Origin of the sequence: Streptomyces sp. RK9 (assembly GCF_045070545.1) — a bacterium.
In the GTDB taxonomy this organism is placed as follows: domain Bacteria; phylum Actinomycetota; class Actinomycetes; order Streptomycetales; family Streptomycetaceae; genus Streptomyces; species Streptomyces alboflavus.
Genome location: NZ_CP173704.1, coordinates 3,071,120 through 3,128,790, shown reverse-complemented (window position 1 = coordinate 3,128,790; position 57,671 = coordinate 3,071,120). Strand labels below are relative to the sequence as shown.

The 57,671-nt window shown below is 72.8% G+C and carries 39 protein-coding genes and 2 pseudogenes (2 of these 41 running past the window's edge); 11 read left to right on the top strand and 30 right to left on the bottom strand.

Annotated elements, in window-relative coordinates; all coding sequences use genetic code 11:
• On the top strand, positions 1-873 hold the 3' portion of the coding sequence (locus AB6L24_RS34110) for an ABC transporter ATP-binding protein (protein WP_405661843.1). 180 nt of this gene lie to the left of the window's left edge; 873 of the gene's 1,053 nt are visible here — the last part of the coding sequence; its start codon lies off the left edge, out of view; the stop codon is at positions 871-873.
• Between the two features lie 145 nt (positions 874-1,018).
• A complete protein-coding gene (locus AB6L24_RS34105; RefSeq protein WP_405661841.1) occupies positions 1,019-2,038 on the top strand; it encodes an ABC transporter ATP-binding protein in 1,020 nt (339 codons plus the stop codon).
• Between the two features lie 83 nt (positions 2,039-2,121).
• Here AB6L24_RS34105 and AB6L24_RS34100 read toward each other — a convergent pair whose 3' ends face one another.
• The 9 genes and pseudogenes from AB6L24_RS34100 to rimP form a co-directional block, all read right to left on the bottom strand.
• The gene (locus AB6L24_RS34100; protein WP_405661839.1) at positions 2,122-3,078 is read right to left on the bottom strand and encodes a bifunctional riboflavin kinase/FAD synthetase; all 957 of its coding nucleotides are present in this window, start codon (positions 3,076-3,078) and stop codon (positions 2,122-2,124) included.
• 131 nt (positions 3,079-3,209) lie between these two features.
• On the bottom strand, positions 3,210-7,199 hold the full coding sequence (locus tag AB6L24_RS34095; RefSeq protein ID WP_405661837.1) for a serine protease: 3,990 nt from the start codon (positions 7,197-7,199) through the stop codon (positions 3,210-3,212).
• Between the two features lie 287 nt (positions 7,200-7,486).
• The gene (gene truB / locus AB6L24_RS34090; protein ID WP_405661835.1) at positions 7,487-8,392 is read right to left on the bottom strand and encodes a tRNA pseudouridine(55) synthase TruB; all 906 of its coding nucleotides are present in this window, start codon (positions 8,390-8,392) and stop codon (positions 7,487-7,489) included.
• Positions 8,392-8,862, bottom strand: coding sequence for a 30S ribosome-binding factor RbfA (rbfA, locus tag AB6L24_RS34085; RefSeq protein ID WP_405661833.1), 471 nt, complete (start codon positions 8,860-8,862; stop codon positions 8,392-8,394). Before rbfA ends, truB begins: the two co-directional genes overlap by 1 nt.
• Positions 8,863-8,910: 48 nt before the next feature.
• Entirely contained in the window at positions 8,911-9,207 is a 297-nt protein-coding gene (locus AB6L24_RS34080) for a DUF503 domain-containing protein (RefSeq protein WP_289945147.1), read from the bottom strand.
• Positions 9,208-9,513: 306 nt separating this feature from the next.
• Positions 9,514-12,638 (bottom strand): annotated as a pseudogene (gene infB / locus AB6L24_RS34075) (translation initiation factor IF-2).
• A 145-nt stretch (positions 12,639-12,783) separates the two neighbouring features.
• Positions 12,784-13,083 (bottom strand): YlxR family protein, encoded by a 300-nt coding sequence (locus AB6L24_RS34070; RefSeq protein WP_078619180.1) that lies wholly within the window; start codon positions 13,081-13,083, stop codon positions 12,784-12,786.
• 98 nt (positions 13,084-13,181) lie between these two features.
• Positions 13,182-14,189: a transcription termination factor NusA gene (gene nusA / locus AB6L24_RS34065; RefSeq protein ID WP_030362045.1), complete on the bottom strand. Its 1,008-nt coding sequence runs from the start codon at positions 14,187-14,189 to the stop codon at positions 13,182-13,184.
• 2 nt (positions 14,190-14,191) lie between these two features.
• Positions 14,192-14,707: a ribosome maturation factor RimP gene (rimP, locus tag AB6L24_RS34060; protein WP_380846929.1), complete on the bottom strand. Its 516-nt coding sequence runs from the start codon at positions 14,705-14,707 to the stop codon at positions 14,192-14,194.
• A 288-nt stretch (positions 14,708-14,995) separates the two neighbouring features.
• On the opposite strand from rimP, the gene AB6L24_RS34055 reads away from it, so the two are divergent.
• The 3 genes from AB6L24_RS34055 (at position 14,996) to AB6L24_RS34045 (ending at position 17,228) form a co-directional block, all read left to right on the top strand.
• On the top strand, positions 14,996-15,529 hold the full coding sequence (locus AB6L24_RS34055; RefSeq protein ID WP_405661829.1) for a hypothetical protein: 534 nt from the start codon (positions 14,996-14,998) through the stop codon (positions 15,527-15,529).
• Between the two features lie 110 nt (positions 15,530-15,639).
• Positions 15,640-16,089 carry a ferritin-like domain-containing protein gene (locus tag AB6L24_RS34050; protein WP_405663523.1) on the top strand — a complete coding sequence of 150 codons (450 nt, stop codon included), beginning with the start codon at positions 15,640-15,642 and terminating at the stop codon, positions 16,087-16,089.
• A 236-nt stretch (positions 16,090-16,325) separates the two neighbouring features.
• Positions 16,326-17,228 (top strand): aminoglycoside phosphotransferase family protein, encoded by a 903-nt coding sequence (locus AB6L24_RS34045; RefSeq protein ID WP_405661826.1) that lies wholly within the window; start codon positions 16,326-16,328, stop codon positions 17,226-17,228.
• A gap of 307 nt (positions 17,229-17,535) precedes the next feature.
• Here AB6L24_RS34045 and AB6L24_RS34040 read toward each other — a convergent pair whose 3' ends face one another.
• From AB6L24_RS34040 to AB6L24_RS33980, 13 genes are all read right to left on the bottom strand, one after another.
• On the bottom strand, positions 17,536-19,230 hold the full coding sequence (locus AB6L24_RS34040) for a proline--tRNA ligase (protein ID WP_405661824.1): 1,695 nt from the start codon (positions 19,228-19,230) through the stop codon (positions 17,536-17,538).
• A 70-nt stretch (positions 19,231-19,300) separates the two neighbouring features.
• Complete coding sequence (locus AB6L24_RS34035) at positions 19,301-19,846, bottom strand: GNAT family N-acetyltransferase (protein WP_380846941.1); 546 nt, start codon at positions 19,844-19,846, stop codon at positions 19,301-19,303.
• A gap of 201 nt (positions 19,847-20,047) precedes the next feature.
• Positions 20,048-20,896 (bottom strand): GNAT family N-acetyltransferase, encoded by an 849-nt coding sequence (locus AB6L24_RS34030; protein ID WP_405661821.1) that lies wholly within the window; start codon positions 20,894-20,896, stop codon positions 20,048-20,050.
• A gap of 116 nt (positions 20,897-21,012) precedes the next feature.
• Positions 21,013-22,812, bottom strand: coding sequence for an alpha-L-fucosidase (locus tag AB6L24_RS34025; RefSeq protein ID WP_405661819.1), 1,800 nt, complete (start codon positions 22,810-22,812; stop codon positions 21,013-21,015).
• The gene (locus AB6L24_RS34020) at positions 22,809-24,317 is read right to left on the bottom strand and encodes a glycoside hydrolase family 28 protein (protein ID WP_405661817.1); all 1,509 of its coding nucleotides are present in this window, start codon (positions 24,315-24,317) and stop codon (positions 22,809-22,811) included. The genes AB6L24_RS34025 and AB6L24_RS34020 overlap by 4 nt, the downstream gene beginning before the upstream one ends.
• A 142-nt stretch (positions 24,318-24,459) precedes the next feature.
• Positions 24,460-25,458, bottom strand: a complete 999-nt coding sequence (locus tag AB6L24_RS34015; protein WP_405661815.1) for a LacI family DNA-binding transcriptional regulator — start codon at positions 25,456-25,458, stop codon at positions 24,460-24,462.
• Positions 25,459-26,455: 997 nt separating this feature from the next.
• Positions 26,456-27,610: a flavodoxin-dependent (E)-4-hydroxy-3-methylbut-2-enyl-diphosphate synthase gene (gene ispG, locus AB6L24_RS34010; RefSeq protein WP_030362036.1), complete on the bottom strand. Its 1,155-nt coding sequence runs from the start codon at positions 27,608-27,610 to the stop codon at positions 26,456-26,458.
• A 237-nt stretch (positions 27,611-27,847) separates the two neighbouring features.
• Positions 27,848-29,149 carry a M50 family metallopeptidase gene (locus tag AB6L24_RS34005; protein ID WP_405661812.1) on the bottom strand — a complete coding sequence of 434 codons (1,302 nt, stop codon included), beginning with the start codon at positions 29,147-29,149 and terminating at the stop codon, positions 27,848-27,850.
• A complete protein-coding gene (gene dxr / locus AB6L24_RS34000) occupies positions 29,146-30,444 on the bottom strand; it encodes a 1-deoxy-D-xylulose-5-phosphate reductoisomerase (RefSeq protein WP_405661811.1) in 1,299 nt (432 codons plus the stop codon). The genes AB6L24_RS34005 and dxr overlap by 4 nt, the downstream gene beginning before the upstream one ends.
• 313 nt (positions 30,445-30,757) lie before the next feature.
• The gene (locus AB6L24_RS33995; protein ID WP_405661808.1) at positions 30,758-32,707 is read right to left on the bottom strand and encodes an acyl-CoA dehydrogenase family protein; all 1,950 of its coding nucleotides are present in this window, start codon (positions 32,705-32,707) and stop codon (positions 30,758-30,760) included.
• 205 nt (positions 32,708-32,912) lie between these two features.
• Positions 32,913-34,358: an aldehyde dehydrogenase family protein gene (locus AB6L24_RS33990; RefSeq protein WP_405661805.1), complete on the bottom strand. Its 1,446-nt coding sequence runs from the start codon at positions 34,356-34,358 to the stop codon at positions 32,913-32,915.
• A gap of 561 nt (positions 34,359-34,919) precedes the next feature.
• Positions 34,920-36,524: a PucR family transcriptional regulator gene (locus AB6L24_RS33985; RefSeq protein WP_405661802.1), complete on the bottom strand. Its 1,605-nt coding sequence runs from the start codon at positions 36,522-36,524 to the stop codon at positions 34,920-34,922.
• A gap of 1,075 nt (positions 36,525-37,599) precedes the next feature.
• On the bottom strand, positions 37,600-40,005 hold the full coding sequence (locus AB6L24_RS33980; protein ID WP_405661799.1) for an ATP-binding protein: 2,406 nt from the start codon (positions 40,003-40,005) through the stop codon (positions 37,600-37,602).
• A gap of 366 nt (positions 40,006-40,371) precedes the next feature.
• Between AB6L24_RS33980 and gabT the strand changes: the two genes are divergently transcribed.
• The 4 genes from gabT (at position 40,372) to AB6L24_RS33960 (ending at position 46,640) form a co-directional block, all read left to right on the top strand.
• Positions 40,372-41,706 (top strand): 4-aminobutyrate--2-oxoglutarate transaminase, encoded by a 1,335-nt coding sequence (gabT, locus tag AB6L24_RS33975; protein WP_030362029.1) that lies wholly within the window; start codon positions 40,372-40,374, stop codon positions 41,704-41,706.
• Positions 41,707-42,066: 360 nt separating this feature from the next.
• Positions 42,067-42,753 carry a phosphatase PAP2 family protein gene (locus tag AB6L24_RS33970; protein WP_405661796.1) on the top strand — a complete coding sequence of 229 codons (687 nt, stop codon included), beginning with the start codon at positions 42,067-42,069 and terminating at the stop codon, positions 42,751-42,753.
• Between the two features lie 40 nt (positions 42,754-42,793).
• Complete coding sequence (locus AB6L24_RS33965) at positions 42,794-45,319, top strand: McrB family protein (protein ID WP_405661794.1); 2,526 nt, start codon at positions 42,794-42,796, stop codon at positions 45,317-45,319.
• Position 45,320: 1 nt separating this feature from the next.
• Entirely contained in the window at positions 45,321-46,640 is a 1,320-nt protein-coding gene (locus AB6L24_RS33960) for an McrC family protein (RefSeq protein WP_405661792.1), read from the top strand.
• On the opposite strand, the pseudogene AB6L24_RS33955 reads toward AB6L24_RS33960, so the two are convergent.
• The 8 genes and pseudogenes from AB6L24_RS33955 to AB6L24_RS33920 all read right to left on the bottom strand — a co-directional run.
• Positions 46,622-47,638 (bottom strand): annotated as a pseudogene (locus AB6L24_RS33955) (chitinase); the annotation flags it as partial. The gene AB6L24_RS33960 and the pseudogene AB6L24_RS33955 overlap by 19 nt on opposite strands.
• Positions 47,639-48,033: 395 nt before the next feature.
• Positions 48,034-48,546 (bottom strand): hypothetical protein, encoded by a 513-nt coding sequence (locus AB6L24_RS33950; protein WP_405661790.1) that lies wholly within the window; start codon positions 48,544-48,546, stop codon positions 48,034-48,036.
• A 142-nt stretch (positions 48,547-48,688) separates the two neighbouring features.
• Positions 48,689-50,107: an NAD(P)/FAD-dependent oxidoreductase gene (locus AB6L24_RS33945; RefSeq protein ID WP_405661788.1), complete on the bottom strand. Its 1,419-nt coding sequence runs from the start codon at positions 50,105-50,107 to the stop codon at positions 48,689-48,691.
• A gap of 94 nt (positions 50,108-50,201) precedes the next feature.
• Positions 50,202-51,023 carry an ABC transporter permease gene (locus AB6L24_RS33940; protein WP_405661786.1) on the bottom strand — a complete coding sequence of 274 codons (822 nt, stop codon included), beginning with the start codon at positions 51,021-51,023 and terminating at the stop codon, positions 50,202-50,204.
• Positions 51,023-51,949 (bottom strand): ABC transporter permease, encoded by a 927-nt coding sequence (locus tag AB6L24_RS33935; RefSeq protein ID WP_405661784.1) that lies wholly within the window; start codon positions 51,947-51,949, stop codon positions 51,023-51,025. The genes AB6L24_RS33940 and AB6L24_RS33935 overlap by 1 nt, the downstream gene beginning before the upstream one ends.
• Complete coding sequence (locus tag AB6L24_RS33930; RefSeq protein ID WP_405661782.1) at positions 51,946-53,109, bottom strand: ABC transporter ATP-binding protein; 1,164 nt, start codon at positions 53,107-53,109, stop codon at positions 51,946-51,948. The genes AB6L24_RS33935 and AB6L24_RS33930 overlap by 4 nt, the downstream gene beginning before the upstream one ends.
• A 54-nt stretch (positions 53,110-53,163) precedes the next feature.
• Positions 53,164-54,405, bottom strand: a complete 1,242-nt coding sequence (locus tag AB6L24_RS33925) for a spermidine/putrescine ABC transporter substrate-binding protein (RefSeq protein ID WP_405661780.1) — start codon at positions 54,403-54,405, stop codon at positions 53,164-53,166.
• Positions 54,406-54,477: 72 nt separating this feature from the next.
• Complete coding sequence (locus tag AB6L24_RS33920) at positions 54,478-55,983, bottom strand: gamma-aminobutyraldehyde dehydrogenase (protein ID WP_380846996.1); 1,506 nt, start codon at positions 55,981-55,983, stop codon at positions 54,478-54,480.
• 207 nt (positions 55,984-56,190) lie between these two features.
• Between AB6L24_RS33920 and AB6L24_RS33915 the strand changes: the two genes are divergently transcribed.
• Together AB6L24_RS33915 and AB6L24_RS33910 are read left to right on the top strand one after the other, a co-directional pair.
• On the top strand, positions 56,191-56,724 hold the full coding sequence (locus AB6L24_RS33915) for an NADAR family protein (protein ID WP_405661778.1): 534 nt from the start codon (positions 56,191-56,193) through the stop codon (positions 56,722-56,724).
• A gap of 163 nt (positions 56,725-56,887) precedes the next feature.
• On the top strand, positions 56,888-57,671 hold the 5' portion of the coding sequence (locus tag AB6L24_RS33910; RefSeq protein WP_405661777.1) for an adenosine deaminase. The gene runs 341 nt beyond the window's last position; 784 of the gene's 1,125 nt are visible here — the first part of the coding sequence; its start codon is at positions 56,888-56,890; its stop codon lies beyond the right edge, outside the window.

Below are 57,671 nucleotides of genomic sequence, written 5' to 3'. Positions count from 1 at the left end.
ACGCTGGCGCTCGCGCTGCTGCGACTGCTGCCCGCGGGCACGAAGGTGACCGGCGAGATCCTGCTCGACGGCGAGGACGTGCTCACCATGAAGTGGGGCCGGGTGCGCGCGGTCCGCTGGGCGGGCGCGTCCATCGTCTTCCAGGGCGCGATGCACTCCCTGAACGCGGTGCACCGCATCGGCGACCAGATCGCCGAGCCCATCCTGCTGCACAAGAAGGCGACCCCGGCCGGAGCGAAGAAGAAGTCCCGCGAACTGCTCGAACACGTGGGCCTACCGGGCGCACGCGCGGACGCCTATCCGCACGAGCTGTCCGGCGGCCAGCGTCAGCGCGTGATGATCGCGATGGCCCTCGCCTGCGACCCGCGCCTGATCGTCGCCGACGAGCCGACGACCGCGCTCGACGTGATGATCCAGGCGCAGATCCTGCGCCTCATCGAGCAGCTCGTGGCCGAGCAGGACCTGGGCCTGATCATGATCAGCCACGACCTGGCGGTCCTGTCCGACACCTGCGACCGGCTCGCGGTGATGTACGCGGGGCGGGTGGTCGAGGAGGGTCCGGCGCGGGAGGTGTACGAGCGGGCGCGGCATCCGTACGGCAAGGCCCTGTCGGCGGCGTTCCCGCGCATCGGGGACCTGTCCTCGCGGTTCGCGCCCCAGGGCCTGCCCGGCGACCCGCCGGACCCCTCGGCGCTGCCCTCGGGATGCACGTTCCACCCGCGCTGCCCGGAGGCGATCGCGTCCTGCTCGACGGACGACCAGGCGCTGCGCGCGGCCGGCCCGGCGCGGCGGGCGGCGTGCGTGCACGTGGGCGCGCCGGAGGCCGGGGACGCGGCGCGGCCGTCGGACCCGGTGGTGGAGGGGGCGCCGTGACGGCCGCACCTGCCGCGGCGGGCGGGACGGCGGGGCGCCGGGAAGCGCGCCCCGCGTACGCCGACCCGTCACCGCCCCACGCCGCGCACCACCCGGCGTACGCCATGAACCGCCCACCCGGGCGCCCGGCCGCGAGGAGAAGCGCATGACCACCGGAGCCACCCTCGACCCGACCGGGCCCCAGGCCGGTTCCGCGCCGCTCCTGACCGCGTCCGACCTGCGCGTCTCCTTTCCCGGGCGCCGGGGCGCCGACCCGGCGCGCGCGGTGGACGGCGTGGACCTCGACATCCGGCGCGGCGAGATCGTCGCGCTCGTCGGCGAGTCGGGCTGCGGCAAGACGACGCTCGCCCGCTCCCTGCTCGGGCTCGTTCCGCCCACGTCAGGACGGGTCACCTTCGACGGCAAACCGCTGGACTACCGCGGCCGCGCCCTGAAGGCGTACCGCAAGCGCGTCCAGCTCGTCCTGCAGGATCCCAGCGGCTCGCTCAACCCCCGGCACACGGTGTACGAGGCCGTGGCGGAGGGGCTGCGCATCCACGGGTACGGGGGCGACGAGCGGGCCGCCGTCGGCGCGGCGCTGTCCCGGGCCGGGCTGCGGCCGCCGGAGCGCTTCTTCCTGCGGTACCCGCACGAGCTGTCCGGCGGGCAGCGCCAGCGCGTCGTCATCGCGGGCGCGCTGGTCCTGGAGCCGGAGCTGATCGTCGCGGACGAGCCGGTGGCCTCCCTGGACGCGTCGGTGCGCGGCGAGATCCTGGCGTTGTTGCTCCGGCTGCGCCAGGACCTCGGTCTCTCCGCCCTTGTCGTGACCCACGACCTGGGTCTGGCCTGGAACATCGCCGACCGCGTCGCCGTCATGTACCTGGGCCGGATCGTGGAGACCGGCGAGGTCGAGCAGGTCCTGACGGCACCTCAGCACCCGTACACCCAGGCCCTGTTGTCCGTCCTGCCGGAGGCGGAGGGGGAACCCGTGGTGCTCACGGGGGAGCCGCCGGACCCGTCCCGGGTGCCGGGCGGGTGCCGGTTCCACGCGCGGTGTCAGATCCTCGCGGGGGGCGAGGCGGAGCGGGCCGGAGTGGCGGAGGACTGCCGCACGAAGGACTTGCCCGTGCTCTCCGGGGCCGGGGGGACGCAGGTTGCCTGTCACTGGGCGGACGTTCGGGGCTGACCTGGCGGTCGGCGTGGCGGTGACCGCGGGTCCGGTCGCCGCCGATCGCCCTTCGGGCTCGTCCTCAATCGCCGGACGGGCTCTTAATTCCGCGCGTCCGCCGCCGCGACCAGGTCGCGGGACTTCTTCACGTCGTCCGCCATCGCGACCAGCAGTTCGTCGATCGAGTCGAACTTCGCCATGCCCCGCACGAAGGCGAGGAAGTCCACGGCGACGTGCAGGCCGTACAGGTCGAGGCCGACGCGGTCGATGGCGTAGGCCTCGACGGTGCGCGCGGTGCCGTCGAACGTCGGGTTCGTGCCGACCGAGATGGCCGCGGGCATCGCCTCGCCGTCGGCGTGCAGCCAGCCGGCGTAGACGCCGTCGGCGGGGATCGCGGTGTGCGGCAGGGTCTCCACGTTGGCCGTGGGGAAACCCAGCTCGCGGCCGCGCTGGGCGCCGCGGACGACGACGCCCTCCACGCGGTGCGGGCGGCCCAGGATCTCGTGGGCGCCCGCGACGTCGCCCTCGGCGATGAGGCGGCGGGTGAGCGTGGACGAGAAGGGCTGGCCGCCGCCCGCCGTGCCGCTCACGTACAGGTCGATGACCTCGACTTCGTAGTCGTACGTCCGGCCGAGCTCGGCGAGGACCTCGACGTTGCCTGCGGCGCGGTGGCCGAAGCGGAAGTTGGGGCCCTCGACGACGGCCTTGGCGTGCAGCTTGTCGACGAGGACCTTCGCCACGAACTCGGCGGGCGACAGCTTCGAGAACTCGGTGGTGAAGGGCAGGATGAGGACGGCGTCCACACCCAGGTCGGCCATCAGCTCGGCGCGCCGGTGGTGCGGGGCGAGCAGCGGCGGGTGGCTGCCGGGGCGCACGACCTCGCTCGGGTGCGGGTCGAAGGTGACGACCACGGCGGGCACGCCCAGTTCACGGGCGCGGGCCACCGCGCGGCCGATGATCAGCTGGTGCCCGCGGTGCACGCCGTCGTAGGAACCAATGGTGACGACGCTGCGCCCCCAGTCCTGGGGAATGTCCTCCAAGCCACGCCAGCGCTGCACTGTCTTCGCTCCTCGCCGAACCCGTGTATGTATCCGTACGCCCGTACGTCTGTACGTTCCCTTGCCGATTGCGCAGGTCTAAGACTGCCATGCCGACAGTTTGTCGCCCGCATCGGCCGGGGTGGCGGAACTCACGCCGACACGGGCACCTCGCCGGTCAGCTGCTCGATGGTGCGCCGGGCGCTCGGCCCGACCAGCGCGGCCCAGTCCTGCGGGGCGCCGGTGAGCCAGCCAAGGAGGCGCGCGGCGAAGCCGGGGACACGCCGGGCCACGTCGACCAGGGCGCGGTCGAAGGCGGTGGCGCCCTCCGGGGTGCGGACGGCGAGCAGGGCGGTGCGGCGGACGAGGTCGCGGTCGCGCTCGGCGCCGCCGCCCCGGCCGCCGACGGCGCGCAGCACGGCCTCGAAGACGACGGGCTCCCGCTCGGCGGCGAGCAGCAGGTCGAGCAGTTCGGCGCGCAGGGGTCGCGAGACGGGTGTGCCGGGGGCGGCGAGGACGGGGGCCAGGGCCACGCGCACGTCCACGCCGCGACCCTTCAGCAGGGCGACGACCAGCGGGAACAGCTCGGCTCGCGCACGCGGCCCCTGTTCGAGGCGCAGGTCCACGTGGGCGGCCGCGTCCGCCGCGGCGCGCGGGCACTGCTCGACGCGCTCGCGCACGAGGTCCGCCACGCGCCGGGCGAGGGCGGGCGTAGGGACGTCGGGCAGGCCCCGCAGGACCTCGGCGGTGCCGGTGTCGCGGGCGCGCAGCCGGTCCCGGAGGGCGGCGAGCACCGGCTCCGGGTGGGTGCCCATGGCGGTGGCGAGGGCGCTCGCGGGCAGGCCCGGGTCGCCGGCGGCGAAGCGGCGCAGGGCGTACGGGAGGTGGTGGGCGCGGGTGTGCGGGTCGCGGACGAGGAGGCCGAGGGCGGCGCCGTGCAGGGCCTCGTCGCCGGGGCGGTCCAGGAGCGTCTGGGCCGCGTACCGCAGCAGGCGGCGGTCGGCCTCGCCGGTGGTGTGCCGGGCGGCGCGCGGGGCGTGGGTGGCGGCGGCGACGCGGCGGGCGGGGCGGGCGTCGTGGGCCCAGCGGTCGACGGCGCGGCAGAGCGCGGACGGCTCGTCCTCGGCGAGGGCGCCGAGGAGTTCCTCCGCGCGCGGGTGGGCGCAGTCCACGAGGGCCTCGGTGAGGTCGTCGACGGCGCGGTGGCGGTGCGTGTGGAGGAGGGCCTGGGCGGCGGAGGCGACGGTCGCCTCGGGGGCGGCGCGCAGCGGGCGCTCGTCGGCGAACCAGCGGGTCAGGTGCTGCTGTACGGCGGCGGGGTCGGCGGCGAGGCGCTCCGCGACGGCGTCCAGGCAGCGGCGGCCGGTTCCTGGCGGGCCGTCGTGCACCACGACGGCCCGCAGCAGCGCGAACCTGGCCGCCTCCGAGAGGGGCAGGGCCAGCCAGAAGTCGGGGCCGAACTGCCGTTGGGCGGCGAGGCGTTGGAGCACGGTGGTGTACGGGGTCGCGTCGGCGACGCGGAGCAGTGTCTCCCGCACGAGGTGTCGCGCCCACCACCGCGCGTTCCCCACGTCGTCCCCTGCCTCGGGCACGCCGGATTCCGCCCCGGGCGCCCCCTCCGTGCCCGCCCCGCTCCCCACTGCCCCGGCACCGGGGCCACCGCCCCACGCCGCCGCTCCGCGGCAGCTGTCCCACCCGCCCACCCGTGACTGTGGGACGGCAGCGCACCCAGGCCGACCACACCCACCGCACACCGTCCCCTCCCCGCCGACCTCAGGACCACCAGCCCCCTCGACCTCACACACGCCGGCCCCACCCACCCCGGCAACGCCCTCACAGACCTTTGTCCCACCCTCCCCCGAAGCGCCGAACCCGCCATCAGTCCCACCCTCCCCCGAAGCGCCGAACCCGCCATCAGTCGTGGCCTCCCCCAAAGCGCCGAACCCGCCGTCAAGCGCGGTCTCCCCCGGAACCTCAACACCCCGACCACCCCCCAGAGCCCCCGCCATCCCCTCCACCCCCTCCATCCCCTCCATCCCCCCGAACACCTCAAGCGCCCCCACCAACGCCCCCAGCCTCGCGGCCAGTTCCTCGGGGCCCCGTTGGTGTTCGAGGCCGAGGAGGGCCTGGAGGACCGGGCCCGCGCGGTGGCGGGGGACCGGCAGGGAGCGGGGTGGGGGCGGGGTGTGGGGGTGGGCGTGGCGCAGGGTCAGGGAGGTCAGGGCCGCGTCGACGTCGAGGTGGAGGCCCTGGAGCCAGTCGCCCAGCTCCTCGTGGGCGAAGCGGTAGCCGGGGCCCGCGGGGACGAGGAGACCTTCGGTGAGGACCGCCGAGGCCCAGCCCGTGCAGGTGTCGGCACCCTTGCCGGGCAGCACGCCCCAGGGGAAGACCCGCTCGAAGGCGGGACGGTCGAGCTGCCCCTGGCCGGGGCCGAGGCAGCGCCGGGCGGCCTCGTGGACCTGCCCGGACACCTTCGCCGCGAGGCGCCGTACGGCCGTGCCGCGCAGCCCGCTGTCGGCGGCGAGGCGCACGGCGACCCGCAGGCAGAGGAGATCGAGGTGGGCGGCGAACACCTCCTCGCGGCAGGGCCGCCCGGCGGGCGCGGCGTCCGGCAGCGCCGCCGTGACCTCGGACAGGAGCCGCAGCGTCAGGGGGTGCCCGGCGTCGGCGTCGGCGAGCGCGCCGTCCGCGATGCCGTACCGCTCGCGGGCCGACCGCGCCTGCGGCTCCGGCAGCTCGCCGAGGCGTACGCAGCCGGGCAGCGCGGCCCGGGCGCGATCGGCCGCCGCGGCGCCGTCCGGGAGGTGCAGCAGCTCGGGCGGGAAGTGGGCCCCGGCCTGCTCCCAGTACTCGGCGCGGCAGGCCACGACGAGCCGCGCCCCGGTGTCCCGCAGCCATCCGGCCGTCCCCGCGCTCCACCCGGCGAGCCGGTGGGCGAGCACGGGCGGCATCTCCTCGGGCCCGTCGAGCAGGAGCAGCAGCGGCCGTCCGGCGTCCCGGGCGAGGCGGGCGACCCGCCCCGGGGAGATGTCGCCGAGCCCCTCGTCGCCGCCGACCGTCGCGTCGGACGCGGCGAGGATGCGCCCGGCCCGCTCCAGGGCGCGGGCCGCCGCGTCGGCCACGGAGGTGTCCTCGTCGCGGAGGTCGGCGCCGCGCAGCCACAGGGTGGGGGCGGGTTCGGCGCCCCGGGCGCGGCGGCGGGCGAGGGCGGCGAGCTCGGTGGTGCGGCCGGTGCCGGGGTCGCCGACGAGGCCGAGCACGCGCGCGGGTCCGGCGGTGAAGCGGGTGAACTCCCGGCAGGGGCCGGGGCGTTCGACCGGTTCGGGGTCGAGTGCGCGCGGCCCGTCGGAACCGAGCGAGGTGGCCGTGAGGTGCAGCGCGCCCGCGAGGTTCAGGTCGCGGCCGAAGCCGGGCACGGTCGCCGCGTTGCGGGCGAGCAGGTCGGCGAGCGGCCCGCCGGGGTCGGCTGCGGCGGCGGCACGCAGCGGTACGGCGAACCCGGCGGCGCGGTGCGGGGCCTGCAGCGCGGTGGCGAGGACGGCGAGGACGGCGCCGGACGCGGCGTCGACGACGGGCCCGCCCGCGGCGCCGCCGCCGAGCCGCAGCGCGTCCGCCCCGTCGGTGCCGATGGCCAGCTCCATGGCGGCGTCGAGGAGGTGGAAGCGGTCCGTGGCGGTGTAGGTGACGGCGGCCGAGTCGAGGACCCGGGCCTGGCGCCAGCCACCGGTGGCGATGCGGACGTACGAGCCGACCTCCACGCCGTCGCGCGCGGTGACGGGCAGCGGGCGCAGGTCGAGGCCGTCGGTGCGGACGAGGGCGAGGTCGGTCTCGGGGAGCGCGGTGACGGCCTCGGCGGTCACGACGCAGGTGCGGTCGCCGGGCGCGTGCAGCACTATCCGGGCGAGGCCGTCGACCGCCTCGTGGCTGGTGACGACGGTGCCGTGGTCGTCGGCGGCGAAGCCGTGGCCGCGCGGCCGCCCGGCCAGGTCGCAGATCCGCACCAGGGACCGCTCGGGCTCGCGCCACGCGTCCCGGCCCACCGCCCATTCACTCCGGTCGCTCCGGTCGCTCCGGTCGCTCCGGTCGCTCCGGCCCCGGTCCCGCTCCGCGCCGCCCCGGGCTCGCGGGCCCCGTCCCGCCATGCTCGAACCTCCCAGCCGCACCCCGTACCTTCGACCGTAGGTCGGCGATGATCAGCCGGACAGAACGCGAGCCGAACGCGCCCCCTTCCGCTCCCTCGGTTCACTCCGAGCGCCTGCCCGTAGGGGTGAATCGGCGGGTGGGGATGGATACACCTTCTGGAGGGGGGACTGTGGAGCGGCGGACCACCGTCCGCCGCTCCACAACAGGTCCCACGCCGCACGGACCGTCGGACGGGCACAACTCCCGCGCCGCAACTCCCGCGCCGCGCCAGCGAACTGACTGCGAGTCAGGAGAAGACGGCGAGGCTCTTCGCCTTGCCCTTCGACTCCTCCGCGAGCACCAGGAAGCGGTCCTCGGGCCCGAAGACGGCGACGGGCCCGGCGCCCGTGTACTCGTCCGGCATGTCGATCCGCACGCCGTTGGCGAGCAGCCGCGCCCGCTTCTCGTCGACGTCCCAGCGGGGGAACGCCGCGGTGGCCGCGTCGGCGACCGGCATCACCGTCAGCTCCTCCTGGAGCTGGTCGAGGGTCTTCGCCGAGTCCAGCTTGTACGGCCCGACGCGGGTGCGGCGCAGCGCCGTGAGGTGGCCGCCGACGCCCAGGTCGGCGCCGAGGTCACGGGCGAGGGCGCGGATGTACGTACCGGAGGAGCAGACGACGGACACGACCAGGTCCAGGACGGGGGTGCCGTCCTCGGCGACCGCGTCCCGGATGTCGTACACCTGGAAGGAGGAGACCGTGACGGGCCGGGCCGGGATCTCGAAGTCCTCGCCCTGCCGGGCGCGCGCGTAGGACCGCTTGCCGTCGATCTTGATGGCGCTGACCTTCGACGGGACCTGCATGATGGCGCCTGACAGCTTGGCGATGCCCGCGTCGACGGCGTCGCGCTTGACGCCGGAGGCGTCCGCGGACGAGGTGATCTCGCCCTCCGCGTCGTCCGTGACGGTGGCCTGGCCGAGGCGGATCGTGCCGAGATACTCCTTCTCGGTGAGCGCCAGGTGGCCGAGCAGCTTCGTGGCCCGCTCGACGCCGAGCACGAGGACGCCCGTCGCCATCGGGTCGAGCGTGCCCGCGTGCCCGACGCGGCGGGTCTTGGCGATGCCCCGCATCTTGGCGACCACGTCGTGCGAAGTGAAGCCGGACGGCTTGTCGACGATGACAAGTCCGTCCGGCGTGGTGCTGCGCTTGGTCATTACGAGGCGTCGCCGTCCTTGTCGGCGGCTTCGGCGGCGTCTTCCTCGGTCTCCGGCTTGCGGTACGGGTCGGCGCCGCCCGCGAACTCGGCGCCCGCGGAGGCCTCACGGACCTTCTCGTCCGAGGCGCGCGCCCGGTCGAGGAGGTCCTCGATGGCCCGGGCGTTGTCCGGGAGGGCGTCCGCCACGAAGGTGAGCGTCGGCGTGAACTTCACGCCCGCCGCCCGGCCGACCTCGGAGCGGAGCACGCCCTTGGCGCTCTCCAGGCCCGCGGCCGCGGCCGCGCGCTCCTCGTCGTCCCCGTAGACCGTGTAGAAGACGGTCGCCTCCCGCAGGTCACCCGTGACCCGGGTGTCCGTGATGGTGACATGCGAGCCGAGCCGCGGGTCCTTGATCCCGCGCTGCAGCTTCTGGGCCACCACCTCTCGGATGAGGTCCGCCAGCCTCTTCGCCCGCGCGTTGTCGGCCACTGCTCCGTCTCCTTCTGTGCTGTGCTCGTCGCTGGTCGTTCAGGTCGTTCAAGCGTCGTCGTCACCGTGGAAGCGCCGCCGTACGGACAGCAGCTCCACTTCGGGCCGGGCGGCGACGAGCCGTTCGCACCGGTCCAGTACGTCCGTGATGTGCCCCGCGTCCCCGGAGACCAGCGCGAGGCCGATCTCGCTCCTGCGGTGCAGTTCCTGGTGGCCGACCTCCGCCACGCTCACCGCGTACTTCCGCTGGAGTTCCGCCACGATCGGGCGGACGAGGGAGCGCTTCTCCTTCAGCGAATGTACGTCGCCGAGGAGCAGGTCGAAGGACAGAGTCCCCACATACATGTGTGTCCCGGATAACCCGCCGGTGCGGGATCGCGCCCTGCGCACGGTTGGCAGGGTCACCAGAACCGTACAACGCGGGGCCGGGTCGGCTCGACGGATATTCGCCCCCGCCGCCCCTACCCGTCCCGTACCTGGGGCTCCGCCCCAGACCCCGCTCCTCAATCGCCGGAGGGGCTGGATCTTCCAGCCCGTCCGGCGATTGAGGACGAGGCGCGAAGCGCCGATAGCGGGGGAAAGGGGGCGCAGCCCCCATAAGAAGCGGGGGCTGCCCAGGGGAACACCCCGGGCAACCCCCGTCCGCAAACGCTAAGCCCGCGGCTTCTCCCGCATCTCGTACGTCGCGATGACGTCGTCCACCTTGATGTCGTTGAAGTTGCCGAGGTTGATACCGCCCTCGAACCCTTCGCGGATCTCGGTGACGTCGTCCTTGAAGCGACGCAGGCCCTCGATGTTGAGGCTCTCGGCGATGACCTTGCCATCGCGCAGGAGCCGGGCCTTGGTGTTGCGCTTGACCTCGCCGGAGCGGATGAGAACACCCGCGATGTTGCCCAGCTTGGACGAGCGGAAGACCTCGCGGATCTCCGCCGTGCCGAGCTCGACCTCTTCGTACTCCGGCTTGAGCATGCCCTTGAGGGCCGCCTCGATCTCCTCGATGGCCTGGTAGATCACCGAGTAGTAGCGGACGTCGACGCCCTCGCGCTCCGCCATCTGCGCGGCACGGCCTGCCGCGCGGACGTTGAAGCCGATGACGATGGCGTCGGAGCCCATGGCCAGGTCGATGTCCGACTCGGTGACCGCACCCACGCCGCGGTGCAGCACGCGGATGTCGACCTCCTCGCCGACGTCCAGCTGGAGCAGGGAGGACTCCAGGGCCTCGACGGAACCAGAAGCGTCACCCTTGATGATGAGGTTGAGCTGCTGGATCTCGCCGGCCTTGAGCACCTTGTCCAGGTCCTCGAGCGAGACACGGCGGACGCGCTTGGCGAACGCGGCGTTGCGCTCGCGGGCGGCGCGCTTCTCGGCGATCTGACGGGCCGTACGGTCCTCGTCGACGACCAGGAAGTTGTCGCCCGCGCCCGGGACGTTGGTGAGGCCGAGGACGAGGACCGGGGTCGAGGGACCCGCCTCTTCCACGGTCTCGCCCTTGTCGTCGAGCATCGCGCGGACTCGGCCGTACGCGTCGCCGGCGACCATCGTGTCACCGACGCGCAGCGTGCCGCGCTGGACCAGGACGGTCGCGACGGCGCCGCGGCCCTTGTCCAGGTGCGCCTCGATCGCGATGCCCTGCGCGTCCTGCTCCGGGTTGGCCCGCAGGTCGAGCGAGGCGTCGGCGGTGAGGACGACGGCCTCGAGCAGGGAGTCGATGTTGAGGCCCTGCTTGGCGGAGATGTCGACGAACATCGTGTCGCCGCCGTACTCCTCGGCCACCAGGCCGAACTCGGTCAGCTGACCGCGCACCTTGGTCGGGTCCGCGCCCTCGACGTCGATCTTGTTGACCGCGACCACGATCGGCACGTCGGCCGCCTTGGCGTGGTTCAGCGCCTCGATCGTCTGGGGCATCACACCGTCGTTGGCCGCCACCACGAGGATCGCGATGTCGGTCGACTTCGCACCACGGGCACGCATGGCGGTGAACGCCTCGTGACCGGGGGTGTCGATGAAGGTGATCGCGCGGTCCTCGCCGTTGACCTCGGTGGCGACCTGGTACGCACCGATGTGCTGCGTGATGCCGCCGGCCTCGCCCGCGATGACGTTCGTCTTGCGGATGGCGTCGAGCAGTCGGGTCTTTCCGTGGTCGACGTGACCCATGACGGTCACGACCGGCGGACGGGACATGAGCGCCTCTTCGCCGCCCTCGTCCTCGCCGAACTCGATGGAGAACGACTCGAGCAGCTCGCGGTCCTCCTCCTCGGGGCTGACGATCTGAACGGTGTAGTTCATCTCGTCGCCGAGGAGCTGCAGCGTCTCGTCGGAGACGGACTGCGTGGCCGTGACCATCTCGCCGAGGTTCATCATCACCGCGACGAGCGACGCCGGGTTGGCGTTGATCTTCTCGGCGAAGTCGGTGAGGGAGGCACCACGCGACAGGCGAACGGTCTCGCCGTTGCCGCGCGGCAGCATCACGCCGCCGACCGACGGGGCCTGCATGGCCTCGTACTCCTGGCGCCTCTGCCGCTTCGACTTGCGACCGCGACGCGCGGGACCGCCGGGACGGCCGAAGGCGCCCTGCGTGCCACCGCGGCCACCCGGACCACCGGGACGGCCACCGAAGCCGGGACGACCGCCGAAGCCGCCGCCACCACCGGGACGACCGGCACCGCCGCCGCCACCGGGACCACCCGGACGACCGGCGAAGCCACCGCCGCCGCCACCGGGACCACCGGGACGACCGGCGAAGCCGGGACGGCCACCGCCGCCACCGCCACCGGGACGACCGCCGCCACCGGGGCCACGGCCACCGCCGGGGCCACCACCGGGACGCGGGCCCGCGGCGGGACGCTGCGGCATCATGCCCGGGTTCGGACGGTTACCGCCGGGGGCACCGCCCGGACGCGGCGCCTGCGGGCGCGGCATTCCGGCCGGGGACGGACGAGCGCCGCCCTGACCCTGCGGACGGGGACCACCCTGGCCGCCGCCCTGGCCCTGGCCCTGCGGGCGCGGGCCGCCGGGGGCACCCTGGCCGCCGGGGCGCGGGGCGCCGCCCGGACGGGCGCCTGCGGGCGCGCCATGCCGGTGGAGCCACCAGAGGTGAAGGGGTTGTTGCCCGGGCGCGGTCCTGCCGGACGGCCGCCCGGACGCGGGGCGCCACCCTGGCCGCCGGGGCGCGGGGCACCCTGACGGTCGCCGCGGTCGCCGCCGCGCTGGCCCTGACCCTGACCCTGGCCGGGGGCCGGACGGCCTCCGGGCTTCGGGGCGCCGGGGCGGGCGCCGGGACGCGGGCCCGCGGGCGCCGAGGATCCCGTGGACCCCGAGGACGCTGCCGGAGCCTGCGCCGCCGGAGCGGCCGGGGGCGCGGTGAACTCGGGCGCGGCCGGAGCCGGAGCCGCCGGAGCGGGCTTCGGCGTCACGGGCTTGGGCGCGACCGGACCCGGGCGGGGGCCCGGAGCGGGCGCCGCGGCGGGCTTGTCGGCAGCGGCCGGCTTGGGCGCCGGCGGCTTGGGCGCGGCCGGCTTGGCGGCCTGCGCGGGAGAGGGGGCCGACGGGGTCGCCGGCTTGGGGGCGGCCGCCTTGCGGGGCGCCCCGGGCTTGGCGGCGGACTTGCCGTTGCCGCCGCCCTGCTGCAATGCGTCAGTCAGTTTGCGTACTACGGGCGCCTCGATCGTCGAGGACGCCGAACGTACGAATTCACCGAGTTCTTGGAGCTTGGCCATGACGACCTTGCTCTCCACGCCGAACTCCTTGGCGAGCTCGTATACCCGGACCTTAGCCACTTCGCTCCTTTTAGGTCCGGGTTACGCCGGACCGTCGCTACTTCATGGGCGTACTCATCGCGTGCTCATCGAGTGCTCATCGCAATCTCGACCTACTTCCAACTCGCGGGGTACCAGGGCCGCATGGGGTTCCGTGCGGCACTTCCTACGGTGTTGCCTGCTGGGCAACGGTCTCGGCAGCCTCGACATTCCGGCGCAGTTCCGCGGTGTCGAGCGGTCCCTGGACCCGAAGGGCCCGTGGGAACGCCCGGCGGCGGAGCGCCAGGTCGAGACAGACCAGGGCGGGGTGTACATACGCACCCCGGCCGGGCAGCGTACCGCTTGGGTCGGGGGCGCAGATGCCCTCGATCGCCACGATGCGCAGCAGCTCACTCTTGGCCGCTCGCTCCCGGCACCCCACACAGGTGCGCTCAGGGCATGCTCGGGCATGCGTCCGGCCAGACACGCTTAAGTCTACCTCCCCGCACCGACCTCACCCCTTTGGGGTAAAAATCGAACGGATGTTGTCTTGATCAGTTCGGGAAACCCGGGGGCCCGGGGTGATCAGCCCTCGGAGTCCCGCGCCGCGTGCTCGGGCAGCTCGGTGTCCGGCCGGATGTCGATGCGCCAGCCGGTGAGGCGGGCGGCGAGGCGGGCGTTCTGCCCCTCCTTGCCGATCGCCAGCGAGAGCTGGTAGTCCGGCACCGTCACGCGGGCGGAGCGTCCTGCCAGGTCGACGATCTCGACCTTGCTGACGCGGGCCGGGGACAGCGCGTGGGCCACCATGTCGCCCGGGTCGTCCGACCAGTCCACGATGTCGATCTTCTCGCCGTTGAGCTCGGCCATCACGTTGCGCACCCGGCTGCCCATCGGGCCGATGCAGGCGCCCTTGGCGTTCAGGCCCGAGCGGGTCGAACGGACCGCGATCTTGGTGCGGTGCCCGGCCTCGCGCGCGATGGCGGCGATCTCCACGGACCCGTCGGCGATCTCCGGGACCTCCAGCGCGAACAGCTTCTTGACCAGGTTCGGGTGGGTGCGCGAGAGCGTCACGGACGGGCCGCGCACGCCCTTGGCGACCCGCACCACATAGCTGCGCAGGCGCATGCCGTGCGGGTACTCCTCGCCCGGCACCTGCTCCTGCACGGGCAGGATGGCCTCCAGCTTGCCGATGTCGACCAGCACGTTCTTCGGGTCGCGGCCCTGCTGGACGACACCGGTGACGATGTCGCCCTCGCGGCCCGCGTACTCGCCGAGGGTGGCGTCGTCCTCCGCGTCGCGCAGCCGCTGCAGGATGACCTGCTTGGCGGTGGTGGCGGCGATGCGGCCGAAGTCGGACGGGGTGTCGTCGAACTCGCGGGGCTCCTGGCCCTCCTCGAGGTCTTCGGGGTCCTCCTTCGCCCAGACCGTCACGTGACCGCTCTCGCGGTCGAGCTTCACGCGCGCGTGGCGGCGGCTTCCCTCGGTGCGGTGGTAGGCGATGAGGAGGGCCGACTCGATCGCCTCGACCAGCAGGTCGAAGGAGATCTCCTTCTCCCGCACCAGACCTCGCAGGGCACTCATGTCGATGTCCACGGCTACGCCTCCTCCTCTTCCTTCACGTTCTTCTCGTCGTCGTTCTTGCGGCTGAACTCCACCTCGACGCGCGCCTTGGCGATCTCCGCGAAGGCGAGCCTGCGGGCGGTGGGCTTGCGGCCCTTCACTCCGGGCACTTCGAGGTCCACACCCTCGTCGTCGACCTTCAGGATCCGCGCGGTCAGCTCGCCGCCCTCGGTGAGCTGGAACTTCGCGAGGCGTCCGATGGCGCGTACGTAGTGGCGCCGTTCCTTCAGGGGGCGCTCGGCGCCCGGGGAGCCGACCTCGAGCGTGTACTCGCCGTCGCCCATCGCGTCCGACTCGTCGAGCTTCGCGGAGAACTCGCGGCTCAGCTCGGCGATGCGGTCCAGATCCACGCCGTCGTCGGAGTCGACGACGACCCGCAGCACCCGCTTGCGTCCGACCGAGGCCACTTCGATCTCTTCGAGATCCAGGTCCTTCGAGCTGACGAGCGGTTCCAGCAGTTCTCGCAGCCTCTCGCTCTGGGTGGTGCTCATCCGGGTGACTCCTCGGCCGCGTGTGCTGTTGTGGGATCGTCGCGTGTCAGGTCAAAGGGTATCCGGTCGCGGAGGGTGTTGCCGTCCACCGCCGGGGCTCCGCACGCCCCGGTACGAGCCGATCGCGCGTACGAGGACAGGGCGCAGGTACGGTGATCACCGGGCCCGCGCCCGGACCTCCCGTCACCCGAGGGCTCCGCCCTCCCCCGCACTCCCGCACACGCCCCGCACCACCCCTCGCCCCCGCCCTCCCTGCCCTAGCGGCCAACCTTTCCGAGGACGTCTGCCGTGCCGTCGTATCTCACCCCTTCGTGGACCCGTCCGGGCCCGCGCCGAAGGAGCCTGCTGACCGGGGCCGCCGCCGCGGCCGGCACCACGCTGCTCGCCGGGTGCTCCGGCTCCGGCGACTCCTCCGGCGACGGCCGCTCGTCCGCCGACGACCGGCTGCGCGCGCGTGCGGCGCGGGACAGTGCCGAACTGCTGCGGCGGTACGACGCCGTGCTCGCGGCGCACGCTCGCCTGGCGGGGCTGCTGCGGCCGCTGCGGGCGGAGGTGGCGCGGCACGAGAAGGCGTTCGACGCCGACCCCGAGCCCACGCCCGCCAAGTCCGCCAAGTCCGCCAAGGCCCCCTCCCCCACCCCGGTGTCCGTCCCGGACGGCGAGCGGGACGCCCTGCGGTTCCTGGCCGGGGCGGAGCGGGAACTGTCCCGGCGGCGCGGCAAGCAGCTCCTGGACGCCCCCGCCGAACTGGCCCGACTGCTCGCGTCGGTCGCGGCGGCGGGCGCCGCGCACGCGTATCTGCTGACGGAGGACGACAAGTGAGCCGAGAGATCCGCGTGAACGCGGACGGTGACACAGACACGAGAGCGGACGGGAGAACAGAAGGAAGAACGGACGGTGGAACGGACGGGAAAGCGGACAGAGAACCCGAACTGAAGGCCCTGCAGGCGGCCCTGCGGGCCGAGCACGCGGCCGTGTACGGCTACGGCGTCGTGGGCGGCCGGATCGGCGACGAGCGGCGGGCGGACGCGCGCACGGCGTACGACGCGCACCGCGCGCGCCGGGACGAGCTCCGGCGGACGGTACGCGGCCTCGGCGGCGAGCCCGAGCCCTCCGCCGCGGCGTACGCCATGCCGTTCCCGGTGCCCGACTCGGCGGCGGCCGTCCGCCTGGCGGCCGAGCTGGAGGAGCGGGTCGCCGCGGTCTACTCCGATCTGGTCCGCGCGACCGAGGGCGCCCGCCGCGCCGCCGCGGCCGAGTCCCTGCGGGAGGCGGCGGTGCGGGCGGCGCGCTGGCGCGGCGGGAGCGTAGCCTTCCCTGGGCTCGCGGAGCGCTCCCGAGCGTCGGCAGACGGCGCCGCGGGAGCGTCACCGGGGGCGTGAGGGCGCTTGGGACGGGGGTGAGTTCGCCGCCGGAGTGAGTGCGGCTCGGGCGTGCGGGCGCTGTCGGGGTGAGTGAGGCTGGGGCGCGGGTGCGCTGTTGGCGTGAGCGGGCCTTCGGTGTGAGCACGCCGTCGGCGTGGGCTCGGCCTTGGCGCGGGTGCGCCGCCACGTACGTCCGCCCTCGGGCAGTCGGAACACGAACGCCTTCGGGCGACCGGGAAGGGAACATCTCGCGCATGGCTTTCGAACCGCCGCCGCGCCTCGTCCGTGCGCTCGGCGAGGCGACGCGCGACGCCGCCACCGACGACTGGCTGCACCGCCTGCCCGAACTGACCGAGGAGGCCGTCGCACGGCACGGGCTGACCGTGGAGCGGGTGCAGGTGCCCGGTGGCCGCAGCAGCCTCGTCGTACTCGTCCGGACGCGCGAGGGCACGCCCGCCGTGCTCAAGCTGGTGCCGCCCCGGTCGCGGCCCGACAGTGAGCGGGCGGCGCTCGCCCACTGGGGCGGGACGGGGGCCGCGCGGCTCCTCGACGCCGCCGACGGGGCGCTGCTCGTCGAACGGTTGCAGCGGGACGTGTCCGTGCGGTCCCTGCCCGAGGCCAAGTCCATGCTGGAGGCGGCCGGGACCTTGCGGCGGCTGTGGGTGGCGCCGCCCGCCGGACACCGGTTCGAGACCGTCGCCGAACGGACGGGGCGGCAGGCCGAGGCGATGGCCGCGTGCCCCGATCCGGACGCCCGGTCGCTCGTGGACGCCGCTCTCGCCGCGCGCGAAGAGCTGCTCGGCTCCGTGCCCTCGGAGGGGGGCGGGCTGCTGCTGCACGGGACGTTCCGGCAGAGCAAGGTGCTGGCGGCCGAGCGGGTGCCGTGGCTGGCCGTGGGGCCCGACCCGGTCGTCGGGGAGGCCGCGTTCGATCTGGCCCGCCTTGTGCGGGACCGGGTGGAGGATCTGATCGCGTCGCCGTCGGGGGCGGCGGTGACGCGGCGGCGGGTGAAGCGGCTTGCCGAGTCGTTGGACGTCGACGCCGAGCGGTTGCGGGGGTGGACGTTGTTCCGGGCTGTCGAGTCCGGTGTGCGGGCACTGCGCGTGGGGCGGGGGCAGGACGCGGAGCTGCTGCTGGAGTTCGCGGGGTGGGTGTAGCCCTGCCGGGGGCTCCCCAACCCCACCCCTTCCCGAACCCGGGGCTCCGCCCCGGACCCCCTGATCGGCGCTCCGCGCCTCGTCCTCAAACGCCGGACGGGCTGAAATCTTCGCCGAGGTGGGCTGAAGGCACAACGGGACGGGCTGAAGGTGCCGGGCTGGTGGTCAGCCGGTCAAGTTCGGGCGGGTGGGTGGGAGAGAGCCCGTCCGGCGTTTGAGGACGAGCGCGCAGCGCGACCGAGGGTGCGGCGGCCCACCCGCGGAGGGGGTGTGGGGAGCCCCCGGCATCGGGAGCCCCCCGTCCCCCTTACGCCGTGAGGCGAGCGATCGCGTCGGACACCGACAGCTCCTCCCGCTCCCCCGACCGACGGTCCTTCAGCTCGACCACGCCATCGGCGGACCGGCGGCCCGCGACCAGGATCGTGGGGACGCCGATCAGCTCGGCGTCGGTGAACTTGACGCCGGGCGAGACGCCGGCGCGGTCGTCGACGAGGACACGGACGCCCGCGGCGCCCAGCTGCTCGGCGACGTCGAGGGCCAGCTCGGTCTGGACGGCCTTGCCGGCGGCGACGATGTGGACGTCGGCCGGGGCGATCTCCTTGGACCAGCAGAGCCCCTGCTCGTCGGCGGTCTGCTCGACGAGGGCGGCGACGGCGCGGGAGACGCCGATGCCGTAGGAGCCCATCGTGACGCGGACGGGCTTGCCGTTCTGGCCGAGGACGTCCAGCTGGAAGGTGTCGGCGTACTTGCGGCCGAGCTGGAAGATGTGGCCGATCTCGATGGCCCGGTCCAGCTTCAGTCCGGCGCCGCAGGCGGGGCAGGGGTCCCCCGCCTCGACCACGACGACGTCGAAGTAGTCGTCGACCTCGAAGTCACGGCCGCAGACGACGTTGCGGGCGTGGGTGTCGGCCTTGTTGGCGCCGGTGATCCAGGAGGTGCCGGGCGCGACGCGCGGGTCGGCGATGTAGCGGACCTTCTCCAGGCCCTGGGGGCCGACGTAGCCGCGGACGAGGTCGTCACGGCCCTCGAAGTCCTCGGCGGTGACCAGCTCGACCTCGGCGGGCGCGAGGTGCTCGCCGAGCTTGCCGAGGTCGACCTCGCGGTCGCCGGGCACGCCGACGGCGACGATCTCGCCGTCGACCTTGACGAGGAGGTTCTTGAGGGTGGCGGAGGCCGGGACGCCCAGGTGCTCGGCGAGGGTCTCGATGGTGGGGGTGTCGGGGGTGTCCAGCTCCTCGACGGCCCCGTGGCCGTCGGCCGGCACCGGCTTGAGGGCGAAGGTCACGGCCTCCGTGTTGGCGGCGTAGTCGCACTCGGGGCAGTCCACGAAGGTGTCCTCACCGGCGGGCGCGGGCGCCAGGAACTCCTCGGACGCCGAGCCGCCCATGGCGCCGGACACGGCGGACACGATGCGGTAGTCCAGGCCGAGGCGCTCGAAGATGCGCTGGTAGGCGGCGCGGTGCAGCGCGTACGCCTCGGCGAGGCCCTCGTCGGACGCGTCGAAGGAGTACGAGTCCTTCATCTGGAACTCACGGCCGCGCAGGACGCCCGCGCGCGGACGGGCCTCGTCGCGGTACTTGGTCTGGATCTGGTAGAGGATCACGGGCAGGTCCTTGTAGGACGAGCACTGGTCCTTGACGACCTGGGTGAAGATCTCCTCGTGGGTGGGGCCGAGGAGGTAGTCGGAACCCTTGCGGTCCTTGAGGCGGAAGAGGAGATCGCCGTACTCCTCGTAGCGCCCGCTGGCCTCGTAGGGCTCCTTGGGCAGCAGGGCCGGGAGCAGGACCTCCTGGCCGCCGATGGCGTCCATCTCCTCGCGGACGACGCGGGCGACGTTCTCGTAGACCTTCTTGCCGAGCGGCAGCCAGGTCCAGATGCCCGCGGCGGTCCGGCGGACGTAACCGGCGCGCACGAGCAGCTTGTGGTTGAGCGTCTCCGCGTCCGCCGGGTCGTCGCGCAGTGTCTTGACCATCAAACGGGACATGCGCTGGACCTGGACCATGGTGATCTCCTGCGTGGAAAGAGTGATGGCCGCAGGTTAGCCGGGGCACGCGGGCACGTGGAAATCCGATTCAGCCCCCGGACCGCCGCAGGGGCAGCGGTGCGCCCATGACCGCGTACGGCTTGGGGGCGCTCGGGAAGAGCACGTTGCGGGCCAGGTCGGTGTAGCCGAGGGAGCGGTACAGGGCGCGCGCGGGGCTCTCGGTGTCGATGGCGGAGAGGATGGAGCGGGGTTCGGCGGCGGCGTCGGTGATGGTGGTGATGAGGGCGCGGCCGAGCCCGCGGTTCTGGTAGCCGGGGCGTACGTGCAGCTCGGTGATGACGAAGGAGTCGTCGAGCCAGCCGTCCAGGTCCCAGCCGCGCAGATAGGGCTCGACGACGGTGGACCACCAGTGCGCGCGGTCGTTGGGCATGCCGTAGACGAAGCCGACGAGCCGTCCGTCGCGGGTGGTGGCGCCGAGCGCCCGCGCGCCGGGGTGGGTCAGGTGCCGCAGGACGATCTGGCGGCGCACGGCGATCTCGTCGTCGCTGAGCCCGAAGGCGAGGGCCTGTACGCGCAGCGCGTCGTCCACACGCGCGGCCAGGTCGACGGGCCCGATCACGACGTCGTCAGTCATGCGGAAACCCTACTTCGCCGGATGTCGACACCGGGCGGCACCGAAGTCCGGCCACGGCCGGAAACGGCCCCGTAAGGGGCGCGGGGAACTGCGCGCTCAGCGCACGACATGCCGCAGACGCGTCTGCCGAGTGACCATGCAGACGCGTCTGCGGCTTTTCTTGGGCCGGTCGCGCAGTTCCCCGCGCCCCTTACGGGGCTCTCAGAACAACACGCTCATGAAAGCCCCGACCTCCTGAAAGCCGACCCGGCGATACGTGGCCCGTGCGGCCGTGTTGAAGTCGTTGACGTAGAGGCTGACGACCGGGGAGACGTCCGCGAGGGCGTACTTGAGGACGGCGGCCATGCCGGGCGCGGCGATCCCCTGCCCCCGGTACTCGGGCGCGACCCAGACCCCCTGCACCTGGCAGGCACGGTCCGTGGCGGCGCCGATCTCGGCCTTGAAGACGACGCGGCCGTCGGCGTCGATGCGGGCGAAGGATCGGCCGGAGCCGACGAGTTCGGCGACCCTGGCCTGGTAGAGCAGGCCTCCGTCCCCGGCCAGCGGCGAGATGCCGACCTCCTCGGTGAACATCGCCACGCACGCCGGCATGATCGTCTCCATCTCGTCCTTGCGGACGCGGCGGACGTACGGATCGGGCGTGATGTCGTCGGGCAGCCGGTCGGTGACCATCAGGGGCTGCTGGGAGCGGACCTCGCGGGCGGGCCCCCAGGACGGTTCGAGCAGGCGCCACAGGCGGGCGGTGGGCTCGGCGGGGCCGACGATGGAGGAGCAGCGGCGTCCGGCCCTGCGGGCGCGGTCGGCGAAGCCGCGGACGGCGCGGGGGGTGGCGCAGATCGGGACGAGGTTGGCGCCCGCGTAGCACAGGGACTCCAGCATGCCGTCCTCGTACCAGCCCCACATCTCGCCGCCGAGGCGCCACGGGTCGAGGCCCGCGACGCGCACCCTGGCCGTGACGAAGGCGTTCGCGACCGGCTCGCGGTCGAGCACCGCGAGCGCGGCGTCCAGGTCACTCGGATCGAGGACCCTGGTGGTGGTCTGGGTCAACACGTGCGGGGGCCTCACCATACGGTCTGCTGATCTCCGCACTGTACCTGGCGAGGTTCCGCGACGCCGCCCGGTCGCCGCCCGGTCACGGTGCGGCGGCCGGGCGGCGACCTGCGGGATCAGCGGCGCCGCACGTACCCGTGGCCGACCTGGATCTCGTCGATCTTGAGTTGCCGGTGGAAGTTGGGGGCGGTGGCGGCGGCCCAGGTGGTGCTCACGTCGAGCTTGAGCAGCCGGGTGCGGACGTCGTCGCCGAGGTCGATGAAGCGGATGCCGCGGGCGCTCTCCAGGACGCCCGTCCTGATCTTCTGCCACCGTCTGCCGTCGTCGCTGACGGACACGGTGTAGTCCTTGATGCGGGCGGAGTCCTCCGGCCTGCCGAAGGTCGAGCGGTTGTGGGTGGGTGACCACTCGCGCTGGTTGATGCCGAGGAACGCGGCCTTCTTGCGCTTGCCGAGGTCGAGCGTGACGGAGACGGGCAGGGTGCCCTTGTTGTCCGAGTACGTGGAGAAGTCGCCGTCGGTCAGGGCGGGGTCGTCGGCCTTGACGGAGCCGGTCGGGTAGGAGCCCTCGCGGCCGCGTTCGGTCTCGACCTTGAGGACGGTGTCGTACGCGTCCCAGTCCTCGATCGACCGGACGGTGAGGCTGCCGTCGCTCTGGGCGAAGGGCAGCCGCTCGCCGGTGCGCAGGTCGGTGACGCGCTGGACGCGGTGGCCGTTGTCGCGCAGGCGGATCCGGTCGCCGGTGGTGGGGCGGGTGGTGACGTGGACGTACTGCGTGGTGGGCTTGGCGCGGCTGACGGTGACGTAGCCGTACGCGCCGTCGTTCCACGCGCCGGGCTGCATGCCGCCGTGGCGGTAGCCGCCGCCGTCGACGCCGTGCAGGGACTCCCGGACGGGCGGCAGGTAGTCCTTCATGAAGTCGGTGAACTTCTGCTGCTGGGGCGGGAATCTGCCGTCGACCATGGCCTGGAGGTCCATCAGGGACTTGATGGACGTGCCCGAGTTGGCCACGTAGCGGCCGACGTTGAGGCCGGTGTCGACCGGGCGGTCCTGGCCGTCGTACCACCAGGCGCCGGTGCTCGGCACCTTGTAGCAGGACTCGGTCAGGCGCGGCATGGGCGTCCAGATCGCCGAGGGCTGGTCGTAGGTCGGGGTCATGCCGGTCTTCTGCTCGTGGGACACCATGTCCATGGCCGGGGTGTCCTCGTTGTTGTTGCTCAGCGTCATGTCGGGGCGCTTCTCGCGGATCTGCTCGTAGAGCTTGTGCTGTTCCCAGTACTCGTTGTCGTTGTCGATCCAGAAGCCGGACAGCTCGGGGTAGTTGTCCATGACCTCGAAGAAGTTGTCGTACGAGAACTCGCCGAATCCGGGTCGGCCGGTGAGGTCGATGTCGCGGCCCTTGTGGGCGGAGTAGGCGGCCGAGTCGAGGGTCTCGATGCCCTGCTCGTCGTGCCACTTGGGGTCGTCGGTCATGTAGAGGATCGTCTTGACGCCCTTGGCCTCGCCCGCCTCGATCAGCTCGCCGAGGAAGTCCCGCCGGGTGGAGCAGGTGCCGGGGATCTTCGACGGCCAGGGGCGGGCGTAGCCGAGGCGGGAGTGGAAGGTGGCGAGGACGATGTAGCTCGCGTCGAGCTTCTTGGCCTCGTCGACCCAGTAGTCGGGCGTCCAGCCGCCGTCGGTGACGGCTTTCTCCCACTCCCGGCAGTCGTAGTGCTTGGGGCTGGTGAACATGCCCCAGTGCAGGAAGAGCCCGGCGGTGGCGTTCCTGAGCATGGACTGGCGGGGCGGGTCGGGGGCGGGCTCGGGGGCGTTGGCCGTGGCGGTGCCGGTGCCGGCGAGGAGGAGCCCGCCGAGGAGGGCGAGGACGGCGGCCCACAGGGGCAGGGATCTGGTGCGGCGCTTCGGGGCGGGCGTCATGGGTGGTGGACCTCGGTTCCGTTGACGAAGACCTTGCGGAGCGTGAGTTGGGGGGCGCCTTCGATGACGTTGGGCCGCTCGATGCCCGTGAAGTCGCAGTGGGCGATGTGCACGGGGCCGAAGGGGTGGGCGTCGAGCCCTTCGAGGTTGAGGGCGTGCCGGGCGCCGTCGTGGCGCATGTTCTCGACGCGTACGTTGCGGATGACGGCCTGGTGGGGGCCGCTCTGGCCGGCGTACCTGGTGGTGAGGTAGACGCAGTCGCGGTCGATCCGGCGGCCCGTGAAGTTCCGTACGTAGACGCCGTCGATGGCGCCGCCGCGTTTGGTGTTGGTCTTGAGGAAGACGGGGTGGCGGGGGTTGAAGCGGCCGGGGAAGTCGACGGGGTTGACGCGGCAGTTCTCGGCGAAGACGTCGTACGCGCCGCCGGACATCTCGCTGCCGACGGCGATGCCGCCCCAGCGCCCGGAGAACACGCAGTCGCGCACGACGATGCCGCGGCTCGGCACGCCGACGCGGAGGCCGTCCTCGTCGCGCCCCGACTTCACGGCGACGGAGTCGTCCTCCGTGTGGAAGCGGCAGCCGGTGATGAGCACGTCGGCGCAAGCCTCGGGGTCGACGCCGTCGCTGTTGTTGATGCGGCCGATGACGTCGACGTCCTTGATGAGGACGTTGGTGCACAGGACGGGGTGCAGGGTCCACATGGCGGGTTCGAGGACGGTGACGTCCTGGATGAGGACGTTGCGGCAGCGGTAGAACTGCACCATGTTCGGCCGCAGACAGTGCCCCGGCCCGAAGAGCCGCCGCGCGACGGGCACCCCCTCCTCCCCCATGCGCCGCAGCTCGGCCTGGTCGGCGGGTTGCCCGCCGCCGGGGTCGCGCCAGCTCTTCCAGGGCCCGTCCATGCCCTGGCCGTCGAGCGTTCCGTGCCCGGTGATCGCGATGTCGCGTTGGCCGTGGGCGTAGACGAACGCCGAGTAGTTCCAGCACTCGGTGCCCTCCCAGCGCGTGTACACCATCGGGAGGTAGTCGGCGGGGTCCTTGGAGAACAGGACGGTGCCGTCGACACGCAGGTTCACGCGGCTGCGCAGATGGATCGCGCCGGTGAGGAAGCGGCCGCCTTCGGGTACGAGGACGTGGCCGCCCCCGGCGTCATGGCAGGCGGCGACGGCCCGCCGGAACGCGGCGGTGTTCATCGTGACGCCATCGCCCACGGCGCCGAAGTCCCTTACATCGAACCGCCGTTGGGGGAATCGGGGCGGCTTGACGCGGGCGAGGATCGCGGGGACACGGGACCAGGGGTCGGCGGTGGTGCTCGCGGCGGGCGCGGAGTGCGCGGGCAGCAGCAGCGGGGTGGCCGCAGCGAGGGCGCCTGCGGCGAGGGCCGTACGGCGGGTGGGGCGGGCAGGGCGGGCACTGCGGCCCTGGTCATCGGATGAATCACCGTCGGGGACGTGTCGCTCAGGAACGGCGGCGCCGGGCGACTTGGCGACGCCGAACGGCCTCATGCCAGGGGTCTGATGTGCTGGAACCTTGCGAGTCGTACGGAACACGGGGGCTCCCTCGGACATCGGCGAGGACGAGGCCGCTGCGAGGTAGCGCTTCCTCGATCCAGGTGCCCGAACAAGGTCCTGCCATACATCGGAGCTGTCAAGACGGTGCGCTGGTGGAACCGCGAACATGCAGCTCAACGGGGAGGGCGTCGAAGGCGCCGTCGACCTCGCCATCCATCAACCGCACGAGGGCGAGGGCGGCCGCACGCCCGAGGCCGCTGCGGGGTACCGCTACCGTCGTGAGCGGCGGCGAGGAGAACCGGGCCAGGTCGATCTCGTCGAAGCCGGTGAGCGAGATGTCGTCGGGGACGCGTACGCCGAGTTCGGCGAGGCGGGACAGCAGGCCGAGGGCGACGAAGTCGTTGTACGCGACCAGGGCGGTGCCCCCGGCGGCGAGGGCGCGCTCGGCGACGGCGTGGCCGTCGTCCGTGGTGGAGCCGCAGGCCAGCACGGTGACGTGCAGGCCGAACGCCTCGGCGCCGGACAGGGCGCGCAGCCGCTCGCGGTTGGCCCAGGAGCCCTCGGGCCCCGCGAGGTAGACGACGCGGCGGTGGCCGAGCTGGGCGAGGTGTCCGCAGACGGCGAGCACGCCCTGGTGGAAGTCGACGCCGACGGTGTGCAGGGCGAGGCCGGGGTCGCGGCGGTTGGCGACGAGGAGCGGGGTGCCGCGGTGCGCCAGGGCGGCGAGGTCCGCGCGGGGCATGCGGGGTGCGCACAGGAGGAGGCCGTCGGCGTATCTGAGCAGGTCCTCCGCAAGGTCGCGCTCGGCGGCCGGGTCCTCGTCGGAGTCCATCACGAGAACCCGGGCACCACTCCCGCGGACCGTCGCGGTGAAGGCTTTCACCAGGTCGCTGAAGTGCGGGTTCGCCAGGTCCGGTACGAGTACGCCGAGGGTGCCCGAGCGGCCGCGGGCCAGGCCCTGGGCGGCGGCGCTCGGGCGGTAGCCGAGGTCGGCGATGGCCTGGCGGACGCGGTGGGCGAGGGTGGGGTCGACGGTGGTGACGTCGTTGAGCACGCGGGACACGGTGGTCACGGACGCGTCGGCCTCCCGGGCCACGTCCCCGATGGTGACGCGCCCACGCCCCTTCGCCGCCACCGGCCACCTCCCCCGCACCCCGGGGAACCGCTTCCCCGCACTAGGGGAGGTCCTTCCCCGCGGCGGCTCGCCTACTCGGGCCCCACACGGCAACTCTCCCCGCCGCTGCGCGGCGGCTCCCTCCCACCCGCCCACCCGCACAGGTGGGACCGGGGGAAACCCCGGAACCCCGGGCGGGCGCCGGCCGGGGAGGTGTTGGGGGCCGGGAAAGGCCACGGGTGGGTGGTCCACACCCGGCCGGAGGCCAGGGGGCCGTGGCCCGGGAGGGCGCCAGGAACGTGAGCGCCGCCCCGGGGGGACGCCACGGGTAGGCGGTTGGGCCCCGCCCCGGGGGCCGCCACGGGTAGGGGCGCTTAGGCCCCGCCCCGGGGGACCGCAGGGGTGGGTAGACCGCACCCCGGGGAAACGCAGGAACGGGCAGGCAGGCCCCGCCCCGAGAAACCGCAGGGGTGGGTCGGTAGACCGCACCCAGGGAAACGCAGGCGCAGGCGCGCAGGCGCCGCCCCGGCAAACCGCAAGGCCGGGTAGGCAAACCACACCCCAGAGAAACGCAGAGGCAAGCGGGCAGGCACCACCCCACCAAACCGCAAGGCCGGGCGGGCAAACCACACCCCAGAGAAACGCAGAGGCAAGCGGGCAGGCACCACCCCACCAAACCGCAAGAGCGGGTGGGTAGACCGCACCCCGGGGAAACGCAGGGGCGGGCGCGTAGGCCCCGCCCCACAGCGACGGGTGGGTGGGCGGGTGGGGGAAATCCGCCGCGCCAGCGGCGGGCGCCTCCACGGCGGGACCGCCGCCGACGAACCCGAGACGATCCGCCGCGCACAACCACACCCGGACCACCGTCGCCGGGCGCGGAGCCCAACCCCGGTGACCACACGTCCCACAGTCACGGGTGGGCGGGTGGGAGCGAACCACCTCCCACGGCGGGCCACCCGCCGACGCACCCCGGCCACCCGCCCGCCAGGGCACCCCGCACAAGGCCCAGGGGCCAGAACTAGCTGATCGTGACCGAAGGCTCGCCCGACGTCACGCCGTCCTTCTCCATCTGTTCGGCGATCTTGAGGGCCTCTTCGATGAGGGTCTCGACGATCTTCGACTCGGGGACGGTCTTGATGACCTCGCCCTTGACGAAGATCTGGCCCTTGCCGTTGCCGGAGGCGACGCCGAGGTCGGCCTCGCGGGCCTCGCCGGGGCCGTTCACGACGCAGCCCATGACGGCGACGCGGAGCGGCACCTCCATGCCGTCCAGGCCGGCGGTGACCTCTTCGGCGAGCTTGTAGACGTCGACCTGGGCGCGGCCGCAGGACGGGCAGGAGACGATCTCCAGGCGGCGCTGCTTGAGGTTCAGGGACTCCAGGATCTGCATGCCGACCTTGACCTCCTCCGCGGGGGGCGCGGAGAGGGAGACGCGGATCGTGTCGCCGATGCCTTCGGAGAGCAGCGCGCCGAAGGCGACGGCCGACTTGATGGTGCCCTGGAAGGCGGGGCCCGCCTCGGTCACGCCGAGGTGCAGGGGGTAGTCGCAGGCGGCGGCGAGCTGACGGTAGGCGTTGACCATCACGACGGGGTCGTTGTGCTTCACCGAGATCTTGATGTCCCGGAAGCCGTGCTCCTCGAAGAGGGACGCCTCCCAGAGGGCCGACTCGACGAGCGCCTCGGGCGTCGCCTTGCCGTACTTCTTCAGAAGGCGGGCGTCCAGGGATCCGGCGTTGACGCCGATGCGGATCGGCGTGCCCGCGTCACCCGCGGCCCGCGCGATCTCCTTGACCTTGTCGTCGAACTGCTTGATGTTGCCGGGGTTCACACGCACCGCGGCGCACCCGGCGTCGATCGCCGCGAACACGTACTTCGGCTGGAAATGGATGTCGGCGATCACCGGGATCTGCGACTTCCGCGCGATCGTGGCGAGCGCGTCGGCGTCGTCCTGCGTGGGGCACGCCACTCGTACGATCTGGCATCCCGACGCCGTCAGCTCGGCGATCTGCTGCAGCGTCGCCCCGATGTCCGACGTACGCGTCGTCGTCATCGACTGCACCGACACCGGCGCGTCCCCGCCGACGGCCACCGAACCGACCTGGATCTTGCGGCTGACCCGGCGGTCGGCGAGCTTGGTCGGTACGGACGGGATTCCGAGAGAAACGGCAGTCATCTGGCGTGCATCCCCAAGGTGTGGATCAAGGTCCCGAGTTCGGCGGGCACCGGTCTTCGCGGCGTCGCCACGCGTGCGCGGCTTCGCTGCTACATCGCTCATTCGCGGGTTCGAGGTTACGGCACCCCACAGGGCTCAGGCACATCCCGCCCCGATGTCCACCCATGCGCGGGTGGCCTCGCACACACTGCGGCGGTCGGCCACACATGGTGCCCGACCGCCGCAAACATCGCGTGTCTAGGAAATTCTCACCGGGTTAACCACATCCGCGATGAGCACCAGAATGGTGAAGCAGATGAAGATCCCGGCGACGACATAGGCGACGGGCATCAGCTTCGCCACGTCGAAGGGGCCGGGGTCGGGCCGCCGGAACACCTTCGCCACGTTGCGGCGCAGCGACTCCCACAGTGCACCCGCGATGTGCCCGCCGTCCAGCGGCAGCAGCGGCAACATGTTGAACAGGAACAGGGAGAGATTGAAGCCCGCGAGCAGGAACAGCATCATCGCGATCTGGTTCTGCGGCGGGATGTCCAGGGTGAACACCTCACCGCCGACACGGGCCGCGCCGACGACGCCCATGGGCGAGTCCTGCTTGCGGTCGCCGTCGCCGAAGGCCGCGTCCCACAGGTCGGGGATCTTCGAGGGCAGCGCCACGATGGACTCGACGCCGTTCTCCATCATGTTGCCCATGCGGTCCACGGACTGGCCGAAGGACTGCTGGACGATGCCGGAGGCGGGCGTGAAGCCGAGGAACCCGGCGTAGACGTACTTGCCCTCGACATAGCCGCCGTCGCCGTCGGTCTTGCTGACCTGGTTCTTGATCAGGTTGGCGTGCAGATCGAGGCGCTTGCCGTCGCGCTCGACGGTGAGCGTCGCGGGCCCGACGGTCTCGCGGATCTTCGACTGGAGCACGGACCAGTCGCCCACGTCCTTGCCCTGGAAGGCGACGATCTTGTCACCGGCCTTGAGGCCGGCGGCCTTGGCGGGGGCGGGCTTGTCGCCCTTCGCGCAGGTGTTGCGGTTCTGGCTGGCCTCGATGACGCAGTCGGAGACCTTGCCGACCGACGTCGTCTGCGTACTGATGCCGAAGGTCATCATCACGCCGAGGAAGATCACGACGGCCAGGATCAGGTTCATGAAGGGCCCGGCGAACATCACGATCACGCGCTTCCAGGGCTTGCGCGTGTAGAACAGGCGGCTCTCGTCGCCCGGCTTGAGCTCCTCGAAGGCCGCGGAGCGGGCGTCCTCGATCATGCCGCGCCAGGGCGAGGTGGAGCGTGCCTCTATCTTCCCGTCGGGACCCGGCGGGAACATGCCGATCATGCGGATGTAGCCGCCGAGCGGGATGGCCTTGATGCCGTACTCGGTGTCGCCTTTCTTGCGCGAGAACAGCGTCGGGCCGAAGCCGACCATGTACTGGGGCACCCGGATGCCGAACATCTTCGCGGTCGACAGGTGGCCCAGCTCGTGCCAGGCGATCGAGAACAGCAGCCCGATCACGAAGACGACTATGCCGAGGATCATCATCAAGGTCGTCATGCACGAGCCTCCGCGGTCGTCTGGTTCCCCGTCGTCGCCGACGAGGTGGTCGTGGCCGTCAGTTCACGGGCCCGGGCGCGCGCCCAGGTCTCCGCTTCGAGGACGTCCGCCACGGTAAGCGAGGTTCCCGCGCGCGGTGTGCCGTGTTCGGCGACGACCTGGGTCACGGTCTCCATGATGCCGTTGAAGGGCAGCGCGCCCGCCAGGAAGGCGTCCACGCACTCCTCGTTGGCGGCATTGAACACCGCCGGGGCCGTGCCCGCGAGCTCCCCGACGTGCCGGGCGAGCCCGACCGAGGGGAACGCCTCGGTGTCGAGCGGGAAGAACTCCCAGGTCGAGGCCTTCGACCAGTCGAAGGCGGGGGCCGCGTCCGGGACCCGCTCGGGCCAGCCGAGCCCGATGGCGATGGGGCCGCGCATGTCCGGCGGGGTGGCCTGGGCGATGGTCGAGCCGTCGGCGTACTCGACCATGGAGTGCACGTACGACTGGGGGTGCACGACGACCTCGATGCGGTCGAAGGGGATGTCGTACAGGAGGTGCGCCTCGATGACCTCCAGGCCCTTGTTGACCAGGGTCGCGGAGTTCACCGTGATGACCGGGCCCATGGCCCAGGTGGGGTGCGCGAGCGCCTCCTCGGGGGTGACGTGCGCCAGATCGGCCTTGGTGCGGCCGCGGAAGGGGCCGCCGGACGCGGTCACGACCAGCTTGCGGACGTCGGCGCGGGTGCCGGCGGCGAGGGCCTGGAACAGCGCGGCGTGCTCGGAGTCCACCGGGATGATCTGGCCGGGCTTGGCGAGCGCCTTCACCAGCGGGCCGCCGACGATCAGCGACTCCTTGTTGGCGAGCGCGAGCGTGTGGCCCGCCTCCAGGGCGGCGAGGGTGGGGGCGAGGCCGATGGATCCGGTGATGCCGTTGAGGACCGTGTGGCAGTGGGACGCGTCGGTGGCCGCGAGCTGTGTGGCCGCGTCCGGGCCCGCGACGATCTCGGGCAGCGGCTCCCCGGTGCCGTACTCCTCGCTCAGGGCCTCGCGCAGGGCCGGTACGACGTCCTCGCGGGCGACCGCGACGGTGCGCACCCGCAGCTGCCTGGCCTGCTCGGCGAGGAGGCCCACGCGGCCGCCCGCCGCGGACAGGGCCGTCACGCGGAAGCGGTCGGGGTTGCGCAGCACCAGGTCGATGGCCTGGGTGCCGATCGAACCCGTGGAGCCGAGGATGACGATGTCCCGCGGTCCGTCTGTCCCTACGGGGTCGAAGACGAGGTGCGGGTCGGCGAGGGGGGCAGGGCTTTCGCTCATGCCCCCATTGTGGCCGCACCGGCCCCCGGATCCGACAGCACCTCTCGGGTCGCGCCGGGGGCCCTCGCGGGGCGCCCCAGTCCCGCCCCTTTCCCGAAACCGGGGGCTGCCGCCCCCTGGACCCCCGCTGTCGGCGCTCCGCGCCTCGTCCTCAAGCGCCGGACGGGCTGAAATCCTGCCGCAGCGGCGAGATATACAGCCCCTCCGGCGATTGAGGAGCGGGGTCCGGGGCGGAGCCCCCCCCACGCGGCGGAGCCGCACATTGTCACAGCCGGGAAGGGGTGGGCCTGGGGCGCCCCCGCGAGGCCCTGCCTCAGCGGATCGGACGGTGGACGTTCTCCCGCGTGCTCGCGCCGGGCGTCGCGTCCGCGATCCAGGGGCCGTCGCCGCTGGGGTCGACGACACCCTGCTCCAGCCAGGTGTACGCACCTGAGAGGACACCCTTGACCACCCGACGGTCCTGGTCGTCGGTGTTGGTCCACAGCCGCCCGAAGAGCTCGTCGACGCGGACGCGGGACTGCCGGCAGAAGGTGTCGGCGAGCTGGTAGGCCTCCCGGCCGTGCCCCTCGGTGGTGCGCAGCAGCTCGGCCCGCACGCACGCCGCGCTCATCGCGAACAGCTCCGCGCCGATGTCGACGATCCTCCCGAGGAAGCCCTGCTTGGTCTCCATCCGCCCCTGCCACCGGGACATGGCGTAGAACGTGGAGCGGGCCAGCTTGCGGGACGACCGCTCGACGTAGCGCAGATGGGCCGCGAGGTCCGCGTGCCCCGCCGGATGGAAGTCGGCGTACGTACGCGGGAGTTGACCGGGCCCCGCGACGAGCTTGGGCAGCCAGCGGGCGTAGAAGGCACCGGCGGCGGCCCCCGCGCGGGCCTTGTCGGAGAGGGTCTTCTCGGGGTCGATGAGGTCCCCGGCGACCTTCAGATGGGCGTCGACGGCCTCGCGGGCGATCAGCAGGTGCATGATCTCCGTGGAGCCCTCGAAGATGCGGTTGATGCGCAGGTCGCGCAGGATCTGCTCGGCCGGCACGGCCCGCTCGCCGCGCGCGGCGAGCGACTCGGCGGTCTCGAAGCCGCGGCCGCCGCGGATCTGCACCAGCTCGTCGGCCATCAGGCAGGCCATCTCGGAGCCGTACAGCTTGGCGAGGGCGGCCTCGATGCGGATGTCGTTGCGGTCCTCGTCGGCCATCTGCGAGGACAGGTCGAGTACGGCCTCCAGGGCGAAGGTGGTCGCGGCGATGAAGGAGATCTTCGAGCCGACGGCCTCGTGGTACGCGACGGGCTTGCCCCACTGCTCGCGCGCGGCCGACCACTCGCGGGCGATCTTCAGGCACCACTTGCCCGCGCCGACGCACATCGCGGGCAGCGAGAGGCGGCCGGTGTTGAGGGTGGTGAGGGCGATCTTCAGGCCCGCGCCCTCGGGGCCGATGCGGTTGGCGGCGGGGACGCGCACCTGGTGGAAGCGGGTGACGCCGTTCTCCAGGCCGCGCAGGCCCATGAAGGCGTTGCGGTTCTCGACGGTGACGCCCTCGGAGGCGGCCTCGACGACGAAGGCCGTGATCCCGCCCTTGTGCCCCTCGGACCTGGGCACCCGCGCCATCACGACGAGCAGGTCGGCGACCACGCCGTTGGTGGTCCACAGCTTCACGCCGTCCAGGACGTAGTCGTCGCCGTCGGGGACGGCGGACGTGGCCAGGCGGGCCGGGTCGGAGCCCACGTCCGGCTCGGTGAGCAGGAACGCGGAGATGTCCGTGCGGGCGCAGCGCGGCAGGAAGGCGTCCCGCTGCTCCTGGGTGCCGAACAGCTTCAGGGGCTGCGGTACGCCGATCGACTGATGGGCGGAGAGCAGCGCGCCGATCGCGGGGTTGGCGGAGCCGACGAGCGCGAGCGCCTTGTTGTAGTACACCTGCGTGAGGCCGAGGCCGCCGTACTTGGTGTCGATCTTCATGCCGAGCGCGCCGAGTTCCTTGAGGCCGTTGACGACCTCGTCCGGGATCTGCGCCTCGCGCTCGATGCGGGCCGAGTCGATCTTCGTCTCGCAGAAGTCGCGCAGCTTGGCGAGGAACTCCTCGCCGCGCTGGACCGCCTCGTCGGCGGGCAGCGGGTGCGGGTGGATCAGGTCGAGGCGGAAGCGGCCCAGGAACAGTTCCTTGGCGAAGCTGGGCTTGCGCCAGTCCTGCTCGCGGGCGGCTTCGGCGACCTGCCTTGCCTCACGTTCGGAAACCTTGGGCTCTGTGGAGTGTGGTGCGGACAAGAGGCTCACCTCGCCGCGAGTCGGGGTCGGGACCGATCGACCGATCTTGGACCGGACAGAACCGGATCATGGTTACTCACCGGTGCTACTCGATCGTTCGTACCCGATTCCCGGCATTCCCACCAGCCCTCGCGCAGCGAACGCGCGAGAACGGCCGGAGCCCCCGCACAGCGGGCTCCGGCCGTTCTCCGGGTGGGACGGGTGGGGCGGGTGCCTACAGCTCGATCCCCGTCAGGACCATCACGCGCTCGTACGTGTAGTCGTCCATGGCGAAGCGGACGCCCTCGCGGCCGACGCCGGACTGCTTCACGCCGCCGTAGGGCATCTGGTCGGCGCGGTAGGAGGGCGCGTCGCCGATGACGACGCCACCGACCTCAAGGGCGCGGTGGGCGCGGAAGGCGGTCTGCAGGTCGTGGGTGAACACGCCCGCCTGGAGGCCGTACTTGGAGTCGTTGACGGCGTCGTACGCGGCCTGCTCGCCGTCGACCTTCGTCACCGTCATGACGGGGCCGAAGACCTCCTCGCAGGCGATCGTGACGTCGGCCGGCACGTCGGCGAGGACGGTCGGCGCGTACGTGGCGCCGTCGCGCTTGCCGCCGGTCAGGAGCTTGGCTCCGGCGCCCACGGCCTCGTCGACCCAGGACTCCACGCGCTTGGCCGCGTCCTCGTTGACCAGCGGGCCGACGTCGGTCTTCGGGTCGGACGGGTCGCCGGTGACCTGGCCCTCGACCGCCTCGACGATCTTCGGGAGCAGCCGGTCGTACACGGACGCGTCCGCGATCACCCGCTGTACGGAGATGCAGGACTGGCCGCCCTGGTAGTTGGAGAAGGTCGCGACGCGCGCGGCGACCCAGTCCAGGTCGGCCTCGGAGGAGAAGTCGCCGAGGACGACGGCCGCGCCGTTGCCGCCGAGCTCCAGGGTGCAGTGCTTGCGCGGCACCGAGTCCATGATCGCGTAGCCGACCTTCTCGGAGCCGGTGAAGGAGACGACCGGGAGCCGCTCGTCCTGCACGAGCGCGGGCATCCTGTCGTTCGCGACCGGCAGGACCGACCACGAGCCCGCGGGCAGCTCGGTCTCGGCAAGCAGCTCACCGATGAGGAGTCCGCTGAGCGGGGTCGCCGGGGCGGGCTTCAGGATGATCGGCGTGCCGACGGCGATCGCGGGGGCGACCTTGTGGGCGCACAGGTTCAGCGGGAAGTTGAACGGCGCGATGCCGAGGACGACGCCCTTGGAGAAGCGGCGCGTGAACGCGAGCCGGCCCTGGCCGCCGGCGTCCGTGTCCAGGCGCTGGGCCTCGCCGCCGTTGAAGCGGCGGGCCTCCTCGGCGGCGAAGCGGAACACGGAGACGGCGCGGCCGACCTCGCCGCGCGCCCACTTGATCGGCTTGCCGTTCTCGGCGGAGATCAGCTGGGCGATCTCCTCGGTGCGCTCGACGAGGCGACGGCTCACGTGGTCGAGGGCGGCGGCGCGGACGTGCGCCGGGGTCGCGGCGAACTCGTCGCGCACGGCGTAGGCGGCCGCGACGGCCTCCTCCACCTGCGCGTCGGTGGGCACGGCCGCCTTGCCGACGAGGCGCCCGTCCCAGGGCGAGGTGACGTCGAGGGTGGTCTCGCCGGTGGTCTGGCGACCGGCGAGCCAGAAGGCGTGGATGGAAGTCATGCGAATCCCGGCCCTTCCGCGGAGGTTCATTCGTCTACGGGGTTACGGGTCCCACCGTAGGGGCGCGACTTTCCTGCGGGGCTTGTCCGACTCGGCGTAGTGGGAAGCCCCGGCACACCGGAATGTCAGGGCGGCCCCGTATCGGCGCTTCGCGCCTCGTCCTCAAACACCGGACAGGCTCTCTCCCACCCGCCCGCCCGAACTTGCAGCGGCCTGGCCGACAGCCCGGCACCGTCAGCCCTGCCGGGGTCACCCCCGGTATCGGCGCTCCGCGCCTCGTCCTCAAACGCCGGACGGGCTCTCTCCCACCCACCCGCCCCCACCTGCACTTGGCTGAGCAACAGCCCGGCACCCTCAGCCCCGAAACGGCTCACACCGCAGCGCCTTTCCGGCCCGCCCCGGGGATTTTTCAGCCCGTCCGGCGATTGAGGACGAGGCGCGAAGCGCCGATTCGAGGGCGCCCCCGTCCCACGGCAACGGGACACCCGCCCCCGGGGTCCAGGGGCGGAGCCCCGGGATCGGAGAAGGGGCGGGACTGGGGCGCCCCGCGAGGGCTCGGGCCTACTCGCCCGCCGCCGAAGTCGCCTTCAGCGACAGCCACAGCTCCATCCGGACGTCCGGGTCGTCAAGGGACCGCCCGAGGATCTCCTCGACCCGCCGCATGCGGTACCGCAGCGTATGCCGATGCACCCCGAGGTCAGCGGCAGCGGCATCCCACTGCCCGTGCCGCGACAACCACGCCCGCAGCGAGGCGACCAGATCCCCCCGCCCGGTGGCGTCATGCTCGCGCAGCGCCCGCAGCAACCCGTCCGCGAACGCCCGCACCGCGTCGTCCGCGAGCAACGGAAGCACCGACCCCGCGGCCAGCTCCTCGTGCTCCACGAGGCACCGCCCGCGCCGCCGGGCGACGGACAGCGCCTGCTCGGCCTGCTTGTAGGCGGGCGCGGCGGCGATGGGCCCGGCGGGCGCCGAGAGCCCCATGAGCGGCCCGGGCTCCTCGGCGGACTCGCGCCCCTCGGCCCGGTCGGCGTCGAGGAGCGCCGCGTACTCGACGGTGGCGAGATGCGCGGCCCCGCCGTCGGCGACGAGGAGGACGAGCCGCTCCCCGTACGGCACGACGAGCAGCGCCTCACCGAAGCGCGCCGCGGCCGACTCGACGGCGTCGACGAGCTCCGTCGACCAGGCGCCCTCGGCCGCCCCGGCCCCTTCGCCCGCGGCCTCCGCGGGCCCGGCCACCTCGGCGACGACCAGCCGGAAGGGCGCGTCGAGCAGCCCGCCGTACAGGTCACCGGCGACCGCGCGGGCGTGGTCCGGCTCTCCGGCGAGCAGCATCCGCAGCACGGCGGAGCCGATCCTGGCCTCCGCGGCCTGGAGGGAGCGGGACCGCTCGGTGGTGAGGGTGAGGAGGGCGATCGCGGAGTGCACGGCGTACCGCTCGGCGGTCCCGAGGGTGGACGCCGTGCCGACGGCGAGCGCGGCCCGCGGCCGCCGCCCGGTGCCGAGGGTGTGCAGCTCGACCCGGTCGTCGGCCCCGGCCACGACGAGGCTGGCGGGCGCGGGCCGCTCCCGGAGCCGCTCGACGTCGGGGGTGAGCCGGGCGGCGCGCCGGGCGGCCCACTCGGGCGCGGTGGCGACGACGGCGCCCGAGGCGTCGTACAGCGCGGCCCAGCCGTCGACCTGCCCGGCGAGCGCGCCGAGCAGCCCCTGCGCGCCGTCGCCGAGCGCCTGCTTGGTCAGCTCGCGCTGGGCGGCGAAGCCCGCGGTGACGGCGCGGTACTGGTCGGCGGCGATGGCGGCGGAGACGGCCTTGCTGATGGCGAGGAAGGGGGTGCGGCGCGGCACCTCGATGAGGGGCAGCTCCTCCGCCCGTGCCGCCTCGACCAGCGCCTCGGGGATGTCGGGGTAGTTCACGCCGACCGCGAAGCCGAGGCCGACGACGCCCGCGCCGACGAGCCGCTTCACGTAGCGCCGCATGGTGTCCGGGTCCTCCGCGTCCAGCTTCAGCGCGGTGATCAGGAGCAGCTCGCCGCCTTCCATGTACGGCACGGGGTCAGCGAGCTCGCTGACGTGCGCCCAGCGCACGGGGGTGTCCAGGCGGTCCTCGCCCGCGCGCACGGTGAGTTTGAGCGCGGAGTGGTGGACGAGCGAGGCGAGCGTGGGCGGCATGGGACCTTCAGGTCGTACGGCGGCGGAGTCCGGTCGGCGGGACCGGGGGCGGGTGCGGTGCGGAGTCGGATACTGCGGTCTGGCGCTGTGGTCGGGTGCGGTGCGGAGTCGGATACTGCGGTCTGGCGCTGTGGTCGGGTGCGGTGCTGCGGTCGGGTGCGGAGGCGGCTGGGGGTGTGGTGCGGGCGGGTGCCGGTGAGCCGTGGGCCGGGCCGGGCGGCCGGGGGCTCACCAGTTGATCTTTTGGCCGTCGCGTATGACGGCTGCTGTCGATTCTGCCTCACCGTATGGTCGCCCCGGGCGGCTTGCGGGGTATAGGCGGCGCCCTTTCCCGCACGCCGCGGGCGTGCACGCACCTCCGCACGCCCCTGCCGCACGCCGAGTCCGCGCCGGGGTGACCCTGTCAGGTCCCACCCGTGACCGCCGTCCCCGCGGCACCCTCGTGCGCACTCCCTGCCCCCCCTGCTGCCCGGCAGCCCTTCCGCCGCTCCGCGGCGGTTCCCCACCCACCCGCCCGTGACCGCCGTCCCCGCGGCACCGCCCAGGCCCACCCCACAGCCCTCACCATTTCGAGTGACCCCAGCCCACAACCAAGCCGATCGCACCCCCGCAGCCCCGCAGCCCCGCACCCCGCAGCCCGCAGCCCGCAGCCCGCAGCCCGCAGCCCGCAGCCCGCAGCCCGCAGCCCGCAGCCCGCAGCCCGCAGCCCGCAGCCCGCAGCCCGCAGCCCGCAGCCCGCAGCCCGCAGCCCGCAGCCCGCAGCCCGCAGCCCGCAGCCCGCAGCCCGCAGCCCGCAGCCCGCAGCCCGCAGCCCGCAGCCCGCAGCCCGCAGCCCGCAAGCAACGCCCCGAAGGGCCCGGGAGTCACCCTGGTCCCACAGTCACGGGTGGGCGGGTGGGGCGTCCCCGCCGCGCAGCGGCGGGGACAGCGGAAGCAGCCGGGGTACACCAAAGGCCCCACACGGCCCGACAACGCGGCACGGAGGCATCCGGGACGCACACGGAGTCAGCCCGACGGGCCCGTCCAGCCTGGACAGCCCGTCAAGCCCACCCCCAAACCGTGCGGACGCACAACCTCACCCCCGCAGATCCACCAACAACGGCGGCGCGTGCTCCCCCCGCACATCCGTCAGCGACAGCACCGCGTGCCCCGGCGGCACCGCGTGGGCCAGCTCCGACGCCGACCAGCGCTCGCGCTCGACCTGCCGGACGGTGACCGCGCGGGCGGTGGGAGCCTGGCCGGTGATGACGCGGCGCAGGACGTGGACGGCCTTCCCGGCGGGCGTCTCGGCGATGATCTGGCGGTCGGTGACGTCCCGCGCCTCCGTCCACTCCTTGCCCCAGACCTCCGCGAAGTCCTGCCCGTCCCAGGGGGTGAGCCCGGACAGGGCCATGCGGCAGCCGACGGCGCCGAGCAGGGGCGTACGCAGCGGCCGCGGCGCGTCGTCGAGCGTACGGAGCGTCATGACGACCCCCGCGTTCGCGGACCGCAGCCGCTGGATGCGGCGCACCGCCTCGGGCGTCACCGTGCCGGTGGCGTCGTCGAGGACCAGGCAGGCGAACAGGGAGCGGTCGTCGCGTACCGCGGCGGACGCGGTGAACTGCGCGAGCACGAGCCGCGCCAGAATCCGTGAGGCGTCCGCGTGCCCGCGCTCGGGCAGGTCGATGCGGACCCGCACCGGGTGGTCGAGGGCGCGCAGCGAGAAGGGCGTGGTCTGCCCGGAGGTGTCGAAGAACGCGGCGAACGCGGGCCGGTCGAGCAGCGCGATGCGGTCGGCGAGGATCGCGCCGGGGTCGCCGGGGTGCCCCAGCTGCCGCTCGCGGGCGTCGAGTTCGCGCAGCATGACCTCCTGCCCGGCGTCCTGGAGGGCCTTGCGGAGCGCGTCCAGGTGGCCGGGCACGCCGTCGAGCAGGGCCCGCAGCTCCGGTACGCCGGGGAACCGGCCGTGGACCGCGTGGAACGGGCCGAGGAGCTGGGCGAGGACGGTGGTCGAGCGGCGGCTGTCGGCCCCGGGGTGCGGGTCGACGAGGTCGCCGACGAGGGCCTCGGCGAGCACGGCGGCGGCCTCGTCGGGGTCGGTCGTACCGCCGTAGAGGTCGAGGTCGTACACGGAGTCCGGGTGGCCGACGCGCACCACCACGTCGTAGTCGTCACCGGGTCCGAGCCCCGCGCCCGCCGCGCCCACGACGACGACGGCGGCGCGCCCGGCGAGGGCCTGCAGGCACAGCGCCTCGGCGAGCGGCCACACGACAGTGCCGGTCTTGCCTGACCCGGCGGGCCCGACGGCGAGCAGGGAGGTGCCGATGAGGTCGGGGCCGAGGGCGAGGCCCGCGCCCCGGTAGGCGTACGGGTTGCGAGGGTCGTCCACCGTCGTGCCGATGCGGACCTGCGCGGTGGCGAGGTCGTGGCGGGCGGCCCGCGCGGGCAGGTCGCGGTCGCCGGAGGGGTGCGGGCAGGCGGCGGCGCCGTCGCGGACGACGGCGTCGGTGAAGGTCGCGAGCGGGCTGTTGCCGGAGCGCACGGAGCGCCAGGCGCGGGCGATGCGGGCGACGTCGATGTCCCGCATCCGGCCCGCGCGGGCGTCGGCGGCGAGCCGGTCGGCGGCGGCCCCGGCGCCGCCCGCGCGGAGCTTCGGCCACTCGGCGGGGTCCTCGCCCGGCGGGGGCGGCGGGGCGGCGGGCTCGGGGCGCTTGAGGCGGGGGGCGACGAAGCGGCGCCACACCTCGCCCCAGCGGCCGACCCGGCCGACGGCGATCATGATGCCGAGGGCGATGACGGTGTAGTACGCGTTCCAGACGACGGCGTTGCCGACGCTGTCGCCGGTGTAGATCCAGGCGTCGGGCAGGAACAGCTCAAGCGGGACGACCCACCAGCCGCCCAGGTAGCCGTTCCACAGGAGCGACCAGACGAGCCAGCCCACCAGGAAGGCGATGACCGCGCCGCTGAGGAGCTGCCGGGTGGGGACGACCTCCGGCTCCTGCTCCGGCCGCGGCCGGTGGTCGAACCGCCAGACGCCGGGGAACGTCGCGGGGCGGGGCGTGCGCAGCCAGGCGAGGAACTCCTCGCCCTCGGTGCGGGCCGGTGCGCCCGGGGCGCGGGTGGGGCGGGGCGGGAGGGCGTGCGCGGCACCGCCGGTCCCTGCGGGCGCGGCGCTGTGGCCGGGGTGGCCGCCGCCGGTCCCGGTGTGGCCGCCGGTCCCGGCACCCGCACCGCCGTTCGCGGCGTGCCCACCGCCGGTCCCGGCGTGCCCACCGTTCCCGGCGTGCGACGCGCCACCGTGCCCGGCCCGTCCGCCCCCCTGCCCCGCACGCGGCGCCACGCCGTTCCCGGCGCGTCCCGCCTCGCCCGCGGGCCGACCGGCCTCGCTGATGACGCGCTCGACGTCGCTCGCGCCGCCTTGCGGCGACACGGGTCGCGGCGCCGGACGCGGCACCGGCGTGGCGTGCGTACCGCGAGCGTCGTGCGTGCCGTCGGAAGTCATGGCCCTTGCCCCCTGACCTGCCCTGTCCAGTGGTTCACGGTGGTTCGCGGCTCAATCTAGTGCCCGCGCCCCGCAGTTAGGCGGCGTGCGCGCCGAACACGCCATCGGGTCCGGGTGTCCGCGGGGGACGCGCGGCGGACATATCGGCACCGTCGGCGGCGACGTGCCCCTGTTCCTGCGACGTACCCCTGTTCACCGGTATGTCCACCACGGACAACCGCCACGCCCAACATCTCCCCCGTGGAGCATGCCCGACCCCCTTGCCCGCCCCTAACCTGCGGAGAAAAGCCAGAAGCGTCCGAAAGACGAGCGTCGCCAGAAGGCGCGCGTCGCACGCGTCCGCACGACCCACCCCCAGGAGCCCTCATGACCGACCTTCCGCAGGAGCGCCGCGTCGTCACCGCCATCCCCGGGCCGAAGTCCCAGGAGCTGCAGGCCCGCCGTACCGCCGCGGTCGCCGGCGGCGTGGGCTCCGTGCTGCCCGTCTTCGCGGCCCGCGCCGGCGGCGGCATCATCGAGGACGTCGACGGCAACCGCCTGATCGACTTCGGTTCCGGCATCGCCGTGACGAGCGTCGGCGCCTCCGCCGAGGCCGTCGTGCGCCGCGCCTCCGCCCAGCTGCAGGACTTCACCCACACCTGTTTCATGGTCACGCCGTACGAGAGCTACGTGGCCGTGGCCGAGGCCCTGGCCGAGCTGACGCCGGGTGACCACGCCAAGAAGTCCGCGCTGTTCAACAGCGGCGCCGAGGCCGTCGAGAACGCCGTCAAGATCGCCCGCGCGTACACCAAGCGGCAGGCCGTCGTCGTCTTCGACCACGGCTACCACGGCCGCACCAACCTCACGATGGCGCTGACGGCGAAGAACATGCCGTACAAGAACGGCTTCGGCCCGTTCGCGCCCGAGGTCTACCGCGTCCCGGTGGCGTACGGCTACCGCTGGCCGACCGGCGCCGAGAACGCCGGGCCCGAGGCCGCCGCCCAGGCCATCGACCAGATCTCCAAGCAGGTCGGCGCGGAGAACGTCGCCGCGATCATCATCGAGCCGGTGCTCGGCGAGGGCGGCTTCATCGAGCCCGCGGCCGGCTTCCTGCCCGCGATCAGCAAGTTCGCCACCGACAACGGCATCGTGTTCGTCGCGGACGAGATCCAGTCGGGCTTCTGCCGCACCGGCCAGTGGTTCGCCTGTGAGCACGAGGGCGTCGTCCCCGACCTGATCACGACGGCCAAGGGCATCGCGGGCGGCCTGCCGCTCGCCGCCGTCACCGGCCGCGCCGAGATCATGGACGCCGCGCACGCGGGCGGCCTCGGCGGCACCTACGGCGGCAACCCGGTGGCCTGCGCCGCCGCGCTCGGCGCCATCGAGACGATGAAGGAGCTCGACCTCAACGCCAAGGCGAAGAAGATCGAGTCCACCATGAAGGCCCGGCTGGCCGCGATCGCGGAGAAGTACGACATCGTCGGCGACATCCGCGGCCGTGGCGCCATGATCGCGATCGAGCTGGTCAAGGACCGCGCGACCAAGGAGCCCAACCCGGAGGCGGCCGGCGCGCTCGCCAAGGCCTGCCACGCCCAGGGCCTGCTGGTCCTGACCTGCGGCACCTACGGCAACGTGCTGCGCTTCCTGCCGCCGCTGGTGATCGGCGAGGAGCTCCTGAACGAGGGCATGGACATCATCGAGGCCGCGTTCGGCGAGATCTGACGCGCTCCGGCCGGGGTGTGCCACGGGCGCACCCCGGCCGGACCCACCCGTGGCGTCGCCACCCCTGACATGTGCCGACCTCACGCCGTGTGGAGGCTGTGACCAGGGGTGACGGTCAGGGCCTGTGAAGAACGTGTGGGAGCCCCATGTCGGGATACCGTTCCGCCTGTCGGCCCTCTTCCTCCTGACGTACGGTTTCTGCAGATGAGAGAAACACCCCGCCCACGGGTAACCGGGGGCGACACCGGGTCGGAGCCTCCCCAGCCCCGCCCTGGGCGTGCCTTCGCGCGCACACCTGGAGCCCATGGCTCCGGAACTCCTCACCGATCGGATGGCCGCCCGCCCCAAACCCCCCGGGGCGTGCGGCAGCCCGGTCAGCTCGGCCGCCTCGGAACTACCCCCCCTGTTCCGGGGCGGCCGACCACTTGTCTCCTCCTCGGCCTCGCCCTCGGCCTGCTCTTCGCCCTGTTCACCTGGCAGGTGGCCGCCGAAGGACCCCTGCGCCGCCTCGACGAACGCGCGGGCCGCGCCCTGGCCGACGGCCCCCTGCCCGACGGCCTCGCCGAACTCCTCGCGGACCTGGGCAACATGACGGTCGCCGTACCGATCCTCGCCCTCACCGCCGCGTACACGGCCTGGCGGACCTCCCGAACCGACGCCACCCCCTGGTGGCCACCCCCGCTCACCGCCGTCGTCACGATGATGGCGGTCCCCGTCCTCGTGGTCCCCCTGAAGCTGGCGGTCAACCGCACCGGCCCACCCGGCATGGAGGGCAACGGCTACTACCCCTCGGGCCACACCGCCACAGCCGCCGTCGCCTACGGCGCGGCCGTCCTCCTCCTGCTCCCCCACCTCACCCGCCCCACCACCCGCCGCACCCTGATCCTCACCTGCACCCTCCTCAACCTCGGCGTCGGCTACGGCCTGATCCACCGCGGCTACCACTGGCCCGTCGACGTCCTGGCGAGCTGGTGCCTGAGCGGCATCCTCCTGCTCGTGATGGCGGTGAGCACGGCACGGTACGGTCGGGGGTCGGCCGCGGACTAGCACTCTCCGCGGCCCGCCGCGGACACCGAGGGGGAGCAGCATGGCCGACGAGCCGGAGCGGACGGGGCAGCCGCAGGCGGTCGCCGTCACGTACGAACGCGGGGACTACGCCCTCACGCGCTCCCCCGGCCATGTGCTCCTGCCGCTGCACGGCCGGCTGATCCACCACAACCCGGCCTGCCCGCACCTCACCGACTCCGGGACGCTGCCCCGCTTTCCCGACCCCGACGGACTGCTGTGGCGCCGGCTGATCGACTCCGCGCCGTCCCAGGACACCGCGGGCCGTGCCGAGTTCGCCAAGTCCATCGGCCTCACCGGCGGCAAGGGGCAGCCCATCACGGGGGTGTGCGGCTGTGTGCTCGCGCCCGTGTCGGCCGCCGTGGCCGGGACCCTGCCGCCCTGGCCGCTGGATGAGGCGCTCGCCGCGTTCGACCGGAAGCGGAACGCGGCCCCGCTGGCCGAGATGGCGGCGCGGGCCGAGGAGATCCGGCGGGACTTCCCGTGGGAGGACTGGCCGACGCTGCCGCTCGACCGGTTCGCGCTCGGCCTCGGCGACAGCGCGCAGACCAGGCCGTACTGCTATCTCCTGGAGTTCGCGAGCACCGCGCTCGGCTCCATCGCGGGCGGCTCCGCACGCAAGCACCTGATCTACTTCCGTGCCCAGGACGGCAGTTGGTGGCACGACTCGCGCTACGCGAGCGCCGAGGAGGCCTGGGAGCAGGTGCGGGCCGGTCTCGTCGAGGCCGTCACCGCCGCCCGCGAGGGGCGCACGGCCGACATCGACGCCATCGACGCCATCCGCTCGGGCCCCGCGCTCGTCGCCAAGACGCTGCGCGTGTACGCGCCGGACTCCGCCCTCAGTCTGTACGCCCACCCCTGGGTGGCGCACTTCGTCCAGCGGCTGACCGGCGAGCCCGTGCCGAAGCTGGAGCGGTTCGCCCTCCAGGCCCGGCTCAAGGACATCGTCGACGCCGACGGGCGCTTCGCGGGCTGGTCGTACGACGAGGTCGTGACGTTCCTCTTCTGGTGGGCCGACCCGCAGCGCACCGAGCAGATCGTGAAGATCGCGGCGGGCCGGGACGGCAGCGTGTGGGAGGCGTGCCGCGCGGGCGGCTACATCGCCGTCGGCTGGGACGCGGTCGGGGACCTGCGGGCTTACGCGGACAAGGACGAGTACGCGGCGGCGTTCAAGACCGCGTACGCCGAGGAGTACCACGACCACCAGCCGAAGATCTCCGCCAAGGCCAACGAGCTGTGGAAGCTCCTGAGTCTGCGCCCCGGCGACATCGTCGTCGCCAACACCGGCGCGAGCCAGGTCCTGAGTGCGGGCCGGGTGACGGACGAGGGCTACGCGTGGCGCGCGGACCGCGACGACCACCGGCACACCGTCGGCGTCGACTGGGACGACCGGTACGCGACGCGCCTCGAGGAGCCCGAGCGGTCCTGGGCCACGGTGACCGTCAAGGACGTACCGGCCGCCCTGTGGACGAAGATCCGTCGCGCCAAGTCGGACGGCGCGCAGGCGGGCCCCGACGACGAGGCGTCGGCGGACGCGCTGCCGGAGGCCGCGGCGGCGGTCGCGCAGCCCCTGGACGCGGAGCTGCGCACGCTCGCGGACGCCCTCGAACGGCGCGGCCAGGCCGTCCTGTTCGGCCCGCCGGGCACCGGCAAGACCTACACCGCGCTGCGGTTCGCGGTGCGCCGCCTCGGCGAGCTGTCCGGCCTTCCGGGCGTCGACCCGTACGCCGAGCCGGGCACGTCGGCCTTCGGCGCGGCCCTCGACGCGCTCTCGGCCGCCGGGCGCCTGACGACCGTGACGTTCCACCCGAGCTACGGGTACGAGGACTTCATCGAGGGCTACCGGCCGGTGCGGGCGGGCGGTGCCGACGGCGCGGGGGCGGGCGGGATCTCCCTCGGCCTCAGCGACGGCGTGTTCAAGCGGGTGTGCGCGGCCGCCGCGGCCGACCCCGGCCATCCCTACCTGGTGGTGGTGGACGAGCTGAACCGCGGGCATCTGCCCAAGATCCTCGGTGAGGCGGTGACGCTCCTGGAGAAGGACAAGCGGGGCCGCTCGGTCACGCTGCCGCTCAGCCAGGACCCGTTCACGATCCCGCCGAACGTGTACGTCATCGGCACCATGAACACCGCCGACCGCTCCATCCGCGCCCTGGACGCGGCCGTCCGCCGCCGCTTCGCCTTCCTCGAACTCCTCCCCGACTCCGCGCCGCTCCAGGGCTGCCACGTCGACCAGCTGCACCTGGCCGACCTCCTCGACACCCTCAACCAGCGGATCCGCACCCATCTCGACCGCGAGAAGCAGATCGGGCACGCCTTCTTCCTGCCGGGCGGCGCGCCCGTGGACTCCGCCGCCGAACTCGCCGCGATCGTCCGCAGCGAGATCCTGCCGCTCCTCCAAGAGTACGCGTACGACGACTACACACTGCTCGCCGCCTTCCTCGGTGACGACCTCGTCGACACCGCCACGCACACCCTGCGGGACCTCAGCGACGAGGACCTGGTCACCGCGCTGTACACGGAACTCCAGGTCAAGGGCGGGACGGAGTAGCGTGCCGACACCCGTGGACGGGACCCGCGCGCCGGTGGTGGGGGTGCGGGAGTACGGGACGGCCATCGTCGAGGGCGTCACGCTGAGCGCCGCCGACCGCCGTCTGTGCGCGGCGCCGGGCCTCGCGGAACGCCTCACGGTGCGCGAACTCGCGGGCGGACGCCTGGAGATCACGGCCTACCAGCATGTCGGTGTGGTGCGCCTCGACGCCTGCGAGATCCGCGTCCGGCCCAAGTATCTGGGCGAGGACCTGGACGTCCTGCGGATGCTCGCGTACGCCAACGACGGCACCTGCCCGCCGCTGGACGCCCACCGCACGGCCGCCGACGGCGCCCCGAACCTGCGGGACCTGGTGGCGCTGCTCGTCACCGAGCACGCCGAACGGCTGCTCGGCCACGGCGTGCGGCGCGACTACGTGACGTCCGAGGACGAGCTGCCCGCCGTCCGCGGGCGGCTCCTGGTGGACCGTCAAGTGCTGCGTCTGTACGGCCGCCTCGATCGGCTCGCCTGCCGCTTCGACGACCACGACCCGGACGTCCTCGACAACCGCCTGTGCGCGGCGGCCACCGACCTCGCCGCCCGCACCACCCGCGATCCGGCCGTGCGGGCGAGGGCCCGGCGGGCGGCGGCACGGTTCGCCGCGCTGGCGCCCGGACCGCTCGGGGACCTGCGGACGGCGCTCGCCGGGCTCGACTACCACCGGCACAACGAGCACTACCGCGCCCCGCACCGCTGGTCCGCGCTGCTCCTCGGCGGCGGCGGCATCGCGGACCTGTTCGCCGCCGGACCGCTGGCGTCGCGCGCGTTCCTGGTCGACATGAACACCCTCTTCGAGTCCTTCACGACCCGGCTGCTCACCGAGGCGGCAGCGGGCGCCGGGACCACCGGGTACGCGGTCCACGACCAGTCCCGGCAGCGCGGCGTCCTGCACGACGAGCGCACCGGAACGCCCTACAGCGAGATCCGCCCGGACGTCCTCGTCACCGGCCCGGACCTGTGCCTTCCGGTGGACGTCAAGTACAAGCTGTACGAGGCCGGCGCGCGCGGCGGGAAGCTGAGCACCGCCGACCTGTATCAGGCGTTCCTGTACGCCCACGCGCTCGCCCGGCAGCCGGACGGCAGGATGCCGACGTGCGTGCTCGTCCACCCCGGCGGGTCCTCGGCTCCCCGAGAGAGCGTCGCCGTGCGGCGGTGGGACGGCGGCACGTCGGCCCGGGTGCGATCGCTGCCGCTGGATCTGCCGGGCGTGCTGCGGGAGTTGGACGGGCCGGGGCGGGCGGGTGCGCTGCGGCGGGTCTGGGATCAGTTGCTGCCGAAGTAGCTGTCGAAGTTCTTGGAGAACTCCCAGTTGTTGAAGCGGTCCCAGTTGATGGACCAGGTCATCAGGCCGCGCAGGGTGGGCCACTTGCCGTGGGGGCGGTAGGAGCCGCAGTTGGTGTTCTTCGTCAGGCAGTCCAGGGCCTTGTTGACCTCGGTCGTGGAGACGTGGCCGTTGCCCGCGTTCACCGAGGCGGGCATTCCTATGGCTATCTTCTCCGGGGGCAGCGGCGGGAAGACGTTGGCCGTGTTGCCCTTGACCGGGAAGCCGGTGAGGAGCATGTCGGTCATGGCGATGTGGAAGTCCGCGCCGCCCATCTGGTGGTACTGGTTGTCGAGGCCCATGATCGGGCCCGAGTTGTAGTCCTGGACGTGCAGCAGGGTGAGGTCGTCGCGCAGGGCGTGGATGACCGGGAGGTAGGCGCCCGCGCGCGGGTCGGCGCCCCACTGGCCGGGGCCGTAGTGCTGGTAGCCCAGCTGCACGAAGAACGTCTCCGGGGCCATCGTGAGCGTGAAGCCGGGGCCGTACTTGGCCTTGAGGGTCTTCACCGCCGAGATCAGGTTCACGATCACCGGGGTCGTGGGGTTCTTGAAGTCCGTGTCGTTGGCGTTCAGCGACAGCGAGTGGCCCTCGAAGTCGATGTCCAGGCCGTCGAGGCCGTACTCGTCGATGATCGCGGAGACGGACGAGACGAACTTGTCGCGGGCCTGGGTGGTGGTCAGCTGCACCTGGCCGTTCTGGCCGCCGATGGAGATCTGCACCTTCTTGCCCTGGGCCTGCTTGGCCTTGATGGCGGCCTTGAACTCGTCCTTCGTCTCGACGTTCGGGCACTCCGTCTTCGGGCAGAGGCTGAAGCGGATGTCGCCGGACGTGGCCGACGTGGGCTCGCCGAACGCCAGGTCGATGATGTCCCAGCCGGCCGGGGTGTCCGCGAGGCGCGTGTAGCCGGAGCCGTTGGCGAAGCTGGTGTGCAGATAGCCGACCAGTGCGTGGGCGGGGAGGGCCTCGGCGTCGGCCGCCGGAGCCTTGGCGTCGGCGCGCGCCGAACTCGTCGGGGGCGCCGAGTCCGCCGTGCTCTCCACGGCGAGCAGGCCGGATGCCGCGAGCGCGAGTGCTGCCGCCGCGGTGAGGAGTCGGGGTCTGCGCAGGGGTGAGCGGGAGTGTGAGCGGTCCACAACTGCCTCCGCGGGTGGGGGGATGGGAGAGCAGGACGCGCTCAAGATGGTCCAGACCAATGCCGTTGTCAAGGTTGTTGTCAGGACTGCCTCGGGGCCGTCGCCGGGGCTTCGCGCAGCACCGCCCCTGCCGTGTGCAGGGGGTGTCCAGCGGTGCTGGTGTGGTGTCGGCGGTGTGGAGGGGGTCTCAGGCCGTGGCTACGACCGGGGCTGAGGGCCGTTCACCCCTCGCCGTCTTCGGCACCCTCGGCACCCTCCCCCGCCCCACCGGCCCCACCGGCCCCACCGCCCCGCGCCAGCGACGCCGCCGCCTCGTGCATCGCGAGTTCCAGAAGTGCCGGGTCCACCAGCGTGCCGGAGCCGTCCGGTGGGATCAGCCAGCGCACACCGCCGGTGGACCTGCCTGGGTAGGGCACGACGATCCAGGTGCCGCGCCCCGCGCCCCGCACCCCCGTGCCCAGCCAGCGCGCGACCGTGCCCGCGGGCACGAAGAAGCCCATGCGGGCGTCGCCGAAGTCGGCCAGGACCGGGCCGGGTCGGTCCACGACCCGGGCGAGCACGTCCAGCGTGGGGTAGCCCAGGTCGCCGGGCAGGATGAGCACGTCCCAGAGCCGGCCGGCCGGGAGCAGGACGACCCCCAGGGGGTTGCGTTCCCACTCCCAGCGGCAGGCGTCCGGATCCGGCGCCACCGACACCAGCCACTCGACCGCCGATTTACTGCCCGAGCCCGTCATGGCGAACCTTCCTCTCGTCGGTCACGCATACGCGTGTCACGAGGAAGAGCGGCCCCGGGGCCGGGCATTACGCGGCTTCCGCTACTGAGTGGTAGTGAAGCGCGTCACGGAGCGGAGCGGCGTACGCCGGTGGATCTCCGGGTCAGCTGTCGAAGCCGAGTCCCATCTTGTCCATCGCGCGCAGCCACGCATTGCGGCGCCCGCCGTTCTCGTCGGCCCGGGCCAGGGACCACTTGGTCAGCGCCACGCCGGTCCAGGCGATCGGCTCCGGCGGGAACGGCAGCGGCTTGGAGCGGACCATCTCCAGACGGGTGCGCTCCGTGCGCTCCCCCGCGAGCAGGTCGAGCATCACCTCGGCGCCGAACCGCGTGGCCCCGACCCCGAGTCCGGTGTATCCGGCGGCGTACGCGACCCGCTCCCCGTACGCCGTGCCGAAGAACGCCGAGAAGCGCGAGCAGGTGTCGATCGCGCCGCCCCACGCGTGTGTGAAGCGCACCCCCTCCAGCTGCGGGAAGCAGGTGAAGAAGTGCCCGGCGAGCTTCGCGTACGTCTCGGGGCGGTGGTCGTACTCGGCGCGGACCTTGCCGCCGTAGGGGTAGATGGCGTCGTACCCGCCCCACAGGATGCGGTTGTCGGCGGACAGCCGGAAGTAGTGGAACTGGTTGGCGGCGTCGCCGAGGCCCTGGCGCCCCCGCCAGCCGATCGCGGCGAGCTGGTCGGGGGTCAGGGGCTCGGTCATGAGGGCGTAGTCGTACACCGGGACCGTGTACGGGCGGACGCGCTTGACCAGGGACGGGAAGACGTTCGTGCCAAGCGCGACCTGGCGGGCGTAGACCCGGCCGTAGGGCGTGCGGATCGCCATGCCCGCGCCGGGCGAGGCGAGGTCGAGAGCCGGGGTGTGTTCGTGGATCCGCACGCCGAGGTCGAGACAGGCCCGCTTGAGGCCCCAGGCCAGCTTCGCCGGATGCAGCATGGCGACGCCGTCACGGTCCCACAGGCCGCCGAGGAACGTGGGCGAGTCCACCTGCGCGCGCACCGCGTCCGCGTCGAGCATCTCGGCGCCGCCCGCGAGGCCGAGCCCGGCCATCTCCTCGTACACCTCGTGCAGCTCGGCGAGCTGGTGCGGCTGGGTCGCCACGTCGATCTCGCCGGTGCGCTCGAAGTCGCAGTCGATGCCGTAGCGGGCGACGGCGGCCTCGATCTCGTCGAGGTTGCGGGCGCCGAGCTCCTCCAGCTTCGTGATCTCGTCGGGCCAGCGGGCGAGGCCGTTGGGGAGGCCGTGGGTGAGGGACGCGGCGCAGAAGCCGCCGTTGCGGCCGGAGGCGGCCCAGCCGATCTCGCGGCCCTCGACGAGGACGACGTCACGGCCGGGGTCGCGCTCCTTGGCGATCAGGGCCGTCCACAGGCCGCTGTAACCGCCGCCGACGACGAGCAGGTCGCAGCGCTCGTCACCGACGAGGGCCGGTTCGGGCTCGGGCTTCTTCGGGTCGTCCAGCCAGAACGAGACCGGCTTGGCCTCGGCGAGAGACGTGGTCCAGCGGGTCATGGCGCTTGGGGCCATGATTTCCAACTCCTTCAGGGCTCTTGCGACTGTGCGACTCTTGCGACTCTTGCAGTTCTTGCGACTCTTGCAGCTCTTGCGACTCTTGCAGCTCTTAAAGGGATTTCTTGGCGCGGCGCTTTCCGACGAGCATTCCTGCCACCACGAGAAGGACGGCGATCAGGAACATCGCCGTACCGATCACATTGATCTGAACGGGTGTGCCCCGCTGCGCCGATCCCCAGACGAACATGGGGAAGGTCACAGTCGATCCGGCGTTGAAGTTCGTGATGATGAAGTCGTCGAAGGACAGCGCGAAGGCGAGCAGCGCGCCCGCGGCGATGCCGGGCGCGGCGATCGGCAGGGTGACCCGCAGGAAGGTCTGCACGGGCCCGGCGTAGAGGTCCTGGGCGGCCTGTTCCAGGCGCGGGTCCATGGACATCACACGCGCCTTCACGGCCGTCACGACGAAGCTCAGGCAGAACATGATGTGCGCGATGAGGACGGTCCAGAAGCCCAGCTGGGCGCCCATGTTGAGGAACAGCGTGAGCAGCGAGGCGGCCATGACGACCTCGGGCATCGCCATCGGCAGGAAGATCAGCGAGTTCACGGCGCCGCGCGCCCGGAAGCGGTAGCGCACGAGCGCGAAGGCGATCATCGTGCCGAGCACGGTCGCGCCGAGCGTCGCCCAGAAGGCGATCTGCAGGCTCAGCGAGAGCGAACCGCACATGTCGGCGACGCCGCAGGGGTCCTTCCAGGCGTCCGTCGAGAACTCCTGCCAGGAGTAATTGAAGCGGCCCTTCGGCTTGTTGAAGGAGAAGACCGTGACGACGACATTGGGAAGCAGCAGATAGCCGAGCGTGAGGAGTCCGGCGATGACGACGAGATTCCGGCGCAGCCAGCGGAAAGGCTTCGAGAGCACGGAGAGGAAAGACATCAGACGAGATCCTCCGTCCCCGACTTGCGGATGTAGAACGTCACCATGAACAGGATCGCGGCCATCAGGATGAAGGAGAGCGCCGCGGCCGTCGGGTAGTCCAGGATGCGCAGGAACTGCGTCTGGATGACGTTGCCGACCATGCGGGTGTCGGTGGACCCGAGCAGGTCGGCGTTCACGTAGTCGCCCGCCGCCGGGATGAAGGTGAGCAGGGTGCCGGAGACGACGCCCGGCATGGACAAGGGGAACGTCACCTTGCGGAAGGTGGTGGAGGGCCGGGCGTAGAGGTCGCCCGCGGCCTCGTGCAGCCTGCCGTCGATGCGCTCCAGGGAGGTGTAGAGCGGCAGGATCATGAACGGCAGGAAGTTGTACGTGAGTCCGCAGACCACCGCGAGCGGGGTGGCGAGGACGCGGTCGCCGTCGGTGGCGCCGAGCCAGTTGGTGACGTCGAGCAGGTGCAGGTTGTTCAGGGCGCCGACGACGGGGCCGCCGTCGGCGAGGATCGTCTTCCAGGCCAGCGTGCGGATGAGGAAGCTGGTGAAGAACGGCGCTATCACCAGGACGAGGATCAGATTGCGCCAGCGGCCCGCGCGGAACGCGATGAGGTAGGCCAGCGGGTAGCCGAGCAGCAGGCACAGGATCGTCGCGGCGCCCGCGTAGATCACCGAGCGCAGGAACTGCGGCCAGTAGTCGCCGAGCGCGTCCCAGTAGGTGGCGAAGTGCCAGGTGACCTTGTAGCCCTCTTCGAGGGAGCCGGTCTGCACGGACGTGGAGGCCTGGTAGACCAGCGGCAGCGCGAAGAAGACGAGCAGCCAGAGGATGCCGGGGAGCAGCAGCCAGTAGGGGACGAGGCGGCCGCGTCGGCGGGGCGGCTTCGCCGGGGGCTCGTCGGCCTCGGGGGGTGCGGCCTCGATGAGGGTCGTCACGCGTCCTCCTCGACCTTCTCGACGCCGGCTTCGGCGTCCTGGTCGGCGTCGAGGCCGAAGGTGTGCGCGGGGTTCCAGTGCAGGACGACCTCGGCGCCCGGGACGAGCCGGGTGTCGCGCTCGATGTTCTGCGCGTACACCTCGAAGGCGTCGCAGACGGGGCTGTCGACGACGTACTGCGTGGAGACGCCGATGAAGCTGGAGTCGGCGATGCGGCCGGTGATGCGGTTGCGTCCGGCGGGGATCTCGCCCGCGTCGTCGGCGTGCGCGAGCGAGATCTTCTCCGGGCGTACGCCCACCAGGACCGTGCCGCCGGTGGTGGCGGCCGCCGTACATCGCGCCGTGGGCAGCGTCAGCTTCCCGCCGCCCGCCTTGAGGAACACGTCGTCGCCGCTGACCTCGGCCACCTCGGCCTCGATGAAGTTGGACGTGCCGAGGAAGTTGGCGACGAAGGTGGTGCGCGGGTTCTCGTACAGGTCGGCGGGGGCGCCCTGCTGCTCGACGCGGCCGCCGTTCATCACGGCGACGGTGTCGGCCATCGTCATGGCCTCCTCCTGGTCGTGCGTGACGTGCACGAAGGTGATGCCGACCTCGGTCTGGATGCGCTTGAGTTCGAGCTGCATCTGGCGGCGCAGCTTCAGGTCGAGGGCGCCGAGGGGCTCGTCGAGGAGCAGCACCTTGGGGTGGTTGATGAGGGCGCGGGCGACGGCGACGCGCTGCTGCTGGCCGCCGGAGAGCTGGTGCGGCTTCTTGCGGGCCTGCTCGCCGAGCTGGACCAGGTCGAGCATCTCGCCGACCTGCTTCTTCACCGACTTGATGCCGCGCCGGCGCAGGCCGAAGGCGACGTTCTCGAAGATGTCGAGGTGCGGGAAGAGGGCGTACGACTGGAAGACCGTGTTCACGGGCCGCTTGTAGGGCGGCAGCGCGGTGACGTCCTGCTCGCCGAGGCGGACGGTGCCGCTGCTGGGCTCCTCCAGGCCGGCGATCATGCGCAGGGTGGTGGTCTTGCCGCAGCCGGAGGCGCCGAGCAGCGCGAAGAAGGAGCCCTGGGGCACGGTGAGGTCGAGCGGGTGCACGGCCGTGAAGGAGCCGTAGGTCTTGCTGATGCCGCTGAGGCGTACGTCGCCGCTGTGCTCTGTGGCTTCTTTGGCAGTCGTCATGGTGGCGTCCAGAGGAGGTCGAGGAGGTTCCAGAGGAGGTCGAGGAGGGTTGCGTCAAGAACCGGTGAGCTTGGCGAACTTCCCCTCGTACGCGGCCTCTTCCTTGGGCGTGAGGGACCGGAAGGCGTGCGACTTCGCGGCCATGGCCTTGTCGGGGATGATCAGCGGGTTCGCCGCGGCCTTGGGGTCGATCTTCGCGAGCTCGTCGCGGACGCCGTCCACGGGGCACACGTAGTTGATGTAGGCGGCGAGGCGGGCCGCGGGCCCCGGCTCGTAGTAGTAGTCGATGAGCCGCTCGGCGTTGCGCTTGTGGCGCGCCTTGTTGGGGACCAGGAGGTTGTCCGTCGAGGTCAGGTAGCCGCTGTCCGGGATGGCGAACTCGATGTCGGGGTTGGAGAGCTTGAGCTGGACGACGTCCCCGGCCCAGGCCACGCACGCGGCGAGGTCGCCCTTGTCGAGGTCGGAGGTGTAGTCGTTGCCGGTGAAGCGGCGGATCTGCTTCCTGTCGACGGCTTTCTGCAGGCGCGCCACGGCCGCGTCGAAGTCGTCGTCGGTGAACTTCGCGGGGTCCTTGCCGAGGTCGAGAAGCACCATCCCCATGGAGTCGCGCATCTCGGACAGGAAGCCCACGCGCCCCTTGAGCTTGGGCTCGTCCATCAGCTGCGACACCGAGGTGATCTTCTCGCCGTCGGTCGCCTTCTTGTTGTACGCGATGACGGTGGAGATGCCGGTCCAGGGGTACGAGTAGGCGCGCCCGGGGTCCCAGTCGGGTGAGCGGAACTGGGCGGACAGGTTGGCGTAGGCGTGCGGCAGCTGGGCCGGGTCGAGTTTCTGCACCCAGCCGAAGCGGATGAGGCGGGCGGCGAGCCAGTCCGTGACGCAGATCAGGTCGCGCCCGGTGTCCTGCCCGGCGGCGAGCTGCGGCTTGATCTTCCCGAAGAACTCGTTGTTGTCGTTGATGTCCTCGGTGTACTTGACCCGGATGCCGGTGCGTTTCGTGAACGCGTCGAGGGTGGGGCGCCGCTCGTCCTTGTCGACGTCCATGTACTCGGTCCAGTTGGAGAAGTTGACGCGCTTGTCCTTCTCCGAGCGGTCGTCCGCGGCGATGCCGCCCTCGCCCTTGCCGGCCGCGGGGATGCCGCACCCGCTCAGGGCGCCGAGCCCGCCCGCGGCGAGCAGGCCGCCGGCGGAGGCGCGCAGCACCGAACGGCGGCCGACCGCGGGGCCGCCGCGCAGGGCGCGCTGTGCGGCGGCGAGCTGGGCCGGGGACAGACTGTCGGGCTCGTAGTGCTCCATGCGCTTGTCGCCCTTTCGGGAGGTGGGCGGGCGGGCGCCGCCCGGTCGCGCGGCGCCCGTCCCCGCGTGCGGCTAGCGGTCCCCGAAGATCGTGCGGTGCCAGTCCTTCCGTGCCACCGCGGTGTTGTCGAACATGACGTGCTTGATCTGCGTGTACTCCTCGAATGAGTAGGCGGACATGTCCTTGCCGTAGCCGGACGCCTTGTACCCGCCGTGCGGCATCTCGCTGAGGATCGGGATGTGGTCGTTGACCCACACGCAGCCCGCCTTGATCTCGCGCGTTGCGCGGCCCGCGCGGAAGACGTCCCGCGTCCAGGCGGAGGCGGCGAGGCCGTAGGGGGTGTCGTTGGCGAGGCGGATGCCGTCGGCGTCGGAGTCGAAGGGCAGCACGACGAGCACCGGGCCGAAGATCTCCGCCTGCACCGCCTCGCTGTCCTGCGCGGCGTCGGCGATGAGGGTGGGCTTGTAGTACGCGCCCGGGTGGTCGAGGGCCTCGCCTCCCGTCACCACGCGCGCGTAGGAGCGGGCCCGGTCGACGAAGCCGGCGACGCGGTCGCGGTGCGTGTGCGAGATGAGCGGGCCGAGGTCGGTGGCCGGGTCGAAGGGGTCGCCGAGCCGCACGGTCGCCATCAGGTCGGCGACGCCCGCGACGAAGGCGTCGTAGAGGGGCCGCTGTACGTACGCGCGCGTGGCGGCCGTGCAGTCCTGGCCGCTGTTGATGAGGGCGCCCGCGACGGCGCCGTGCACGGCGGCCTCCAGGTCGGCGTCGTCGAACACGACGAAGGGCGCCTTGCCGCCGAGCTCCAGGTGGAGCCGCTTGACGGTGGCGGTGGCGACCTCCGCGACGCGCTTGCCGACGCCGGTGGACCCGGTGAAGGACGTCATGACGACGTCGGGGTGCCCGACGAGGTGCTCACCGGCCTCCTTGCCGGCCCCCGTGACGATGTTGACGACACCGTCGGGGATCCCGGCGGCGGTGGCGGCCTGCGCGAACATCAGCGAGGTGAACGGCGTCAGCTCGGACGGCTTCAGGACGATGGTGTTGCCCGCCGCGATGGCCGGGAGGACCTTCCAGGCGGCCATCTGGAGCGGGTAGTTCCAGGGCGCGATGGAGCCGACGACACCGATCGGCTCCCTGCGGACGTACGAGGTGTGGTCGCCGCCGTCGTACTCCCCCGCCGACTGGCCCGCCAGGTGGCGGGCGGCGCCCGCGAAGAAGGCGGTGTTGTCGATCGTGCCCGGTACGTCGAACTCGCGGCTCAGCTTGATCGGCTTGCCGCACTGGAGGGACTCGGCCTGCGCGAGGTCCTCGGCCCGGGCGGACAGCTCGGCAGCGAAGCGGTGCATGGCGTCGGAGCGCTCGCCGGGGCTCGCGGCCGACCAGCCGGTGTACGCGTCCGCGGCGGCCGCGACGGCGTCGTCCACGTCCTTGGCGCCCGCGAGCTCATAGCTCAGGACCTCGTCGCCCGTGGCCGGATCGACCACCGCGTGGGTGCGGCCCGACGTGCCCTGGGTGAGGCGTCCCGCGATGTACTGGGCGCCGTCCGCGAACCGGTCCCGCGCCTGGAATGTGTGCATGACGCTCTCCTCCGCCGGCCGCCCCGTCCCGAGAGGGTCGGCGTAGTTCCAGATCGATTTGAGTGCCGATCCTGACAGGGGGTCGATGGTCCAGCAAGTGATTCCGTTGTTGCCTTTTGGTTACGCGACGGAATCTGTCGACCAGGTGTCGAGTCGGCTTGGAAATTGTGGGACGGAGTGTCAGTGGTGCCTGCCAGAGTGGCGTGCATGAGGGATCTCTCGGGGGAGGACACGGTGGAGGCGAGGGTCAAGTACCTGTACTTCTGGGGGCACGCCCCGCGCCGCGACGGGACGCTCGGGGCCGGCTGTTTCAGCCAGTGGTGGCCCTCGCCGTTCACGGCGGACGGCGTGGAGTACGCGACCGCGGAGCACTGGATGATGGCCGCGAAGGCCCGCCTCTTCGGCGACGCCGACGCCGAGCGGGCGGCGCTCACGGCGCGCACGCCCGCCGAGGCCAAGCGGGCCGGGCGCCTCGTGCGGGGGTTCGACGACCAGGTCTGGGAGCGGGAGCGCTTCGAGATCGTCGTCGAGGGGTCGGTGCGGAAGTTCTCGTCGGACGAGGCGCTGCGGGCGTATCTCGTGGGGACCGGGGAGCGGGTCCTGGTCGAGGCGAGCCCGGTGGACCGGGTGTGGGGCGTCGGCCTCGCCGCCGACGATCCGCGGATCGGGGATCCGGCGGGGTGGCGGGGGCTGAATCTCCTGGGGTTCGCGCTGATGGAGGCGCGGGAGCGGCTGCGGTAGCGGCTCCGTGCCGGGCGGGGAGCGGTGGCTGACCTGTCGCGCCGGGGGCTCGGCCGCGGCGGCCGCCCTGCCGTACCAGGGACTCAGCCCCGGTGGCCGCCCTGCCGTACCAGGGACTCAGCCCCGGCGGCCGCCCCATTCCGGCCAGGACCCGCGTCCTACGATGATCCCCGACCCCCGCGGGGGTCATCCGATCAGCCGATCACACCGTGTTCCCGGGGAGGAACCCATGACCGACCAGCACAACCCCGCCGCCCAGGCGCAGACGCACACGTTCATCGCCGGACTGCCCAAGGCCGAACTCCACGTCCACCACGTCGGCTCCGCCTCCCCCCGGATCGTCTCCGCCCTCGCCGCCCGGCACCCCGACTCCAAGGTGCCGACCGACATCGAGGCCCTCGCGGACTACTTCACGTTCACGGACTTCGCCCACTTCATCCAGGTGTACCTGTCCGTCGTCGACCTGATCCGCACCCCCGACGACGTCCACCTCCTCACCTTCGAGGTGGCCCGCGAGCTGTCCCGGCAGAACGTGCGGTACGCCGAGCTGACCATCACCCCCTTCTCCTCCACCCGCCGCGGCATCGAGGAGCGCGCCTTCATGGCCGCCATCGAGGACGCCCGCAAGACCGCGGAGGCCGACCTCGGCGTCGTCCTGCGCTGGTGCTTCGACATCCCGGGCGAGGCGGGCCTGGAGTCGGCGGAGGAGACCGCGCGGCTCGCCACCACCGACGGCATCCGCCCCGAGGGCCTGGTCTCCTTCGGCCTCGGCGGCCCCGAGATCGGCGTACCGCGCCCGCAGTTCAAGCCGTACTTCGACCGTGCCATCGCCGCCGGCCTGCACTCGGTGCCGCACGCGGGCGAGACCACGGGCCCGGAGACCGTCTGGGACGCGCTCACGCACCTGCGCGCCGAGCGCATCGGCCACGGCACCAGCTCTGCCAAGG

Excerpts from the sequence above, each read along its gene's own strand:
- AB6L24_RS34105 (WP_405661841.1), top strand. The coding sequence starts at position 1,019 with ATGACCACCGGAGCCACCCTCGACCCGACCGGGCCCCAGGCCGGTTCC.
- AB6L24_RS34095 (WP_405661837.1), bottom strand. The coding sequence starts at position 7,199 with ATGGCGGGACGGGGCCCGCGAGCCCGGGGCGGCGCGGAGCGGGACCGG.
- truB (WP_405661835.1), bottom strand. The coding sequence starts at position 8,392 with ATGACCAAGCGCAGCACCACGCCGGACGGACTTGTCATCGTCGACAAG.
- AB6L24_RS34080 (WP_289945147.1), bottom strand. The coding sequence starts at position 9,207 with ATGTATGTGGGGACTCTGTCCTTCGACCTGCTCCTCGGCGACGTACAT.
- rimP (WP_380846929.1), bottom strand. The coding sequence starts at position 14,707 with ATGAGCACCACCCAGAGCGAGAGGCTGCGAGAACTGCTGGAACCGCTC.
- AB6L24_RS34045 (WP_405661826.1), top strand. The coding sequence starts at position 16,326 with ATGGCTTTCGAACCGCCGCCGCGCCTCGTCCGTGCGCTCGGCGAGGCG.
- AB6L24_RS34040 (WP_405661824.1), bottom strand. The coding sequence starts at position 19,230 with ATGGTCCAGGTCCAGCGCATGTCCCGTTTGATGGTCAAGACACTGCGC.
- AB6L24_RS34035 (WP_380846941.1), bottom strand. The coding sequence starts at position 19,846 with ATGACTGACGACGTCGTGATCGGGCCCGTCGACCTGGCCGCGCGTGTG.
- AB6L24_RS34025 (WP_405661819.1), bottom strand. The coding sequence starts at position 22,812 with ATGACGCCCGCCCCGAAGCGCCGCACCAGATCCCTGCCCCTGTGGGCC.
- AB6L24_RS34020 (WP_405661817.1), bottom strand. The coding sequence starts at position 24,317 with ATGAGGCCGTTCGGCGTCGCCAAGTCGCCCGGCGCCGCCGTTCCTGAG.
- ispG (WP_030362036.1), bottom strand. The coding sequence starts at position 27,610 with ATGACTGCCGTTTCTCTCGGAATCCCGTCCGTACCGACCAAGCTCGCC.
- AB6L24_RS34005 (WP_405661812.1), bottom strand. The coding sequence starts at position 29,149 with ATGACGACCTTGATGATGATCCTCGGCATAGTCGTCTTCGTGATCGGG.
- dxr (WP_405661811.1), bottom strand. The coding sequence starts at position 30,444 with ATGAGCGAAAGCCCTGCCCCCCTCGCCGACCCGCACCTCGTCTTCGAC.
- AB6L24_RS33990 (WP_405661805.1), bottom strand. The coding sequence starts at position 34,358 with ATGACTTCCATCCACGCCTTCTGGCTCGCCGGTCGCCAGACCACCGGC.
- AB6L24_RS33985 (WP_405661802.1), bottom strand. The coding sequence starts at position 36,524 with ATGCCGCCCACGCTCGCCTCGCTCGTCCACCACTCCGCGCTCAAACTC.
- AB6L24_RS33980 (WP_405661799.1), bottom strand. The coding sequence starts at position 40,005 with ATGACTTCCGACGGCACGCACGACGCTCGCGGTACGCACGCCACGCCG.
- gabT (WP_030362029.1), top strand. The coding sequence starts at position 40,372 with ATGACCGACCTTCCGCAGGAGCGCCGCGTCGTCACCGCCATCCCCGGG.
- AB6L24_RS33965 (WP_405661794.1), top strand. The coding sequence starts at position 42,794 with ATGGCCGACGAGCCGGAGCGGACGGGGCAGCCGCAGGCGGTCGCCGTC.
- AB6L24_RS33950 (WP_405661790.1), bottom strand. The coding sequence starts at position 48,546 with ATGACGGGCTCGGGCAGTAAATCGGCGGTCGAGTGGCTGGTGTCGGTG.
- AB6L24_RS33945 (WP_405661788.1), bottom strand. The coding sequence starts at position 50,107 with ATGGCCCCAAGCGCCATGACCCGCTGGACCACGTCTCTCGCCGAGGCC.
- AB6L24_RS33940 (WP_405661786.1), bottom strand. The coding sequence starts at position 51,023 with ATGTCTTTCCTCTCCGTGCTCTCGAAGCCTTTCCGCTGGCTGCGCCGG.
- AB6L24_RS33930 (WP_405661782.1), bottom strand. The coding sequence starts at position 53,109 with ATGACGACTGCCAAAGAAGCCACAGAGCACAGCGGCGACGTACGCCTC.
- AB6L24_RS33925 (WP_405661780.1), bottom strand. The coding sequence starts at position 54,405 with ATGGAGCACTACGAGCCCGACAGTCTGTCCCCGGCCCAGCTCGCCGCC.
- AB6L24_RS33920 (WP_380846996.1), bottom strand. The coding sequence starts at position 55,983 with ATGCACACATTCCAGGCGCGGGACCGGTTCGCGGACGGCGCCCAGTAC.
- AB6L24_RS33915 (WP_405661778.1), top strand. The coding sequence starts at position 56,191 with ATGAGGGATCTCTCGGGGGAGGACACGGTGGAGGCGAGGGTCAAGTAC.